The sequence below is a fragment of the Gordonia paraffinivorans NBRC 108238 genome, from assembly GCF_000344155.1.
In the GTDB taxonomy this organism is placed as follows: domain Bacteria; phylum Actinomycetota; class Actinomycetes; order Mycobacteriales; family Mycobacteriaceae; genus Gordonia; species Gordonia paraffinivorans.
Map to the genome: position 1 here is coordinate 1 of NZ_BAOQ01000042.1, position 41,886 is coordinate 41,886.

The 41,886-nt window shown below is 69.1% G+C and carries 41 protein-coding genes, 1 tRNA gene and 1 pseudogene; 28 read left to right on the plus strand and 15 right to left on the minus strand.

Translation table 11 applies throughout. The features are described from left to right. Positions 1 to 359 (minus strand): hypothetical protein (locus GP2_RS22305; protein WP_255218661.1); only part of this gene is annotated, 359 nt, incomplete at its 3' end. A gap of 6 nt (positions 360 to 365) precedes the next feature. Between GP2_RS22305 and GP2_RS18095 the strand changes: the two genes are divergently transcribed. The 18 genes from GP2_RS18095 (at position 366) to GP2_RS18180 (ending at position 19,230) form a co-directional block, all read left to right on the plus strand. Beyond that, positions 366 to 2,495 (plus strand): HAD-IIA family hydrolase, encoded by a 2,130-nt coding sequence (locus GP2_RS18095; RefSeq protein ID WP_006902029.1) that lies wholly within the window; start codon positions 366 to 368, stop codon positions 2,493 to 2,495. Positions 2,496 to 2,506: 11 nt separating this feature from the next. After that, positions 2,507 to 2,785, plus strand: a complete 279-nt coding sequence (locus GP2_RS18100) for a hypothetical protein (protein WP_040527407.1) — start codon at positions 2,507 to 2,509, stop codon at positions 2,783 to 2,785. 37 nt (positions 2,786 to 2,822) lie between these two features. Beyond that, positions 2,823 to 3,686: a TlyA family RNA methyltransferase gene (locus GP2_RS18105; RefSeq protein WP_040527418.1), complete on the plus strand. Its 864-nt coding sequence runs from the start codon at positions 2,823 to 2,825 to the stop codon at positions 3,684 to 3,686. A 75-nt stretch (positions 3,687 to 3,761) separates the two neighbouring features. Then, positions 3,762 to 4,790, plus strand: coding sequence for an NAD kinase (locus tag GP2_RS18110; RefSeq protein ID WP_006902032.1), 1,029 nt, complete (start codon positions 3,762 to 3,764; stop codon positions 4,788 to 4,790). 2 nt (positions 4,791 to 4,792) lie between these two features. Then, complete coding sequence (gene recN / locus GP2_RS18115) at positions 4,793 to 6,553, plus strand: DNA repair protein RecN (protein WP_006902033.1); 1,761 nt, start codon at positions 4,793 to 4,795, stop codon at positions 6,551 to 6,553. An 86-nt stretch (positions 6,554 to 6,639) separates the two neighbouring features. Next, on the plus strand, positions 6,640 to 7,827 hold the full coding sequence (gene steA / locus GP2_RS18120; protein ID WP_006902034.1) for a putative cytokinetic ring protein SteA: 1,188 nt from the start codon (positions 6,640 to 6,642) through the stop codon (positions 7,825 to 7,827). Positions 7,828 to 7,830: 3 nt separating this feature from the next. Continuing rightward, complete coding sequence (locus GP2_RS18125; protein ID WP_006902035.1) at positions 7,831 to 8,766, plus strand: copper transporter; 936 nt, start codon at positions 7,831 to 7,833, stop codon at positions 8,764 to 8,766. Positions 8,767 to 8,893: 127 nt separating this feature from the next. Continuing rightward, the gene (gene pyrG / locus GP2_RS18130) at positions 8,894 to 10,687 is read left to right on the plus strand and encodes a CTP synthase (protein ID WP_006902036.1); all 1,794 of its coding nucleotides are present in this window, start codon (positions 8,894 to 8,896) and stop codon (positions 10,685 to 10,687) included. 4 nt (positions 10,688 to 10,691) lie between these two features. Then, positions 10,692 to 11,324 (plus strand): NUDIX domain-containing protein, encoded by a 633-nt coding sequence (locus GP2_RS18135; RefSeq protein ID WP_006902037.1) that lies wholly within the window; start codon positions 10,692 to 10,694, stop codon positions 11,322 to 11,324. Between the two features lie 37 nt (positions 11,325 to 11,361). Then, positions 11,362 to 12,279 carry a site-specific tyrosine recombinase XerD gene (gene xerD, locus GP2_RS18140; protein WP_006902038.1) on the plus strand — a complete coding sequence of 306 codons (918 nt, stop codon included), beginning with the start codon at positions 11,362 to 11,364 and terminating at the stop codon, positions 12,277 to 12,279. A 188-nt stretch (positions 12,280 to 12,467) separates the two neighbouring features. Then, entirely contained in the window at positions 12,468 to 13,388 is a 921-nt protein-coding gene (locus GP2_RS18145; protein WP_006902039.1) for a ParA family protein, read from the plus strand. A 206-nt stretch (positions 13,389 to 13,594) separates the two neighbouring features. After that, positions 13,595 to 14,452, plus strand: a complete 858-nt coding sequence (locus tag GP2_RS18150) for a segregation and condensation protein A (protein WP_051997268.1) — start codon at positions 13,595 to 13,597, stop codon at positions 14,450 to 14,452. Further along, positions 14,449 to 15,375, plus strand: coding sequence for an SMC-Scp complex subunit ScpB (scpB, locus tag GP2_RS18155; protein ID WP_006902041.1), 927 nt, complete (start codon positions 14,449 to 14,451; stop codon positions 15,373 to 15,375). Before GP2_RS18150 ends, scpB begins: the two co-directional genes overlap by 4 nt. A gap of 36 nt (positions 15,376 to 15,411) precedes the next feature. After that, a complete protein-coding gene (locus GP2_RS18160) occupies positions 15,412 to 16,347 on the plus strand; it encodes a pseudouridine synthase (RefSeq protein ID WP_006902042.1) in 936 nt (311 codons plus the stop codon). Further along, a complete protein-coding gene (cmk, locus tag GP2_RS18165) occupies positions 16,344 to 17,039 on the plus strand; it encodes a (d)CMP kinase (protein WP_006902043.1) in 696 nt (231 codons plus the stop codon). Before GP2_RS18160 ends, cmk begins: the two co-directional genes overlap by 4 nt. Further along, on the plus strand, positions 17,036 to 18,475 hold the full coding sequence (der, locus tag GP2_RS18170) for a ribosome biogenesis GTPase Der (RefSeq protein WP_006902044.1): 1,440 nt from the start codon (positions 17,036 to 17,038) through the stop codon (positions 18,473 to 18,475). Before cmk ends, der begins: the two co-directional genes overlap by 4 nt. Before the next feature lie 204 nt (positions 18,476 to 18,679). Further along, positions 18,680 to 18,753: transfer RNA gene (locus tag GP2_RS18175), tRNA-Pro, on the plus strand. Positions 18,754 to 18,948: 195 nt separating this feature from the next. Next, positions 18,949 to 19,230, plus strand: coding sequence for a zinc-ribbon domain-containing protein (locus GP2_RS18180; RefSeq protein WP_006902045.1), 282 nt, complete (start codon positions 18,949 to 18,951; stop codon positions 19,228 to 19,230). A gap of 31 nt (positions 19,231 to 19,261) precedes the next feature. Here GP2_RS18180 and GP2_RS18185 read toward each other — a convergent pair whose 3' ends face one another. From GP2_RS18185 to yczR, 3 genes are all read right to left on the minus strand, one after another. Then, positions 19,262 to 20,182, minus strand: coding sequence for an alpha/beta hydrolase family protein (locus tag GP2_RS18185; protein WP_006902046.1), 921 nt, complete (start codon positions 20,180 to 20,182; stop codon positions 19,262 to 19,264). 2 nt (positions 20,183 to 20,184) lie between these two features. After that, positions 20,185 to 20,523, minus strand: coding sequence for a cupin domain-containing protein (locus GP2_RS18190; RefSeq protein WP_006902047.1), 339 nt, complete (start codon positions 20,521 to 20,523; stop codon positions 20,185 to 20,187). 87 nt (positions 20,524 to 20,610) lie between these two features. After that, positions 20,611 to 22,062 (minus strand): MocR-like transcription factor YczR, encoded by a 1,452-nt coding sequence (yczR, locus tag GP2_RS18195; RefSeq protein ID WP_006902048.1) that lies wholly within the window; start codon positions 22,060 to 22,062, stop codon positions 20,611 to 20,613. 367 nt (positions 22,063 to 22,429) lie between these two features. Here yczR and GP2_RS18205 point away from each other — a divergent pair, with 367 nt between their 5' ends. Beyond that, positions 22,430 to 23,329: an NAD(P)-dependent oxidoreductase gene (locus GP2_RS18205; protein ID WP_255218663.1), complete on the plus strand. Its 900-nt coding sequence runs from the start codon at positions 22,430 to 22,432 to the stop codon at positions 23,327 to 23,329. A gap of 85 nt (positions 23,330 to 23,414) precedes the next feature. Continuing rightward, complete coding sequence (locus tag GP2_RS18210) at positions 23,415 to 24,833, plus strand: CoA transferase (RefSeq protein WP_006902051.1); 1,419 nt, start codon at positions 23,415 to 23,417, stop codon at positions 24,831 to 24,833. Positions 24,834 to 24,845: 12 nt separating this feature from the next. On the opposite strand, the gene GP2_RS18215 is transcribed toward GP2_RS18210, so the two are convergent. From GP2_RS18215 to GP2_RS18245, 7 genes are all read right to left on the minus strand, one after another. Beyond that, positions 24,846 to 25,964, minus strand: coding sequence for an ATP-binding protein (locus GP2_RS18215; protein WP_006902052.1), 1,119 nt, complete (start codon positions 25,962 to 25,964; stop codon positions 24,846 to 24,848). A 55-nt stretch (positions 25,965 to 26,019) separates the two neighbouring features. Further along, positions 26,020 to 27,036, minus strand: coding sequence for a diiron oxygenase (locus GP2_RS18220; RefSeq protein ID WP_006902053.1), 1,017 nt, complete (start codon positions 27,034 to 27,036; stop codon positions 26,020 to 26,022). Beyond that, positions 27,033 to 27,791 (minus strand): prephenate dehydrogenase dimerization domain-containing protein, encoded by a 759-nt coding sequence (locus GP2_RS18225; protein WP_006902054.1) that lies wholly within the window; start codon positions 27,789 to 27,791, stop codon positions 27,033 to 27,035. The genes GP2_RS18220 and GP2_RS18225 overlap by 4 nt, the downstream gene beginning before the upstream one ends. A gap of 322 nt (positions 27,792 to 28,113) precedes the next feature. Continuing rightward, positions 28,114 to 28,398: a cupin domain-containing protein gene (locus GP2_RS18230; protein WP_006902056.1), complete on the minus strand. Its 285-nt coding sequence runs from the start codon at positions 28,396 to 28,398 to the stop codon at positions 28,114 to 28,116. 48 nt (positions 28,399 to 28,446) lie between these two features. After that, positions 28,447 to 29,415, minus strand: a complete 969-nt coding sequence (locus GP2_RS18235) for an ABC transporter substrate-binding protein (protein WP_006902057.1) — start codon at positions 29,413 to 29,415, stop codon at positions 28,447 to 28,449. Further along, complete coding sequence (locus GP2_RS18240; protein WP_006902058.1) at positions 29,412 to 30,296, minus strand: ABC transporter ATP-binding protein; 885 nt, start codon at positions 30,294 to 30,296, stop codon at positions 29,412 to 29,414. Before GP2_RS18240 ends, GP2_RS18235 begins: the two co-directional genes overlap by 4 nt. Beyond that, complete coding sequence (locus tag GP2_RS18245) at positions 30,293 to 31,366, minus strand: FecCD family ABC transporter permease (protein ID WP_255218664.1); 1,074 nt, start codon at positions 31,364 to 31,366, stop codon at positions 30,293 to 30,295. Before GP2_RS18245 ends, GP2_RS18240 begins: the two co-directional genes overlap by 4 nt. 68 nt (positions 31,367 to 31,434) lie before the next feature. Here GP2_RS18245 and GP2_RS18250 point away from each other — a divergent pair, with 68 nt between their 5' ends. Beyond that, complete coding sequence (locus tag GP2_RS18250; RefSeq protein WP_006902060.1) at positions 31,435 to 33,108, plus strand: ATP-binding cassette domain-containing protein; 1,674 nt, start codon at positions 31,435 to 31,437, stop codon at positions 33,106 to 33,108. Further along, a complete protein-coding gene (gene cydC, locus GP2_RS18255) occupies positions 33,105 to 34,805 on the plus strand; it encodes a thiol reductant ABC exporter subunit CydC (RefSeq protein WP_006902061.1) in 1,701 nt (566 codons plus the stop codon). Before GP2_RS18250 ends, cydC begins: the two co-directional genes overlap by 4 nt. Positions 34,806 to 34,815: 10 nt before the next feature. On the opposite strand, the gene GP2_RS18260 is transcribed toward cydC, so the two are convergent. From GP2_RS18260 to GP2_RS21390, 3 genes and pseudogenes are all read right to left on the minus strand, one after another. Continuing rightward, positions 34,816 to 35,118 (minus strand): hypothetical protein, encoded by a 303-nt coding sequence (locus GP2_RS18260; protein WP_006902062.1) that lies wholly within the window; start codon positions 35,116 to 35,118, stop codon positions 34,816 to 34,818. After that, positions 35,115 to 35,693, minus strand: coding sequence for a recombinase family protein (locus tag GP2_RS18265; RefSeq protein ID WP_006902063.1), 579 nt, complete (start codon positions 35,691 to 35,693; stop codon positions 35,115 to 35,117). The genes GP2_RS18260 and GP2_RS18265 overlap by 4 nt, the downstream gene beginning before the upstream one ends. Positions 35,694 to 36,253: 560 nt before the next feature. Next, positions 36,254 to 37,526 (minus strand): annotated as a pseudogene (locus GP2_RS21390) (integrase core domain-containing protein). 135 nt (positions 37,527 to 37,661) lie between these two features. Between GP2_RS21390 and GP2_RS18275 the strand changes: the two are divergent. The 5 genes from GP2_RS18275 to GP2_RS18295 are packed head-to-tail and all read left to right on the plus strand — an operon-like array spanning position 37,662 to position 40,674. Then, a complete protein-coding gene (locus GP2_RS18275) occupies positions 37,662 to 38,024 on the plus strand; it encodes an ArsR/SmtB family transcription factor (RefSeq protein ID WP_006902065.1) in 363 nt (120 codons plus the stop codon). Beyond that, positions 38,021 to 39,124 carry an ACR3 family arsenite efflux transporter gene (arsB, locus tag GP2_RS18280; RefSeq protein WP_006902066.1) on the plus strand — a complete coding sequence of 368 codons (1,104 nt, stop codon included), beginning with the start codon at positions 38,021 to 38,023 and terminating at the stop codon, positions 39,122 to 39,124. The genes GP2_RS18275 and arsB overlap by 4 nt, the downstream gene beginning before the upstream one ends. Next, positions 39,117 to 39,800, plus strand: a complete 684-nt coding sequence (locus GP2_RS18285) for an arsenate reductase/protein-tyrosine-phosphatase family protein (RefSeq protein WP_006902067.1) — start codon at positions 39,117 to 39,119, stop codon at positions 39,798 to 39,800. Before arsB ends, GP2_RS18285 begins: the two co-directional genes overlap by 8 nt. Before the next feature lie 41 nt (positions 39,801 to 39,841). After that, the gene (locus tag GP2_RS18290) at positions 39,842 to 40,267 is read left to right on the plus strand and encodes an arsenate reductase ArsC (protein ID WP_006902068.1); all 426 of its coding nucleotides are present in this window, start codon (positions 39,842 to 39,844) and stop codon (positions 40,265 to 40,267) included. Beyond that, the gene (locus GP2_RS18295; RefSeq protein ID WP_006902069.1) at positions 40,264 to 40,674 is read left to right on the plus strand and encodes an arsenate-mycothiol transferase ArsC; all 411 of its coding nucleotides are present in this window, start codon (positions 40,264 to 40,266) and stop codon (positions 40,672 to 40,674) included. Before GP2_RS18290 ends, GP2_RS18295 begins: the two co-directional genes overlap by 4 nt. Positions 40,675 to 40,697: 23 nt before the next feature. On the opposite strand, the gene GP2_RS18300 is transcribed toward GP2_RS18295, so the two are convergent. Beyond that, positions 40,698 to 41,183 (minus strand): ArsI/CadI family heavy metal resistance metalloenzyme, encoded by a 486-nt coding sequence (locus GP2_RS18300; RefSeq protein ID WP_010844638.1) that lies wholly within the window; start codon positions 41,181 to 41,183, stop codon positions 40,698 to 40,700. A gap of 97 nt (positions 41,184 to 41,280) precedes the next feature. Here GP2_RS18300 and GP2_RS18305 point away from each other — a divergent pair, with 97 nt between their 5' ends. Continuing rightward, entirely contained in the window at positions 41,281 to 41,643 is a 363-nt protein-coding gene (locus tag GP2_RS18305) for an Rv2640c family ArsR-like transcriptional regulator (RefSeq protein WP_006902070.1), read from the plus strand. Positions 41,644 to 41,886: the final 243 nt, after the last annotated feature.

Here is a 41,886-nt window from a genome sequence, read left to right on the forward strand (position 1 = left end):
TATCTGATCGTCGGTGGTCGGTGCTTCCCAACAAGGTTCGAGGGCATAGATTGGCAGCTATGAATGATCGTGATCGACCGCGTCGCGACGGGCGCGGTGAGCGGGATACGCGGGATCAACGGGATTCTCGGGGCCAGGGAGGCCCGCGGGGCCAACGCCGCGGCGGTCAGGGGGACCGTCAGGGTGGTGGCAGCAGGGGCCGCCGGCCCGATCGTCCCGGTCGTGAGCGTACCGACCGCGGTAGCCGGCAGCCCGGTCCGCCGATCCCCGACGAAATCTCGGCCTCGGACCTCGATCCCGAGGTTCGTCGCGATCTCCTGACGCTCGACAAGGCCAACGCAGAGATCGTCGCCCGTCACCTGGTGATGGTCTCGCAGGTGCTGCTCGACGATCCTGCCCTGGCCCTCGAACACGCTCGTGCCGCCCGGGCTCGGGCGTCCCGGGTTGGCGTCGTCCGCGAGACCGCGGGCATCGCCGCCTACAACGCCGGCGAGTGGCAGGAGGCCGCCACCGAGCTCCGTGCTGCCCGTCGCATCACCGGCAATCCCTCGCTGCTGCCGCTGATCGCCGACTGCGAGCGCGGCCTGGGACGACCCGAACGGGCCGTCGAGATCGCCCGCGGCGACGAGGGACGTGCCCTGAAGGGCGAAGACGCCACCGAGATGCGCATCGTCGAGGCGGGTGCCCGCATCGATCTCGGCGAGCCGGAGAAGGCCATCGTCACCCTGCAGATGGAGAACCTCAAGCCGGGACAGGTCGGCACCGGACCCGCTCGTCTCTTCTACGCCTATGCATCTGCACTCCAGGCCGCGGGTCGTCGTGAAGACGCGATCACCTGGTACATGAACGCCGCCGCGGCGGACGTGGACGACGTGACCGACGCCGAGTTCCGGTTGACGGAGCTGGCGCACGACGACGAACAATCTGAGGCGGAATCGAGCGCCGACACCCGCCGGGGCGGCGTCGACGAGGCCGCCGCGACCGGCATCCCGGGTCCCGAGGACCCGGCGACGACCACCTCTCCCCGTGCTGAGTCGGAAACCGTTCCGGTGCAGTCGAAGACGAGTGACGTCCCGGCACCTGCGGCGGCGGTTCCGGACGCCGGCGCCCCCGAGCCGAGCGCCCCTGAGTCCAGCGTTCCCGAGTCGAGCGCGCCTGAGACGAAGGCTGCAGATGCCGGCGCAGCGGACACCCCCGAGACGAGAAGCGTTGCGCCGGAACAGGACGATGAGCGGTCGCAGGCAGGCGATCCCGAGCCCGCCGAACCGGATGCCGCTGAACCCGGGACCGCTGAACCCGGGACCGCTGAACCCGAGGCCGCCGACGAATCGATCGCCCCGCTCGAGGGCACCGCAGACCTGTCGGCGACGTCGAGTTACGTGGAGCAGGACGCCACCGACCTCATCGAGTCGGCCGACGACCTCGTCGCACCGCCGGCGGATGCCGAGCCCGAGAAGTCGGCGACCGTACCTGCGGCACCGGCGCGGCGGAACACCTTCGCCGACCGTTATGACGCCTTGCTGCTCGACCTCGACGGGACCGTCTTCGCGGGCCATCAGGCCATCCCGAACGCCAAGGAGACGCTCGAGGGTCTCGACACCGCGCGGTTCTTCGTGACGAACAACGCGAGCCGTCGACCGTCGGAGGTCGCCGCCCACCTTCGCGATCTCGGCTTCGAGGCGAGCGGGGAGATGGTGGTCACGAGTGCGCAGACGGGAGCACGGCTGCTGGCCGAACACCTGCCGGCCGGTTCGCGCGCGCTCGTCGTCGGGACCGACGGACTCGCGCAGGAGGTCCGCGAGGCGGGTATCGCCGTCACCCGGTCCGCCGGCGACGGTCCGGCGGCCGTGATCCAGGGCCATTCGCCCGACACAGGCTGGGCCCAGCTGTCGGAGGCGGCACTCGCCATCCGCGCCGGAGCCCTGTGGGTGGCCACCAACGTCGACGCGACGCTGCCCTCGGAGCGCGGACTGCTCGTCGGCAACGGGTCGATGGTGGCCGCGCTGCGGAACGCCACCGGCAAGGAGCCGCTCGTCGCCGGCAAACCCGCCGCACCGCTGATGGCGGACGCGATCGCCCGGGCCGGGGGATCGGCGCCGCTCGTCGTCGGCGACCGCCTCGACACCGACATCGAGGGCGGCCACTCGGTGGGCATCGAGAGCGTGCTGGTCCTCACCGGCGTGAGCACGGTGACCGATCTGCTGGCGGCGCCGCCCGAACAGCGACCCACCTACGTCGTCGACGACCTGGCCGGTCTGTTCGAGGACGTCGACGCGGTGCGTGTTGCGCCCCAGCCGGGATGGAGCGTCACCGTCGACGGGTCCACCATCACGGTGGCAGGCGACGGCGACGAGATCGGGCTGGTCCCGGCGCTGGCGTCGGCCACGTGGAAGGCGATCGACAACGGAACCGCCGATCCCGAGGAGCTCCGGATCCGTGCCGAGGGCGAGGCGCGCGCCAAGCTCGCCTCGCTGGGTGTCGCAGTCGTCGACTAGCGTTGTGAGCGATGAGTTACCCAGGTGATCAGAGCGCGCCCCGACCGAACCCGGGTGCGATGCCTCGGCGTCAGTACGACCCGATGTCGGCCCTGAACGACTCGACGGATGCCGACCTCGACGTTCCCGACGTGGAGGCCACCGTGTCCGAACTCCTCGCCCAGGTCGACCGGATCCGCGAGTCGACAGGGGACGAGTTCTCGCTCGCCGCACTCGAACGTCAGGCGGTGTTGCTCGAGCAGGCGCACGACGTGCTGACCGCGGCCCTCGATGCGGTGGATCGCCGATGATGTCCCCGATCCGCACGCGACCGGGCCGGCGCTGACGATGGCGACGAGAGCACGACTCGACGCCGAGCTCGTCCGCCGCGGGCTCGCGCGGTCCCGGGAGCAGGCACGCGAACTGATCGAAGCCGGCGTCGTCAAGGTGAACGGCACGGTCGCGAGCAAGGCCGCGACCGGTGTCACGCGAGACACCCCGATCGTCGTGGTGGAGGGTCCCAAGGACGACTGGGCGTCACGCGGCGCGCACAAACTCCTCGGGGCGCTCGAGGCGTTCGAGCCGCAAGGACTGTCCGTGGCCGGGCGTCGTTGCATCGACGCCGGCGCGTCGACCGGCGGTTTCACCGACGTGCTGCTGCGGCGGGACGTCCGTGAGGTCGTCGCCGTCGACGTCGGCTACGGACAGCTGATCTGGCGGCTGCAGAACGACGACCGGGTGCACGTGCACGACCGCACGAACGTCCGCCACCTCGAAGCCGAGTCCATCGGCGGTCCGGTCGACGTGGTCGTGGCCGATCTGTCGTTCATATCCCTGGGCCTGGTGTTGCCCGCTCTCGCACGATGCTGCAACCCCGGTGCCGACCTGCTGCCGATGGTGAAACCCCAGTTCGAGGTCGGTAAGGACCGCGTCGGTTCCGGTGGGGTGGTGCGGGATCCGGCGCTGCGCGCCGAAGCCGTCCTCGACGTGGCGACGCAGGCCGCGGCACTGGGCCTCACGACCCTCGGCGTGGTCGCCAGCCCGCTGCCCGGTCCGTCGGGGAACGTCGAGTACTTCCTGTGGTTGCGCAAAGAGCAGGTGAGCGACCAGACAGGCACGGCGTCGGGAGAGGGCGATAGGGTCGAGCAGTCGGCCGACACCGACGAGCTGCGCTCGATGATCGAGCGAGCCGTGGCAGAAGGACCCCGCTGAGTCCGCACGTGACCGGCGATCGGCTCGTCGCTGCCGACCGCACCTGAACGACCGCACCTTCTGGGAGGAACACCCGTGACCGACGATTCGGTGGCCGACGTCGCCGGTGCCCGTGAGTTCCTCGTGGTCGCCCACACCGGACGCGAGAACGTCCTGGGCACCATCGAGGCGATCGCGCGGCACTGTGCCGCCGCCGGCGTCGCGCTGCGGATCGTCGACCATGACTCCCTGGACCGCGGGGCGCAGGACCACGACATCCTCTACTCGCCCGCGCACGTCGACCGGCCCGCGTCGTTGCCGCCGGAGAACATCCCCGTCGACCCCGACCACCTGCGCTCGTTCGGCGCGGTCGTCGAGGTCCCGCCGGTGGAGACCGCATCGGCCGACGGCTGCGAACTCGTCATCGTCCTCGGCGGCGACGGTACCTTCCTGCGTGCCGCCGAACTGGCGTATCCCGCCGAGGTGCCGGTCCTGGGCATCAACCTCGGCCACATCGGGTTCCTGGCGGAGGCCGAGGCCAACCGAGTCGACGAGGTGATGGCCCAGCTCATCGCCGGCGACTACCGCGTCGAGGAGCGGATGACGCTGGACGTGGCGATCGTCGACCCGGCCCATCCGGAGCCGCCCGCGGCCCGCAGTTGGGCACTCAACGAGATCGCGGTCCTCAACACCACCAAGCACGGCGTGCTCGAGCTGGTCACCGAGGTCGACGGACGCCCGGTGTCGGCGTTCGGCGCGGACGGCGTGCTGATCGCCACCCCCACCGGGTCGACGGCCTACGCGTTCTCCGCGGGCGGCCCGGTCATGTGGCCCGACCTCGAGGCGATCCTCGTGGTCCCGAACAACGCCCACGCGCTCTTCACCCGGCCGATGGTGACGAGTCCGCGGTCCAGCGTCGCGGTGGAGGTCGACAAGAACGGACGACCGGCGGTCGCACTGTGTGACGGCCGCCGTGCCCTCGACGTGCCGGCGGGTTCCCGCGTCGAGGTCAGACGTAGCGAACGGTCGGTGCGCTGGATCCGGATCGACTCGGACCCGTTCGCCGACCGACTGGTCACCAAGTTCGCCCTCCCGGTCACGGGATGGCGAGGGAGGCAGGCTTAGGCGTGCTCGAAGAACTGTCCATCACCGGACTCGGCGTCATCGAGGAGGCGCAGGCTCGGTTCCATCCCGGGTTCACGGTGCTCACCGGCGAGACCGGTGCGGGCAAGACGATGATCGTGACGAGCCTGCACCTGCTGTCGGGGGCACGTGCCGATGCCACCCGGGTGCGGACCGGCGCGAACAAGGCGATCGTCGAGGGACGCTTCCGGCTCGATCCGGAGCGGCGGGACCCGGCGATCACCGAGATCCTCGACTCCACCGGTGCCGAGCTCGACGACGACGACACCGTGATCGCGGTCCGGTCGGTGAGCGCCGACGGCCGGTCGCGCGCCCATCTCGGCGGCCGCTCGGTCCCGGTGGGCGTCATGGGGCAGCTCACGACCTCGGTGCTGGCGATCCACGGTCAGAACGACCAGTTGCGGCTGCTGCGCCCCGAGCACCAGCGGGCCGCGCTCGACACCTACGGCGGCCCGAAGACGGCGTCCGCGCTCGAGGCGTACCGCAAGGCCCGCGCGGCGTGGGTCGAGTTGCTGGACGAACTCGAGACGCGCCGGGCCAACTCGCGCGAGCTCGCGCAGGAGGCCGACCGGCTGCGGTTCGGCATCGACGAGATCGCGGCCGTGGACCCGATGCCGGGGGAGGACGAGGAACTGACCGCGACGATCCGGCGGCTGTCGGATCTCGAGTCGATCCGTGCCGCCGCCGATCAGGCCCACCACATCGTCGCCGGAGACTCGGGGTCGTCGGTCGTCGAGGGTCTGGGGACGGTGCGCACACTGCTCGAGGGCGCTGCCGACGACACCCTGCGCGGACTCGTGCCGCGGGTCTCCGAGGCGCTGACCGTGATCACCGACGTCGGCGCGGAGCTGACCGCGTTCACCTCGGGCCTGCCGGCCGACGCGGAGGAACTCGACAAACTGCTCGCCCGTCAGGCGGAACTGAAGACCCTCGTCCGCAAGTACGCCCCAGACGTCGACGGCGTGATCGAGTGGCGTCGGCAGGCCGAGGCGCGGCTGGCCGAGATCGAGGACCCGCGGGCGTCGATCGAGGAACTCGAGGCCGCCGCGGAGGCCGCCCGGGAGAAGGTGGAGGCCGCGGCCGCGAAGCTGCACGCCCTGCGCGCCAAGGCCGCGTCGTCGATGGCCGACAAGGTCTCCAAGGAGCTCAAGGGCCTGGCCATGGGGGATTCGGCACTTGCCGTGTCGGTCACGCCCGAACCCGCGTCGGAGGACGATCGGCTCGCCGTCACCGTCGACGGCACCCGGGTGCACGCCGGGGCCGACGGTGCCGACAAGGTCGAGTTCGCACTCGTGGCCCATCCCGGGGCGACACCGCTGCCGATCGCGAAATCGGCGTCGGGCGGCGAACTCTCGCGTGTGATGCTGGCGCTCGAGGTCGTGCTGGCCGCCCCGACCTCGGGTTCGGTGATGGTCTTCGACGAGGTCGACGCGGGCGTCGGCGGTCGCGCCGCGGTGGAGATCGGCAAGCGGTTGTCGCGACTTGCCCGGGCGCATCAGGTCATCGTCGTCACGCACCTCCCGCAGGTGGCCGCCTTCGCCGACAACCACCTGGTCATCGGCAAGTCGAAGAAGGGCGCGCTGGTCACCAGCAGCGTGCGCACACTCGATCGCGACGAGCGTGTCGCCGAGCTCGCACGCATGCTCGCCGGTCTCGGCGAGTCCGACACCGGGCGTGCGCACGCCGAGGAACTGCTGGCTCTCGCGGAGGAGGAACGGGCGGCGAATCGGCCGTCGAACGGTTGAGACTCGTGTTGCCTGTGTGACAAAAGTTTCTCGTGTTACGGCGCGCCTCCGTGGCTCGGAGGTGAGTTCGGTCAATCATTGCGGGCATGAAGATGCCTGCCCTGCTCGCGCGTAACACCGAAGAACTGCCCGGCGTGATCGGTATCGCCAGGGTCGACAAGAACACGAAGCGGCTGCTCAGCCGCGTCGGTCCCGGCGACATCGCCATCATCGACGAGGTCGACCTCGACCGTGTCACCGCCGACGCCCTCGTCGAGGCCAACGTCGTCGCCGTCGTCAACGCATCACGCTCGATCACCGGGCGGTACCCGAACCTGGGTCCGGAGGTCCTCGTCGCCTCGGGCATCATCCTGCTCGACGACGTGGGCCCCGAGGTCTTCAAGCGCGTCAAGGACGGCGCCAAGGTGCGCGTCCACGACGACCGGCTCTTCATCGGCGAGCGTCGCATCGCGCTCGGCACCGAACTCGACGAGCGCGACATCGCAGACATCATGATCGGCGCGAAAGCAGGCCTCGTCGATCACCTCGAAGCCTTCTCCGGCAACACCATCGAGTTCATCCGGAGCGAGTCGCCGTTGCTGATCGACGGCGTCGGCGTGCCCGACATCGATGTCGACCTCACCGGCCGGCACGTGGTGATCGTGGGCGAGGGACCCGATCGGGCGGCCGATCTGCGCGCGCTCAAGCCGTTCATCAAGGAGTACCAGCCGGTGATGATCGGCGTAGGTACCGGTGCCGACACCCTGATGAAGGCCGGGTACAAGCCGGCGATCATCGTCGGCGATCCCGACCACATCAAGACCCCGACTCTCAAATCCGGTGCGCAGCTTGTGCTTCCGGCCGACACGGACGGTCATGCCCCGGGGTTGGAGCGCATCCAGGACCTCGGGATCGGCGCCACCACCTTCCCGGCCGCCGGTTCGGCCGGCGACCTGGCGCTGCTGCTGACCGACTACCACGGAGCCGACCTGATCGTCACCGTCGGATACCCGGGCACCCTCGACGACTTCTTCGACCGCTCGCGTCGGGAGAGCAATCCGTCGATGCTGCTCACGCGACTCAAGGTCGGGCAGAAGCTCGTCGACGCCAAGGCCATCGCGACGCTGTACCGCAGTCGCGTGTCGGGGGCGGCGATCGCCTGTGTCGTCCTGGCGGCACTGATCGCGGTGATCGCGGCGCTGTTGCTCTCGAGCGCTGGCACCGACATCACCGATTGGATCGTCACCCAGTGGAACGCCCTGCTCGACTGGGCACGAGAGGTCTGGAATCGATAGGCGATGATCTCGCTACGACAACACGCGGTCTCACTGGTCGCCGTCTTCCTCGCGCTGGCGCTCGGATTGTTTCTCGGTTCCGGCTTCGTCGGCGACCGGGTCAACTCGCTGACCGGCACGAGCCGTGACCGGATCGGCGACCTCGAGGACCAGCGCGACGATCTGAACGCGAAACTCAACGCGGCCAACAGCTTCGACCGCGCCATCGCACCCCGCCTGGTCGCCAACACGCTGCGCGACAAATCGGTCCTGGTGGTCACCGCGCCGAACGCGGCCGAGGCCGACGTCACCGCGGTGAAGGAGAACCTCAACGACGCGGGGGCGCGGTTCGCCGGCCAGATCGCGCTCACCGACGAGTTGCTGAGCGACGAGAACGCCGAGCAACTGCGGACGATCGTCGACCAGACCATCCCGCCGGGGGCGATGCTGCGTGCCGAGTTGACCGACTCGGGCGGCCGACTGGGCGATCTCCTGGGCACCGTGCTGCTCTACAACAAGGGCAGTCGCCCCGCGTCGGCGAACGACCGGAAGACTGCACTGTCGACGCTGCGCGACGGCGGGTTCATCGACTATGTCGACAACGCCGTCACGCCTGCGGACCTGGTGGTCGTGGTGACCGGCGACGAGTTCGGTCCGGACTCCGGTGCGCAGGGCGCCCTGGTCGCCAAGCTGGCGGCCACCGCCTCCGCGCGCGGTTCCGGCGGCGTGCTCGTCGGACGCACCGGTTCGGCGAGCGGGAGTTCGCCGATCGCCATCGTGCGCTCGGACCCCTCGCTCTCCAATGCGGTCTCGACCGTCGACAACGTCGACCAGCCGACCGGACTGATCACCACGATCCTGGCGCTCGCCGCCGAGAAGAAGGGCTCCACCGGGGCATATGGCACCGGACCGGGGGCCAGCTCGGTCACCGTCGGGGTCGACGGGAAGCCCACCGCCTGACGATTCGTGAGTACCGCCACGCCGCGCCGCGGTGTGGCGGTACGGTGCAGGGGCCGGGTGGTGTTACCCTGGAGTCCCGTAGGTAATCAGGGCATCGGCCCCGATTCGGCCGACGGGAGACACGCTTTTGCGACCTTTGCGACACGTTCACGACACCAAGCACATCTTCGTCACTGGTGGCGTGGCTTCTTCTCTGGGCAAGGGCCTCACGGCCTCGAGCCTGGGTCAACTTCTCACCTCTCGAGGCCTCCGGGTCACGATGCAGAAGCTCGATCCGTATCTGAACGTCGATCCGGGCACGATGAACCCCTTCCAGCATGGAGAGGTCTTCGTCACCGAGGACGGCGCGGAAACCGACCTCGACGTCGGGCACTATGAGCGATTCCTCGACCGCAACCTGTCGAAGACCGCGAATGTGACCACGGGACAGGTGTATTCGACCGTCATCGCCAAGGAGCGGCGCGGCGAGTACCTCGGTGAGACCGTGCAGGTGATCCCGCACATCACCGACGAGCTCAAGGCGCGCGTGCTGGCGATGGCCGAGCCGGACGCCGACGGCGAGGTGCCCGACGTGGTGATCACCGAGATCGGCGGCACCGTCGGCGACATCGAGTCGCTGCCCTTCATCGAGGCGGCCCGCCAGGTCCGCCACGACGTGGGCCGCGACAACGTCTTCTTCCTCCACGTCTCGCTGGTTCCCTACCTGGCGCCGTCGGGCGAGCTGAAGACCAAGCCGACCCAGCACTCGGTGGCCGCGCTGCGCAACGTGGGCATCCAGCCCGACGCACTCATCCTGCGCTGCGACCGCGACGTCCCCGAGGGACTCAAGAAGAAGATCGCGCTCATGTGCGACGTCGAGCTCGACGGCGTCATCTCCACCCCCGACGCCCCGTCGATCTACGACATCCCGAAGGTGCTGCACAACGAGCATCTCGACGCCTACGTGGTCCGCAAGCTCGGCCTGCCGTTCCGCGACGTCGACTGGACGGTGTGGGGCGAGCTCCTGCGCCGCGTCCACGAGCCCCGCGAGACCGTGCGCGTCGCGCTCGTCGGCAAGTACGTCGACCTGCCCGACGCCTACCTGTCGGTCACCGAGGCGATCCGCGCCGGCGGTTTCGCCTGGAAGGCGCGCACCGAGATCAAGTGGGTGCCGTCCGACGACTGCGCCACCGAGGCGGGCGCGCAGGCGGCGCTGGGCGACGTCGACGCGATCCTCGTCCCGGGCGGCTTCGGCATCCGCGGCATCGAGGGCAAGCTCGGCGCCATCTCCTACGCACGACGCCGCGGCATCCCGCTGCTCGGACTGTGCCTGGGCCTGCAGTGCGTGGTCATCGAGGCGGCCCGGTCGGTGGGTCTCGAGGGTGCGAGCTCGACCGAGTTCGATCCCGACACCCCGTACCCGGTCATCTCGACGATGGCCGATCAGGAGGATGTGGTCGCCGGCGAGGCCGACCTGGGCGGCACCATGCGCCTGGGCGCCTACGACGCGGTCCTCCAGCCCGGTTCGGTGGTGGCGGAGGCCTACGGCACCCGCGAGGTGTCCGAGCGTCACCGTCACCGCTTCGAGGTGAACAACGCCTATCGCGACAAGATCTCCGAGTCCGGGCTCGTCTTCTCCGGCACCTCGCCGGACGGGCACCTCGTCGAGTTCGTCGAGTACCCGAAGTCGGTGCATCCGTTCTTCGTCGCCACCCAGGCGCACCCGGAGCTCAAGAGCCGGCCGACGCGTCCGCATCCGCTGTTCCGCGCGTTCATCGAGGCGGCGCTGAAATACAAGGCGGCAGAACGTCTTCCGGTCGATCTCGGTGAGGACTACGAGTCCAACGACGCCCCGGCCGAGGCCGTCGCCGCGATCAACGAGGTCAAGGTCGAGCCGGTTGCCGGCATCGACGAGGCCGCGTCCGGCGCCGACAGGGGCTGACCGGTTGGGTCACGACTTCGAGGTCACGGGCTCCCGCACCGTCTACGACGGGGCGATCCTGACGCTGCGCGTCGACGATGTCGTCATGCCCGGTGGACGGGTCGCCGAGCGGGAGGTCGTGGAGCACTTCGGTGCCGTGGCGATCCTCGCGCGTGACGAGGACGGCCGGATCGCGATGGTGCGCCAGTACCGGCACCCGGTCGGCCGGCGGCTGCTCGAACTGCCCGCCGGGCTGCTGGACCAGGACGGCGAGGAGCCGCTGGAGGCCGCGCGACGTGAACTCGCCGAGGAGGCCGATCTCGCCGCCGACACCTGGCACGTCCTCGTCGACCTGGCGCTGTCGCCGGGGTTCACCGACGAGGCCTTGCGGCTGTACCTCGCCGAGGACCTTCACCACCTCGAGGCGGCCGAGCGGGTCGACGAGGAGGCCGAGCTCGAGGTCGAGTGGATCGCGTTGGACGACGCGGTCCGCATGGTCCTGGGCGGAGAGATCGTGAATGCCACGAGCGTCGCCGGAATCCTCGCGGCCGCGGCGGCCGAACGGGCCGGTGTCGAGCTGCGGGGCGTCGATGCGCCGTGGCCGGACGAACCGACCGCGTTGCGGGATCGTCGGCGTGCGCGGGAGAACCGGTCGTGACCCCGCGGACCGACAGAGGGATCGCTGGTTTCCGATCGTGAGCATCGCCGCCGACATCTCGCGCTACCTCGACCACCTGACGGTGGAGCGGGGTGCGGCGGCGAACACCGTCTCGTCGTATCGACGTGATCTCGAACGGTACCGGCGCCATCTCGAGTCGCGTGACATCTCGTCGCTCGACGAGGTGACCGAGGAGGACGTGCGGGAGTTCCTCGTCGAACTCCGGCGCGGTGACCCCGAGACGGGCCAGGCGCCGCTCGCCGACAGTTCGATCGCGCGAACCCTGGTGGCCACCAGGAGGTTTCACAAGTTCGCGGTCGAGGAGGGGATCGTCGCGACCGACGTCGCGCACGCGGTGAAGCCGCCTCGCCCGGCGCGTCGGCTGCCGAAGTCGCTGCCGGTGGACGAGGTCCTCGCCATCCTCGAGGCCGCCGGTACCGAGGACCATCCGCGCGCGCTCCGCGACCGGGCGTTGCTGGAGTTCCTCTACAGCTGCGGGGCGCGCATCTCCGAGGCCACCTCGCTCGACCTCGACGACCTCGATCTCGACGCCCGCGCGGTGCTGCTGCGCGGCAAGGGCGGCAAGGAACGACTCGTCCCGCTCGGCGGGCCGGCCGTGGAGGCGATCGAGGCCTATCTCGTGCGCGGGCGTCCGGCGCTGGTGTCGCGGGCGACGCCCGCACTCTTCCTCAATGCGCGCGGCGGCCGTCTGTCCCGGCAGTCGGCGTGGCAGGTGCTGGTCACCGCGGCCGAGAGGGCCGGTCTGGACAAGGCGGTGTCGCCGCACACCCTGCGCCACAGTTTCGCCACGCACCTGCTCGACGGAGGGGCCGACGTGCGCGTCGTGCAGGAGCTGCTCGGCCACGCGTCGGTGACGACCACGCAGGTCTACACGCTCGTGACCGTCAACACGATGCGCGAGGTCTATGCCGTCGCACATCCGCGGGCCCGTTGACCGCGCGCCGACCGCCGTCGGCAGGCGTGGATGTCCTAGGCTGATACGAGTTGTCGTCCCGCCCGGCCACAAGCCGTCGGGACGAGGAGGACAGGGCAGGCGAAGAGTGAAGGGAGCTGCGGACTCGTGACCACTCCGAGCGCACCGCGGTCTGGCACCCGACTCGAGTGTGTGGAGACGCTGTCGTGATGTCCGCAGGTGACCAGTACAGCCTGCAGGTGTCCGCCGGACCCGACCCCGACGAGGTCGAACACCACGAGTCCGGCGAGATCGGTCCGACCGGTCGTCCCTATCGCGAGGTCCCCGAACCGAAGCCGCTCGACCGGCACGGTCCCGCGACCGTCATCGCGGTGTGCAACCAGAAGGGCGGCGTCGGCAAGACCACGTCGACGATCAACCTCGGCGCCGCGCTCGCCGAGTACGGGCGTCGCGTGCTCCTCGTCGACCTCGACCCGCAGGGCGCGCTGTCGGCGGGTCTCGGCGTGCCGCACCACGAACTCGAACAGACCGTCTACAACCTCCTCGTGCCGCCGCAGGTCGCGACCGACGAGGTGTTGATGCGCACGCGCGTCGACGGCCTGGATCTGCTGCCCAGCAACATCGACCTGTCGGCCGCCGAGATCCAGCTCGTCAGCGAGGTCGGCCGCGAGCAGGCGCTCGCACGGGCGCTGCACCCGGTGCTCGACCGCTACGACGTCGTCCTCATCGACTGCCAGCCGTCGCTCGGACTGCTCACCGTCAACGCGCTGGCCTGCGCCGACACCGTGCTCATCCCGATGGAATGCGAGTACTTCTCGCTGCGCGGCCTGGCGCTGCTCACCGACACCATCGACAAGGTGCGCGATCGCCTCAACCCGCGGCTGGAACTCGGCGGCATCCTGGTGACCATGTTCGACGCCCGCACCCTGCACTCGCGCGAGGTCATGTCGCGGGTGGTCGAGGTGTTCGGCGACGCGGTGTACGACACGGTGATCACCCGTACCGTCCGCTTCCCGGAGACGAGCGTCGCCGGGGAGCCGATCACCTCCTGGGCGCCGAAGTCGGCCGGAGCGAAGGCATACCGTGCGCTGGCGCGCGAGGTGATCGCCCGCAACGTCAAGCAGACATGACGGTCGGCGCCGATCGGGCCGCGACCGGCGCGGAGGAGGCCGGCACCGAAGAACCCGGCACTCGAGAATCAGGCACTGGAGAATCGGGCACTGGAGAATCGGGCACTGGAGAATCGGGCACCGGGGAATCCGGCGCCGTCGTGGCGGGCGCGCCGGCGACCGGATCAGGGGCCGGCGCCGAGGTGTCCGAGGCCCCGGGAGCGGACATGTCGGGACCGTCGGCCGGTGATGAGGCATCCCGGACCGCCGACGGAGAAGCATCCGGGGAGGACGAGGAGTCCGGCTTCCGGGTCAAGCTCCGCAACTTCGAGGGACCGTTCGACCTCCTGCTGAACCTCATCTCGCAGCATCGTCTCGACGTCACCGAGGTGGCGCTGCACGTGGTGACCGACGAGTTCATCGCCTACACCCGCGAGCTGGGTCCCGAGGTCGGGCTGGATCAGACCACCGAGTTCCTCGTCGTCGCGGCGACGCTGCTCGACCTGAAGGCGGCGCGGCTGCTGCCGTCCGGCGAGGTCGAGGACCCGGAGGACCTCGCGCTGCTCGAGGCCCGCGACCTCTTGTTCGCGCGACTGTTGCAGTACCGCGCGTACAAGCAGGTGGCGCAGCTGTTCGGCGAGCTCGAAGCCGCGGCGCTGCGACGGTATCCGCGCGCGGTCTCGCTGGAGCAGAGGTTCGAGGACCTGCTGCCGGAGGTGACGTTGGGGGTCGACGCCGAGGGATTCGCCCAGGTCGCCGCCACGGCGCTGACACCGCGACCGGTTCCCACCGTCACGCTCGACCACTTGCACGACGTGCAGAAGGTCTCGGTCCCAGGGCAGGCGCGCCGCATGGCGAAGCTGCTCAGCGAGGCGACAGGGCAGTGGTTGACGTTCCGCGACCTCATCGCCGACTGCGAGAACGGACTCGAGATCGTCGGCAGCTTCCTGGGGCTTCTCGAGCTCTACCGCGAGCAGGCCATCGCCTTCGAGCAGCCCGAGGCGCTCGGAGACCTCTCGGTCATGTGGACCGGGGAACGCGACATCGACGATCTGCGCATCGACAAGGCAGAGGACTACGGATGACCGACGGACCGATCGAGGACGTTGACGACGTGAACGACGAGGCACTGGACGAGGGCGTCGACGCCGGGGGTTCTCCGGACGCGTCCGACCCCACGCCGGCACAGGCCGCGCCCGACGCGAACGCCGCCGGCGAAGTCGCCGCCCCGGCTGGAGAGGCCGCCTCTGGGGAAGAAGCCGCCGTTGGGGAAGAAGCCGCAGAGTCGGACGATCCGACTCCAGACGCCGTCGACCCCGGTCCGGCCGATCCCGAGCAGACCGCGCTGGCGGGAGAGGACGAGGGACAGATCCTCGACGACGCGACCTTGCGTTCGGCACTCGAGGCGATCCTGCTCGTCGTCGACACCCCGGTGGGCACCGACGAGTTGGCCAACGCCGTCGACCAGGACCGCACGCGGGTCCGCGAGATGCTGAACGCGATGTCTGCCGAACTCACCGAGTCCGGCAGCGGCATCGACCTGCGCTACGCCGGCGACGGCTGGCGGTTCTACACCCGCGCGGAATACGCACCGTACGTCGAGCGGTTGTTGCTCGACGGTGCCCGGTCGAAGCTGACGCGCGCGGCGCTGGAGACCCTCGCGGTGATCGCCTATCGGCAACCGGTCACCCGTGCACGGGTCAGCGCGATCCGCGGCGTCAACGTCGACGGTGTGATCCGCACCCTGGTCGCTCGCGGCCTGATCTCCGAGGTCGGCAACGACCCGCAGACCAACGCGACCACGTACGGCACCACCGAGTTGTTCCTGGAACGACTCGGCCTGGCGTCGCTGTCGGAGCTGCCGGATCTGGCTCCGCTGCTACCCGACGTCGACGTCATCGACGACCTCGACGACGAGCTGCTGTCGGATCCCCGATTCGCCAAACTGTCGTCTCAGGCGTCAGACTCGAAGGAGCTGGTCACCGACGGTGACCTGAAAGATGACTAGAACCGCACAGATCGATCGACAACAGGACTGAGGAAGATGGCATCCGCTGGCCGAGATGGCTCACCGGGGAAACGCCGCAAGGGCGCGCCCGCACAGCAACCGCGAACGAAGAAGACGCATCGTAAGGGAACGTCCAAGCCCAATGTCGAGGCGGGCAGGATCCGCCTCAACAACGCCCGCCCCGCCCGGCACCAGGTGCCGCCGGAGAAGGTGAGCGGCAAGGGCCCGACGTTCGTCGAGGACGGCGTGCGGCTCCAGAAGGTGCTCGCGCAGGCCGGTGTGGCCTCGCGCCGCGGCGCCGAGGAGATGATCGCCGCCGGGCGGGTGAAGGTCGACGGCGTCGTGGTCACCGAGCAGGGCCTGCGCATCGACCCGAACACCGCGATCATCCACGTCGACGACGCCCGCGTCATCGTCGACGAGGACAAGCAGTACCTCGCCTTCAACAAGCCCAAGGGCTGGCAGTCGACGATGGCCGACGACCAGGGGCGTCCGTGCGTCGGCGACGTGGTCGCCGAACGCGTGATGGCCGGTCAGCGTCTGTTCCACGTCGGTCGCCTCGACGCCGACACCGAGGGCCTGCTGCTGCTCACCAACGACGGCGAGCTGGCGCACCGACTGATGCACCCGTCCTACGAGGTGCCCAAGACCTACCTGGCCACGCTGAAGGGCGAGGTCCCGCGTGGACTCGGGCGTCAGCTGCGCGAGGGCATCGAGCTCGACGACGGCCCGGTCAAGGTCGACAGGTTCTCCGTCCTCGAGGTCCACGAAGGACAGTCGCTGGTGCGGATCGTCCTCCACGAGGGCCGCAACCGCATCGTGCGCCGCATGATGGACGCCGTCGGGTTCCCGGTGACGAAGCTCGTCCGCACCCATGTGGGCACGGTCGCGCTGGGGGAGCAGCGTCCCGGCAGCCTCCGCGTGCTCGGCAACGACGAGGTCGGTGCCCTGTACAAGGCAGTCGGGCTGTGACCTCCTCTGCGACACGGGTTGTCGCGATCGACGGACCGGCCGGCACGGGCAAGTCGTCGGTGTCCAAGCTGCTCGCCGAGAAGGTCGGCGCGAGCTACCTCGACACCGGGGCCATGTACCGGGCGGTCACCCTGGCCGTTCTCGATGCCGGTGTGGCGCTCGATGATCCGGCCGGCATCGCCAAGGTCGCGCAGGCGGCCGACATCAAGCTCATCCCGAATGCGGACGGCTCGTCGACGGTGCTGCTCGACGGACGCGACGTGTCCGGGCCGATCCGCACCGAGCACGTCACCAGTGCGGTGTCGGCGGTGTCGGCGGTTCCCGAGGTGCGAACCAAACTGGTTGCGCTGCAGCGGGAGAACGCCGAGGGTCGGTTCGTCGTGGTGGAGGGCCGGGACATCGGCACCGTGGTGTTCCCGTCCGCGGACCTCAAGATCTTCCTGACCGCGACGCCCGAGGCACGTGCCGAACGACGCCACAAGCAGAACCTGGACGCCGGCCGCGAGAGCGACTACGACGCGGTGCTGGCGAGCGTGAACCGGCGCGACCATCTCGACTCGACCCGCGCGGTCTCGCCGCTGCGCGCGGCCGAGGACGCCGTGGTGGTGGACACCAGTGACAAGACCCTGATGGAGGTGCTCGACGAGCTGAGTGCGCTCGTCGAGGCCCGGATCGGAGCAGCAGAACGGTGAGCGACAACTTCGAGACCGATCTGGCCGCGTTGCCCGGCGACGGGACGTGGTCGGACGAATCCGACTGGCAGCTGGCCGACGTGGAGGGCGCCGACGGCGTCGCCGAGGTCGAGCACATGCCGGTGGTGGCGATCGTCGGACGGCCGAACGTCGGCAAGTCCACGCTCGTCAACCGCATCCTGGGCCGCCGCGAGGCCGTCGTCGAGGACATCCCGGGCGTCACCCGCGACCGGGTTTCGTACTCCGCGAGCTGGTCCGGACGCCGCTTCACCGTCGTCGACACCGGCGGCTGGGAGCCCGACGCCAAGGGGCTGCAGCAGGCGGTGGCGGCACAGGCCGAGCTCGCGATGCGGACCGCCGACGCGATCGTCGTCGTGGTCGACGCGACGGTCGGCGCCACCGCCACCGACGAGGCCGTCGCGCGTGTGCTGCGCCGGTCCAAGACCCCGGTGATCCTGTGCGCCAACAAGGTCGACAGCGAGCGCCTCGAGCCCGAGGTGGCCACCCTGTGGTCGCTGGGCCTCGGTGAGCCGTACCCGGTGTCGGCGGCCCACGGCCGCGGCGCCGGTGACCTGCTCGACGTCATCCTGGAGAAGCTGCCGTCGACCCCGCGCGAGGTCCCGACGCTGGGCGGCCCGCGACGCGTGGCGCTCGTCGGCAAGCCGAACGTCGGGAAGAGTTCCCTGCTGAACAAGCTGGCCGGTACCGAACGCTCGGTGGTCGACAACGTCGCCGGCACCACCGTCGACCCGGTCGACGAGCTCGTCGAACTCGGCGGCAGGTCATGGCATTTCGTCGACACCGCCGGCCTGCGCCGCAAGGTGCGCAACGCCACCGGCCACGAGTACTACGCGTCGCTGCGGACACGGTCGGCGCTCGACGCCGCGGAGGTTGCGATCCTGCTGATCGACGCCTCGCAGCCGATCACCGAACAGGACCTGCGCGTGCTGTCGATGATCATCGAGAGCGGCCGGGCATTGGTCATCGCGTTCAACAAGTGGGATCTGGTCGACGAGGATCGCCGGTACCAGCTCGACAAGGAGATCGACCGCGAGCTCGCCCGCGTGCCGTGGGCGCGTCGCGTGAACATCTCGGCGATGACCGGCCGCGCGGTCCAGAAGCTTGTGCCCGCCATGGAGGCGGCGCTCGAGTCGTGGGACAAGCGCATCTCCACCGGTCCGCTCAACAGCTGGCTCAAGGACGTCATCGCGGCCAACCCGCCGCCGCTGCGCGGTGGCCGCCAGCCGCGCGTGATGTTCGCGACGCAGGCGTCGGTGCGGCCGCCGACCTTCGTGTTGTTCACCACGGGCTTCCTGGAGGCCGGCTATCGCCGCTTCCTGGAGCGTCGACTGCGCGAGGAGTTCGACTTCGACGGCTCGCCGGTGCGGATCAACGTCCGCGTCCGCGACAAGCGCGAGCAGCGCCGCAAGCGCTGACCGTCGCCGCAAACCCACCCTTCTTGGACAGATTCTCCCCCTCGCGTGGTGGTGGATCTGTCCATCCGGGGTGGGTCTGCGGCGCGGGCGGAGGCCACGACACCCCTTCTGACCTGCCGATTGGTACAGGACAGCACTCGTCGGCTAATCTTTACTCCGCCCGCTCCGGTGGGCACGTCCGAAGGTCGCGAGACCTGAAGGCAACGGGCTGTGGCGCAGTTTGGTAGCGCACTTGACTGGGGGTCAAGTGGTCGCAGGTTCAAATCCTGTCAGCCCGACAGAACGACGAGGGCGCATCCGATGCGGATGCGCCCTCGTCGTGTTCTGGTGGCTCCCGTCGTGTCGACGACGCTGCACTGGTGATGGCTGTGGAGAGAGAGGGGCTGTGCCGCGGGTACGCGTCTTACGATTCGGTGCGACCTCGTCGGCCGGTTCCGTGCCGCACGAACCGGACACGTAGGAGGACAGACCGGATGATCATCTTCGGCTCACGCACCATGGTGAAACTCGTGGCGGCACAGATCTTCATGTGCATGTACTGCCGCGTGGAGGCCGCGCAGCGCCTGTTCCGGTCGACGACCTGGTTCACCCTGTTCTTCCTGCCGATCTTCCCGTTCGGGCACGGCACCTACCGGATGAGTTGCTCCTACTGCGGCAACGAGACCATTCTGCCCCGCCCGGAGGCAGACCGCTTCACCGCCGACGCCCAGAGGACGGCCGCAGCGGCCTCACCGGCCGTGCCGCCGCAGGTCTGACGGCTGATCCCCGGGAGCGGCGACCTCGCTGCTACACGGACGACGCCTCCGGGGCCGACGAATCGACCAGCCAGTCCACTGCCCACCGCCAGAAGGTGTTCTCGAACCGGTCGTGGAAGAGGCCGAAGTGCCCGATCTCTGCGACGCCGAGCATGTCCGGCGTGTAGTAGATCTCCTCGCACGTGCAGCGCGGCAGATAGGCCAGTGTGCGACGCACGGCCGCCGGGGTGGCGTAGGGGTCGTCGGTGGAGTTCACCGCCAGCACGCGAAGTTCGAGCTGCGCGCTGCGGCCGAGGATCTCGGTGCCCCGGTCGCCGATCGTCGTCGAATAGTCGGCGGCGCCGCGTGCCCAATCCAGCGCAACGCCCTTCGGGAGGTTCTCCAGCCACCCGAGCCGCTTGCCGGGGAAGTAGCCGAGCACTCCGGCGACGACCGGCATGAAGACGTGCCACTTGAGGAAGAGCCGGTACCGCTCGGTCTTCGCGTAGTCGGGCCAATGGGCGTGTTGGGCGCCGACCATCATCACGCGGTCCAGTTCGCCGGCGTGCTCGGCGAGCACGACCGCGAAGCCGCCGAAGCTGTGGCCGACCGCGCTCAGCCGGGCCCGCGGACCCAGCCGATCCCGGAGCCAGAGGATGCAGGCCTCGACATCGAGAGTTCCCCACTCGTGCCAGCGGGCCTTCAGCGCGCGGTACTCGCGCGCAGTGTCCGGTGCCGACCGGCCGATGCCTCGGTAGTCGGGGACGAGCGCGGCGAATCCGTTGCGGGCGAGATGGGTCGCGAACCGCCGGTAGTAGCGCGCCTGCACGCCGGTGGCCGGTGCGACGATCACGGCGCGATCCGCGGCGTCGGGGAGCTCGGCGGGGTGGAAGTACCGCGCCTGGAGCACCAGCCCGTCGGCGCACCGCACCTCGACGTCCTCGAAGACGACCTCGAATCCGGTCTCGGACATGCTCACCTCTCTCCTCTGGTCGCAGGGACCGCTCGGGTCCCCTCGGCGGGCGCGAAGACGACGTACATCGACAGCGTCTCGGTGACCTCGACGAAGCGGTGGCGCTCCCCGGCCGGGACGAACAGGGCGACCCCCGGTTCGGCAACGCCGTCGCCGTGCTCGGTGCGCAGGACTCCGCGGCCACCGAGGATGACGTAGACCTCGTCCTCGGTGTGCGGGCACTGTGGATCGTCGGCGCCGGCGGGGATGACGTAGGTGCCGACGCTCATCGAGGGCGTTCGCAGCAACTCGGTGTAGACGGCCTCCTGCTGTGCCGTTGGCGCGCTCTGGAACTGGTGCATCCCCGATCCTCTCTCTGCTGTCGCCGATTGCAGCACGGAACGGAGGTCGGGCTCATGATCCAGTTGGAGGAAGTGGACTGGTCGGTGTCAGACCACTCCCGGCATCCGCGACATGGCCGTCCGGCGGGTGCGTCGGACCGTGAGCTGCTCCCACGAGTCGGCGAGCAGGTCGACGCCGCGCTCGAGATCGGCGATCGGGGACGTGAACGGGATGCGCAGGTGCCGCTCGAACGCGCCGTCGAGTGAGAACTTGGGCCCGGCGACCAGGGACAGCCCGCGAACGTCGCACAGGCTGGTCAGCGCGGAGCTGCCGGGCCAGTCGAGCTGCACCCAGAGCGACAGCCCGCCGTCGGGGAAGGGCACGGTCCACTGCGGGAGCCGCTCGCCCAGCAGGCGGACCAGCGCAGCACGGTGTTCGGCCAGCAGAGCGCGTCGCCGGGCGAGCAGCTCGGGCATGGCGCGCACGATCTGCTCGCCGAGCAACTGCTCCATCTGCGGGGTGCCGAGGTCGCCGGCGGGCCGGGCCTGCGCGAGGCGCCGGATCACCGTGGTGTCGGCGCGGATCCAGCCCATCCGGAGACCGCCCCAGATCGACTTGCTCAACGACCCGACGGTGATCGCACCCGTCCCGAGCGTCGCGTCGACCCGTTTCGCGTGACGCGCGAACGGGCCGTCGTCCCAGGGGCGGTCGATGTTCAGGTCGGCCGTCGTCTCGTCGATGACCAGGGCGGTGCCCGACGACCGGGCGGCCTCGGCGACGCGTGCCCGCGCCTCGGTGGGCATCGACGCGCCGGTGGGGTTCTGGAAGTCGGGGACCAGGTAGGCCAGTGCCGGCCGAGCGCCGGTCAGGGCGTCCACCAGTCGGTCGACGTCCCATCCCGCCGACGTCACCGGCGTCGTGATCAACCTGGCCCCGGCGCGTTTGAGCGCGTCGTAGGCATGTGGGTAGGTCGGCGCCTCGACGAGTGCGATGTCGCCGCGACCGAGCAGCGTGTGCGCGACCAGCGAGATCGCATGTTGCCCGCCGATCGTCACCATGATCTGGTCTGCGGTCGTGGGCAGGCCGCGATCGGTGTAGCGCTCGGCGATGGCCTCGCGGAGCGAGAGGTTGCCGACCAGATCGAATCCCGGCCCGTCGAGCGCGTCGACCATGCGCTCGCCCATCCGGGCGAAGATGTCACGGAGACCATCGACCGGCGGGGGCACCGCGCGCGCGAAGTCGATTGCCCGGGAATCCGATTCATCCTGTCCGGGGCCGGGGAGGACCGCACGGCTCCCGGACCCCTGCCGGCTCACCAGGTAACCGGCGTCGCGGACGAGTTGGTAGCTCGCGACGATCGTCGTGCGGCTGCGCCCGGATGCGGCGGCGAGTTCGCGTTCGGATGGAAGCCGGGTGCCCACCGGGATGCGGCCGTCGAGGATCAGCAGTCGGATCCGTTCGGCGAGGGCCTCGTAGACCGGGCGAGCGGGGTCGAGCTCGCCGACGAGGTTCATCAGGGTCCGAGCCGACATCCGTGCGCCGATGGTCGGGTTCGTCATGAGTCCAGTTAACCCCAAGTGGCTCTATTCGGGCTTGTGGATTCTGCGATTGGATCGGTGGCGTTGGTCCAGATGGTGGAGGTCGGTGATCACATGACGGATATCGGATCTGCTCACACGGTGTCGGCCGACGCGATGCATCACGCGTGCGTCGCGTGCGTGTGCGTCCGCGAACTCCGCGGGGAGGGGACCTGTGTCGGCACAGTCGGGTCGGAGGGTCTGCTCGACGCCGGAACCGTGACGGCGTTCGTCGTCGCCGCTCTCGTGATCCTGGTTCTCGCGGTCGTCGTGTATCGCAGGGAACACCGCCGGCCGGGCCCACGGACGACGTCCGACGGTGACCCGGTCGATCGCGACCTGATCGGTGGTGACCGCGAGACGGCTGGTGCCCGACGTGGGTGACCGGGTCGGATTCCTGGGCCTCGGCCGCATGGGCTCGGCGATGGCCGCGAACCTGCTGCGGCGGACGCCGCTGGTCGTGTGGAACCGAACGCGCTCGGCCTGCGACCTCCTCGGCGCTGCCGGGGCCGCGGTCGCGCCGGCGGCCGCCGATGCCTTCGCCGACGCCGAGGTCGTCTTCGTCATGCTGTCCGACGAGGACGCGGTCGAGTCGGTGCTCGGATCGGTGGGCGCAGACCGGTTCCGGGACCGCATCGTCGTGCTGATGAGCACCGTCTCACCGGCGTTCTCCGAACGGCTCGCGAGCCGGATCGTCGAATGCGGCGGCGCGTATGTCGAGGCACCGGTGTCCGGTTCGCGGCAGCCCGCGCTCGACGGCACGTTGCTGTCCATGACCGCCGGTGACGAGGAGACCCTGGATCGGGTCGAGCCGCTGATCCGCTCGATGAGTTCGGCCGTGGTCCGTTGCGGACCCGTCCCGTCGGCGCTCACGACCAAGCTCGCGGTCAACGCCGTTCTCATCCCGCTCGTGACCGCACTCGCCGAGGCCTTCCACTTCGCCGAGGAGAACGGCGTCGACCCCGGCGTCCTCCGGCAGGTGCTCGACGCCGGGCCCATGTCCTCGGTGGTGTCTCGTGCCAAGACGGCCAAACTCGTCGACGCCGACTGGACTCCGCACGCCGCGATCTTCGACGTCCTCAAGAACAGCACGCTCGTACAAGAACACGCGCACCGCAACGGGATCGTGAGTCCACTTATCGACGTGTGCACCGAGTTGTATGCGGAGGCGACGGCTCTCGGCCGAGCAGAGCAGGACATGGCCGCGGTGATCCACTCCCTCCGGCATCGCACGTGGGGCCGGGTCTGACGCAGGCGGCAACGAATGACACGATCACGAGGCCGATCGGAGGTGCGACCATGACCGAACCGGTGGCAGGGACCTGTCGAACCCGGTGCGCGACCACGGGGACGCCGGTGATGCGCTCCACCGTGCCGGCCGTGCGGTCGCCGAGGCGCTCGGGCTCTCCGCCGAGGACCTCGTCGCGCTGCGGCGGGCGCGGGAAATGCCCACGTGGACTTCGAATCTGCGTGTCGCGGAACTGGCCTACGACAGCGCGGCGCTCGCCTCGCTCGGGGTGGCGCTGATCGGTGTGCAGCGGGGGGTCATCGAGAGGGGAGACCTGACGGTCTCGCCGGAGGCGCCCAGGGTGCAGGCGTCGTTCGGCAGCGAGAAGGTCTTCCGCCTCGACGGTGAGCCGCCCGCGGTCTGGGGGTCCCTGTCCGGGTTCTGGCGGGTCCGTGACGGTTGGGTCCGCACGCACGCCAACTATCCGCACCACGCGGAGCGACTCGCGCGGCTCCTCGGGATCTCACCGCAGGCCGGGCGGCCGACGGTGGAAGCGGCGATGTCCGAGTGGACGCGGTTCGACCTCGAAGACCTCGCCGCGGCGGCCGGGGCGCTGGTCTTCGCGGTCCGCGACCCCGACGAGTGGCGGCAGCATCCCCAGGCGCAAATCGGCGACGCCCCGATCGTGCGCTTCGGGTCCTCCGGTGACGCGGCCCCGCGCCCGTGGCGGGACGGCGGGGCGGCGCCCCTGGCCGGCATTCGGGTGCTCGACCTGACGCGGGTGATCGCCGGCCCGGTGGCCACCCGGGATCTCGCCGTCGCCGGTGCCGACGTGTTGCGCATCGACTCGCCGCGGCTCCCCGAGGCGCCGTGGCAGCACCTCGACACCGGTCACGAGAAGCGCAGCGCGTTGATCGATCTCGATGATCCCTCTGACCGGATGCGGTTCGAGGAGCTGATGTCCACCGCCGACGTCGTCGTGCACGGATATCGTCCGACGGCCCTGGCGAGGTATGGACTCGACCCGCAGTCGTTGCAGGAGCGCTTTCCCGGGATCGTCGTCGCGGAGTTGTCGGCGTGGGGCACGGACGGGCCGTGGGGCGATCGCCGCGGCTTCGACAGCCTCGTCCAGGCCGCGAGCGGCATCGCCGTCCTCGAGTCCGGGGACGGCGCGACGCCGGGTGCGCTCCCCGCGCAGGCGCTGGACCACGCGACGGGGCATTTCCTCGCCGCGGCGATCAGCACGGCCATCCGCGCCCAGCGGACTGTCGGGGGTTCGTTCGACATCGCCATGAGTCTGGCGCGGACCGCACACGAACTGCTCGCGGCCGGGCCCGCCGATAACCATGGCGCGCACAACGGTCCGGCGTCCCTGCCCACCACGTCGGTACCGGTCCGCCCGGGTGCCGGCGTCTCCGCGGCGACGGTCACCTGCGCTCCGCCGATCCTCGACTTTCCCGGGGCGCCGATGGCATATCCGTCGTCGCTGCATCCGTGGGGCAGCGACGAACCGGTCTGGCGGTAGCGGTACCGGCGCTCAGTCGACCAACGGCACCGGGACGTCGGCACCGCCCTCCTCGGTGAGCCGGGCGCCCATCCGGGTGAACGTCGGCGTCGGGATGAATCCGCCGGCCAGGAGGGCCTCGCCCTGACGGAACTCGGGGGACTGGGCGAGCATGTGCTCGTTGACGAACCCGAAGGTGTCGGCGAGTTCGGCGAGGTCACGTGGGGCGTTCATCCGCATCAGGCACAGGTTGTCGCACTGCGACAGCACGTTCGGGTGGATCTTGGTCGGGCGCTGCGTCGACAACAGCAGCCAGAGACCGAACTTGCGTCCCTCCGCGGCGATCTGGATGACGCGGTCGATCAGCGCCTGCTCGACGGCGTTGGCGGCGACGGGCGGGCAGATGTTGTGCGCCTCGTCGATCACGATGAGGATGGGACGGCGCTCGTCGCGGCGGGCCCACAGATGCTCGAGGACGCTGAGTGCGGCCACCTTCGGCTCGTCCGGATGGGCGAATCCGCCGAGGTCCATCACGGTCGCCGCGGGTCGCTCGTCGACGATGTCGGTGGCTGCGACGTCGCCGCGCGCCCACAGATCCCATTCGAGGACCTGCAGGTTCTCGACGCGGGTTGCCAGCTGCCGGCGGCCCGGGTCACCCGACGCGCGGAGGAGCGCGACGAAGTTGCTCTCGTCCATGACGTCGTCCTGGGCGGTGTCGCCCCGGGCGGCGAGATCCTGAGCTGCCGAGGCATGAAGAAGGACGTTGTATTCCTCGGCGTCGCTGATCGGGTCGAGTTGCAACACAGCGGCTTTCGCGGTGAGCGGCAGATCGATGAAGCGCGTGCGCAGCTGTGGTTGCTCGGGACGCGTGGAGTGCAGCACGCGGATGTCCGCGGAACGGATCGCCTCGGTGGTCTCGGCGTCGGCGGTGTCCCTGGCCTCCGGTAGCCGGGTGAAGTCGGCGTTGGGGTCGAGGATCAGCAGCGGCAGGCGGGTGTTGAGCAGGAGCTGCTCGAGCACGACGCCGAGAGCGTAGGTCTTGCCCGACCCGCTCTGGCCACACCAGAAGGTGTGGCGGTTGAACTTCTCGGCGGCGAGGAGGACGTCGGTCGTCGCGTCGTCGCGCTGGCTTCCCACTTTGAGCTGGACCACGCGCTGTACTCTACGGGGACTCTCCCCGAGCCACCCGTTCTCCGGCCGCCCCGGCTCAGATTCGCGGACGGTGTCGCGGAATCGGGAACCGGGACGGTGCCGGTGCAGCCGAGTGGCCGGGGCTTCCGGTGTCGTCGGCGACGCCGAGTCGGGCCAGCAGGCGGTCGATCGCGCTGCAGTCCTGGAGGAGTCGCCGGCGCCCGGCGCCCTCGGCGGCCTCCCGCAGCATGCTCTCGCCGTCCGGAGTCCGCTCCGCGGCGAGGATCGTCGACCAGACCGCCGTGTCGGTGGCGGTGAAGGCCTCCACTGCGTCTCGCAGGGCGTGCACGAGGATCTCCCGATCGCGCGAGTCCAACCGGTCGTACACCAGGACGATCATCTCGGCCGAGACCGAGGCGTGGGCGCGCTCGTCGCGGCGATGCAGCGCGATGGTCGCCCTGTGGACCGGTTGGATCGTCGGGTCTTCTGCGACCAGCGTCAGGTAGTCGGCGATGGAGGTCTCCGCGACCGTCGCGTACGCCAGGCTCGTCAGTGCCGCGCTCCGAGGTGAGGCCGCCCGGGCGAGCGCCTCTCGATGCCTGCGCGCGGTGAACGACTTCGGCAATGTCGCGTCGGGTAGTTCCCAGCCCCGACGCCGGCGGGTCAGCGTGGACGCGTTGAGGTGCATCAGGGTGTAGTACTCCTCGTCGACCATCGACTGCACCACCGCCTCCCGGTCCGCGTCGGACAAGCCGGTGCCGAACGCGTCCCGGAACAGCAGCCCGAAAGCCGTTGTCACCACGTCCTGTTCGATGTCGATGACGTTCTTGTTGTAGGCGATCCACGCCCAGGCCCGCACACGGGTGCGGCGCTCGTCGTCGAGCCGCTCCCATAGCGGGTGTCCGGCGAACGGGAGCATCGCCTCGGGGAAGTCCGTGAGGCCCTCGTCGTACAGCTCGTTCATGGTGGGCGCGTCGAGTTCGGGTTCGCGCCGGCGAACGGTGGCTCGCCTCGGCCAGCTGCGGACCAGCCCGCGAATCACCGCGGTCTCGACCGGGTTCGACGGGTCGTGCTGCGGCAGGTGCGCGGTCACGACGCCAACCCCTCGAACAAGTGCGCGCAGAGGCGCGCCTGGTCCTCGGCATGGTCGCCCAGCGACAGGCCCGCATGGTCGAGCAGATCGGCGAACCCCGCGACACCGGGCTCCCCGCGTGATGCCGCCGACACGCGGGAGATCGCCCGCGACAGCGCTTCTCGTGCCGCTCGGGCATAGGGGTTCGACACCTGCACGTCCCGGTACACCTCGGGCGTGCCGCCGCTGACGCGGGCAAGAAGTGCCGACATCGTCGTGAACACCGGTGTCGCCAGGGCCGCCGCGCCGTCGGGGTCGATCCCGAGGTCGGCGAGAGCGCACCCGAACGACAGGATCGTCGCGTGGGTGAGTGCCTGCACCGCGGCACACGATCGGTCGTGGTGATCCGCGGACACGATCTGCACCCGGGCGCCCCAGCGTCGGAGATCATCGAGCAGGAGATCCGCAGCCCGGCCGCTCCGGTGGACCACCGCCGCGACCGTCCGTCCCGGCGGGCGCAGGGACGGGGCGAACATCGGGTTGATGCCGACGATCGGGCCGTCCCAAGCGAGTTCGTCGCCGAGATGGGCAACGCAGTCCGCGAACCGGGTCTTCACCGACAGCGTCTCCACGAGCAGCGCGGTCGGATTCATCAGTGGCGGCAGTGACTCCACCACGGTCAGGGCGACGTCCTCCGGCACGGCGAGAACACGCAGAGCGTCGAGATCCCGTTCGGCGAGGTCGATCTCACCTGATCCGGGCCCATGGTTGTGCATTGATCCGTTCACGGCACGACCTCTCGTATCAACCGAGAAAACGGTCCGCCAACGTGAACCGCCGAGATTCGGCGCCCGGCCCCGACTGGCACTGCGCCGCGGTCCGCGCATGCGGACCGTTCCCCGACTCGGTCCATGGTCGCACCGAGACGGCGTGCGCGGGGGCATTGACGTCACCGGCAGATCACTATTCGTCAACGACCGTGACACTGTGCGGATCATTCCCCGTGCGGGACAAGAAGATTGCGGTCATTTCCGACGAAGGCCGCGAGACGCGTGAACTCCGCAACCCGAACGAGGGGTCTGGGCGGAGCGATCGACTTCAGAGCCTCTCGACCTCGACGAAGACGATGGTCTCGGTGCCGCGGTTCTCGATGCGGTGTTCGACTCCCGCGTTGCGCGTGTAACTCTCGCCGATACGCAGGTGCGCGGCGATCTCCGTGCCGTCGGGTCCGACGGCATACATCGTGTCGTCGACGAGCGGCACGACGACGTAGTCGTGTTCATGACGGTGCATCGGGATGGTTCCGCCCGGTTCGACGGTCCACCGGGTCACCCGGAAACGCCCGTCGTCCTGTTGCACCTCGCCGTGCGAACCCGCGGTCATCTCGCCCTCCATCGTCGCAGTGAGGCGACCGATCCGAAGCCGGTCGCCTCACTGCGACATTACGGCGACGGGAGGGACGGCAGGCCAGCGCCGATCGCCCGTGTCGGCGAGCCAGGCACGGATTTGGCGCAGGCCGTCGACGGTGCTCTGCAGGCCGAGCGCTTGGCTGTGCTTGGCGTCGAGAACCAGGATGCGGTCGTCCCGCACCGCGGGGAGTTGCCGGACGGCGGGGTTGGCCAGTATCGGGGCGAACGACTCCCGGCCGAGTCCGAGCATGTCCACGAGCAGGATCGCGTCGGGCCGTGCGCGGACGACCTGCTCCGGGTCGGCGAAGCCGGTGCGTGACAGTCCGGCGTCGTCGGCGGCGTTGCGTCCACCGGCCCGCGCGACGAGGTCCTGGGTGAACCCCTTGCCCGCGTTGACCATCGGTCGCCCGGCCTGATTGCTCAGGATGAGAACTGACCTGGAAGGCGTGGGGACCGGCCGGATCGCCGTCATGCCGTCGCGGATCGACGACGCGAGCTCGGTGGCCTGTTGCGACGATCCGATGGCCTCGCCGATCGTGGTGATGTCGGTGAGCATCTCCTCGACGCCCTGCCAGGTGTTCGGCAGGGTGACCATCCGGACAGCGGAGTCGGCGAGCAGCGCCGACGTGTCGGTCTCGCCCTCGTGTCGCGGTGTGACGATGGCGATATCGGGGTCCGCGGCGAGGATTCGCTCGGGGTCGGCGGGTCCGTGCGCGGCGATGGTCGACCCGACTGCGCGCATCACCTCGGGGTGATTGGTCAGCGAGGGGTGCGTCTGGGTGTCGGGGATGAGCACGAGGCGCTCGCCGGCGCCGAGCGCAGCGACGGTCTCGGCCACGTCGGGACTGAGTGCGGCGATCCGTTGCGGCGCCGCCTGATCGCCCGCTGTTCCTGCGGTGTGGGTTCCCGAGGTCTCGCCGCCGCACGCGGTGAGCGTCGCGGCGACCGCGACCGCGGCGGCGAGGAACCGAACGGGATTGGCTGTCTTCATCGTCGACCTTTCTGAAGGGTGCCCGGTGTCGCCCGGGTCACAATCGTTGCGGGGAGGAGGGGTTTGTCGCCGGCCCGGCGATCGAGGACTGCGGCGGCGTGCGGGAAGGCGGTCACACGCAGGCTGCCCGTCACCGGGTCGTGGTCGGTCCGGACCCGGACGCCGTAGACCTGCTCGATGCGCTCCGGGGTGAGGACCTGCACCGGGGTTCCGACTGCGGCGACCCGGCCGGTCTCCATGAGGATCAGCCGATCGCAGAAGCGGGCTGCCAGACCGAGGTCGTGGATGCTGAGGATCGTCGCCGTGGCCGGGCCGGCCGCGGCGTGGGATCGGGCCAGGGCGAGAACCTCGGTCTGGTGTGCCAGGTCGAGAGCGGACGCCGGCTCGTCCATCACCAGGACGGGCGCGGATTGGGCCAGGGCGCGTGCGATGTGGACGAGTTGGCATTCGCCACCCGACAGGGCGGTGCCGGGCCGCTCGGCCAGGTGGGCGCAGCCGGCCTGGCGCAGCGCGGAGTCGACGATCCGGTCGGCACGCTCCGACGTCTCGTTCACGCGAGCTCCGAGCCCGACGATCTCCCGGACGGTGAGTCCGAAGCCGAGTCGGGCCTGCTGGGGCACGAAGGCGACGTGCCGGGCGCGCACATGGGGGCGTGCTCCCGCCAGCTCGACGTCCCGACACCGGATCGAACCGCGCGTGACCGTGCGCCCGGCGGCGATCGCCGACAACAGCGTCGACTTCCCGGAGCCGTTGGGGCCGACGATGCCGACGACACTGCCGGGCTCGACGTCGAAACAGATCGCGTCGAGGACGCGGCGCGGAGTGCGTCCCCGCGATCGGCGGACGACGCGGACGTCCCGGACCGACAGGACGGCGCTCATGCGGCGTCTGCCTGGTGACTGCCGGAGCGGAGCACCAGCCATGCGAACACCGGGGAGCCCACGAGTGCCGCGACCGTGCCGGTCTGCAGAACCACGGGATCGAACAACATCCGCGCGGCGAGGTCGGTGAGGATCAGGAAGATCGCCCCGCTGAGCATCGACGCGGGCAACAGGATGCGGTGTCGGGTGCCGAGCACCAGACGCACCGCGTGGGGCACCACGAGTCCGACGAACGCGATCACGCCGGTCACGGCTACGGCGGCGCCGGTCACCAGCGCTCCGGCGAGCAGGAGCACCAGCTGTTCGCGACGCACGTCGACCCCCATGCTGGTCGCGGTCGGCTCGCCGAGCAGGAGGGCGTCGAGCACCCGGTGCCGGGAGACGAGGACCGCGGCGCCGAGCAGGATCGGCGGCAGGCTCAGCCACACGTCGGTCCACGTCCGCGAGGTGAGATCGCCGTTCACCCAGAACATCACCGACCGCACCGCGGAGTCGGTCGGGGCGTTGGCGACCAGCGCCGCCGTCACCGCCGAGCAGAACGAGCCGACGGTGATGCCGACGAGCACGAAGGCCACGGGGGACGCGTCGGCGCGCATCCGGGCCACGAGCAACAGGGACAGTGCTGCGACGGCGGCGCCGGCGAAAGCGCCGAGGGGCACCGAGGCGCTGCCGAGAACCGTTGTGCCCGAGACCAGCACGACCACCGCGCCGACGGCGGCCCCCGACGCGACACCGGTGATGCCGGGGTCGGCGAGCGGATTCCGGAAGACGGCCTGCATCACCGCACCCACACCCGCGAGTGCGGCGCCGACGACCCCGGCCACCACGACCCTGGGGGCGCGGACGTCCCGCACGAGCGGCGAGTCCGGCGAGTCCGCGTCGACGAGTGCGTGCAGGACCTCCCACCAACCGAGCGTGACGGGGCCGATGGAGACGCCGGCGATCATCACGGCGACGAGCAACACGCCCGTCGCGGCCATCGGCCACCACGCAAATCGCCTGGGGCGCACCGACGACGAGGTCGAGACCCGGGTCTCGACGAGGGGTTCTGGGGGTGCCACAGCGGTCATGCCTTTCGTGCGTATACTCCGAATCCACCCAAACGATAACAGTAATCATTTTCAATAAGGGAGTCGCGATGGGTTTCCCGATCGACCGGAGGGTTCGACGTCTCACCGTGGTGAGCGTCGGACTCGCCTGGTGGAGCGTCGTCATGACCTGCGTCATCTACTTCGCGCTCGGCGAACTGATCGTCGACCCGGGGTCGGGGAACCGGTGGGGAGTCCTGGCAGCGGCGAGCAGCGCGCTCGTCGTCGCGGTCGCATCGATCCCGCTCGTCGACGACCGGGCCGCTCGCCTCGTCGAGGTCGCGGTCCGCCGCGCACTCTTGCGGCGCATCTACGGCGCCGACACCCTCGTCGCGCGTTCGGAGTTGCCGGCCGCCGGGCGCCTGGTGTCCGCCGCGACCGACGGAGCCGACAAGATCGCCGCTCTGCGTGGGGGTTTCGTGGCGACGATCATCGGCGCGGTCACCACCCCGCTCGTCGTTCTCGTGGTGATCGGATTGACGATCGGCTGGCGGGTCGCCGGACTGTTGTTCGTTCTCCTGCTGCTCGCACCGCCGGTCGTCGGCGGCCTCCAGCGCCTGTTCCAGCGGTCATCGGATCGTCACCGCGAACGATCGCGGCGGCTCGCCGCAGAGTTCCTCGACGCCTTGCGCGGTCTGCGCACGGTGTCGCTGTACGGGCGGGTCGACGACCACGCGGCACATCTCGCCGCAGCGAGCGAGTCCCAGCGTCGCAGCGTGATGCGTCTGCTGCTGGGCAATCAGGCGATCCTCTTCGTCACCGATGTCGTCGTCTACGGAGGGCTGGTCGGAGCCGCAACGGCCACGGCGGTCCACCTGGGTTCCACAGGGCAGCTCGACGCGCCCCGGGCAGTCGCACTCGTCCTGCTCGCGGTCCTGCTGACCAAGCCCCTCGACCACATCGGCCAGTTCTTCTACATCGGCATGACCGGCGTCGCCGCCGAGAAGGAGGTCGCGGGATTGTTGCCGGCCGAGCCCGCGCAGAAGTCGGCGCCCGAGGGTGCGTCCGCGCGGTCGGGCGCGGTGTCGTGCGGTGTCATCGACGTCGACTTCGCCTATCCCGACCGCGAACCGACGCTGATCGACTTCACCCTGCAGGTCGGTGCCGGCGAGATCGTGGCGCTGACCGGGCCGTCGGGTGCGGGCAAATCGACGGTGCTCGCCATGCTCGCCGGGGACCTCGTGCCCGATCGGGGACGCGTCGAGTTCGGCGGTGCGCCGGCTCATGGCCGCGCACACGTGGCGATCGTTCACCAGCAGACACACCTGTTCGCCGGCACCATTGCCGACAACCTCCGGCTGGCCCGTCCGGACGCATCCGAGGCCGAGTTGTGGACGGCGTTGCGCGGGGCGCGGCTCGCCGACGAGATCGCCGCACTGCCCCGACGTCTCGACACCGAGGTGGGGGAGTTCGGAACGGCCCTGTCCGGCGGTCAGGCCCAACGACTGTCGCTGGCCCGTGCGCTGCTGCGCGATGCGCCGGTGCTGATCCTCGACGAGGCGACCAGCCACGTCGACCCACGCTCGGAGGAACTCATCGCGGAGACGATCGCCTCGCTGGCGGGGCGGAAGACCGTCGTTCTCGCGACGCACTCGCCGCGCCTGGCCGCACTTGCCCACCGCGCCGTCGACATCGGCAGTACGAGCCGACACCCGACCGAGTCCGTGATCGACGACGTCGAGATGAACCGTGAAACCGAGACGATCAGGAGAGTACGGCGATGACCGAGCACACACTAACGGACGGGCGGGCATCGCAGACCCGCTGGCTGCTGTCCTTCGGCCGACCTGTGCTGTGGCCCTTGCTGATCTCCATCGCGTGCCGGGTCGCGGAACTGGCTGCCGGGGCGGCATTGCTGGGATACGCCGCCCACGCGGCGGTGTCGGCGGTGACCACGGGTTCGGGGTCGGCGGTCTCGGTCCTGCTGGTCGTTCTCACCCTCGCCGCGATCAGGGGAGTGTTCCACTACCTCGAGCATTACACCGGGCACTGGGTCGCTTTCCGGGTCCTCGCGATGATGCGGGTGTTCTTCTACCGCCGGCTGGCGGCGCTCGCGCCCGCGATCACCTACCGGCACCGCACCGGTGATCTGTTGGGTCGGGTAACCCGGGACATCGACCGACTCGAGGTGTTCTTCGCGCACACGGTGGTTCCGGCGATCGCCGCTGTGGTGATGCCGTCGGGAGTCCTGCTGTGGCTCATCGTGATCGGCTACCCCGGCGTCGCGCTTGCTGTCGGTGTGTCCGTCGTGGTGCTCGGGGCCGGTGTTCCGTTCGTCGGGCGAAGGCGGGTGGGACGCAACGAGGCGGCGATCGTCGCGCACCTCGGAACGGTGTCGGCGCACCTGGCGGATTCGATCGCGGGTCTCCGCGAGATCAGTGCCTTCGGCGCTGCCCCGGAACGGATGCGGACACTCGACCGCGTCGAGCGCGACCTGGCCGTCCGTCGTCGGGTGGTCGCGAGGTGGTCGGCGGCCCGGGTCGCGCTGACCAGGGCGTGTCAGGTGGGTGCTCTCGCCGCCGTGGTGGTGACCGCGCACGCCGGTGGCGCCGATGCGGCGACGATCGCGGCGATGGTGGCCGTCATGTTCGCGACCTTCCCCGCTCTCGAGGCAGTGGACGCGTTCGCCGCGCTCCTCGGCAGTACGACGTCGTCACTGCGTCGGATACGAGAGATCGCCGATGGGACATCGGACACTCCGGGCCCGTCGACGGCCGATGCCTGGCACCCGCCGGAATCTGCCCCCGAGATCCGTTTCGACGGTGTGGCATTCGCGCATCCGGGTCGACCCGGTCGCCGCGTTCTCGACCGCGTGGACCTGACGCTGCCCGCGGGCGGGTTCGTCGGCGTCGTCGGTCCCACGGGCAGCGGGAAGTCCACGCTCGGCGCGCTCGCCGCCCGGATCTGGGATCCCGTTGTGGGCCGGGTGCTCTGGGACGGGCACGATCTGCGACACATCCCGGTCGACGTTCTCCGTGACCGCGTCACCGTCGTCGACCAGGACCCCTACCTGCTGCCGACGTCGATCGCCGCCAACCTCCGACTCGGCGCCCCGGAGGCGACCGACGAGCGCCTGTGGGAAGCCCTGCACGCCGTCGATCTCGACACCTTCGTCCGCGCGATGCCGGACGGCCTGGACACGGCGATCTCCGACCGGACCCTGTCGGGCGGTCAACGGCAACGCCTGGCCCTGGCCCGGGCGATCCTCCATGACGGCGCCGTCATCGTCGTCGACGAGGGGACCGGTCAGCTCGACGCCGCCACCGAGGCCCGGGTGGTCGCTCGGTTACGCCGCGAATGGGCAGGGCGCACGGTCCTGTGGATCACCCACCGCGAGTCGACACTCGACCGGTGTGACATGGTCTGTCGCGTGCGGGACGGGCAGGTGATCGTGGAGGAGTCCACCGCGAGCGCGTGCTGAGCGGCGCAGCTCATCTGCGGCCGTGCCGCACGTACCCGTACATCGCGGCGCGGTAGCCGCGCGTGTAGCTGGGCTCGTCGTCGTCCGGGTCCGGAGGACTGTCGAGGACCTTGGTCGCCAGCCGCATGCGCCAGGGGAGCGGAAGCGCGCAGAGTTCGGCCTCGGCGTCCTCGAAACCCTTCTGGAACAGGTCGGCGTCGAGATGTGCGTCGAGTTCCGCGTCGTAGATGGGGAACGACGTGGGCAGTCGGGTGACGACGCCGTAGGGCGTCACGATGTCGAGATCGGGGAGGTCTTCGCCGTGGTCCTTCACCGCACGGACCGCCTTTCGGCGAGGGTCCGGTAGAGCGTGGCGCGACTGACCCCCAGGGCCTCGGCGATGCGCGAGACCGACTCGCCGGCCGCGCGCATCTGCTCGGCCCGCAGAACCTGGTCGTCGTCGAGCACTCGCGGGCGGCCGATGTTCGACGCGGGCCGCGAGTGCGTACCTGTCCGCGACCGTGTGTGCGTCGGGCGGGCGGTGGTGTCGTCGTCGAGTTCGGCCAGCGATGCGAGGACCCCGACGATCATGGCGCCTGCCGGATCGTCGGTGTCGATGCCCTCCCGCAACGAGCGCAGGCCGATACGGCGAGACGCGAGTTCGCGTGCAACCGCCATGACCTCCCGTACATTCCGGCCGAGCCTGTCCATCCCGACGACCACCGTGGTGTCGCCCGGACGAGCGTAGTCGAGGAGTGCGGTCATCCCCGGACGGCGGTCCGCCGTACGTGCCCGGTCGGCCGCATCGGTGTAGATCCGTCCGGGATCGACCCCGGCCTCGGTGAGGGCATCGATCTGTGGTCCGAGGGGATGAGCCCCCGGTGTCTCCCGCGCGTATCCGAGGGCCATCCTCGGTGCGCCACCTGTCGCGTCTGCTGTCACGATCGGAACACTATCTCAAAACTCTCGTAATGGTTCCGAGACGCGCCGATAGAGTTCGAGACTCGGTTGGTTTGTCGTGTTTGGCCGCAAGGCGAATCACGTCTGGTGTCTCAAAATAGGGTCTCGTTATGTTTTGCGACGCGCGGTGAATTTCGAGACTCTGCGGCAGCTCGGGGCCGTGTGTCCCGGTTGCGTGGGTGATGGGGTCTATGCGCTGGCTCGGGTCGCCTGCCGGGCGGGGGGCGATCGGCTTGGGCCGACTGTGGCGGGGTTCGTCGGACCGGTATGCGTCTGGGTGTGTGTCACCGCCCGGCCTTGCTGTGGTGGTTGCTCGGCGGCGGGGTGCGCTCCGGGCGTCATGAGCATGGTGTTGTCGAGCGAAGTCTTTCCGGTGTGGATGGGATCTCCAGGTGCCGCAATGGCTTTCGAGCTCACGCGCCTTGTGGGAAAGTTGTGCGAAGTCGGAGTGTGATGTATCGGGTCTTCGGTGACAGTTCTGTGTCAGGACTTCGGTGACAGCTGGTATGTCAGGACTTCGGTGACGGTCTGGTCCTCGTGGGGCGTGGGCCGCGGGGTTGTCGGTTGCCGACGTAGCGAACTCCGGAAGCGGGTCGAGGGTGTTCGACTACGACCTCTCCATCGGTGTTCGCGATGACGATCGCGCTGTCGTCGGCGACGACGAGGACCTGGTCGAAGGCGTGGTCCACATCGACCGTGTAGGTGACTGAGTCCACGCTGATGGTGCCGGAAGTGCTGACAGTCCTGACCAGGACGCCCTCGGGTAGATCGGCGGTTGGGCGCGGCGCGGGCGGGCGTGATGTAGGCCGATTGAACAGTGATCCACCGGCTATCGGGTGTGGCGCATGGGCTTTCGGTGTGGCTTGCCACGCGGCCAGTGGCGTGACGCGCCCTGGCAGGCCCTGGTGAGGCCGTTGGGTGTTGTAGATGTGATCGAACGCATCAACCTGGGCCTGCAGCTCGGCCAGGGTGTCAGCCAATGGCTGCTTGTCCAGATACCGGAACAACGTCTGATGGAATCGCTCGTTCTTTCCCTGCGTGGTCGGCTTGTGGGGCTTGCCGGTGATCGTTTCCACCCGGAGCACGCGGACGTGCTCGACGAGCTGACCGAGACGGCCGCGCCGCGAGGGGTTGAGCGCGGGCCCATTGTCGGTGAGGAGTCGTTGAGGTACTCCGTGGGCGGTCACTGCCTTGTCGAACACGACGATCGCAGCCTCAGCCGTTTCGCCCGCGGCCACATGTGAGCCCACGGCGTAGCGAGAGTGATCGTCGATGAGCTGCAGGATGACGCACCTGCGTCCACCGGTCAGGACGTACTCGGTGCCATCGAGTTGCCAGCACGCATTCGGCGCCGGGTAGACGAACCTCCGCCACGCCGAGCGGGGCTTCTTCTTTGGCTCACGGCGAGCGACACCGGCTTCGCGGAAGATCCGGGCCAGCGAGGCCGTTGAGGGCACCTGAGTCAACCCCATCGACTGCATCTTGTCGTGCACGCTGATCGGCCCGTGATCCAGACCTGAGGCTTCCAGAGCGGCGCGCACGGCCACCGCCTGCGCTTTGACCTCGTCATTGAGCGCTGACGGGCTCGACTTCGGGCGGCGGGTGCGGGGTTCCAGGACCGCCGACGGCCCATCCGCTCGTGCTCGTTTACGCAACTCGTAGAACGACTTCCGCGAAATCCCGTGTTCGCGCAGAATATCGAGACCGCTCCGCGGGTGCATCATCAGGCCACTGCGAGATCGCCAGCCGCACGACAGGATCGATAGGTTCGTTAACTACCACCGCCTGAGCGTCGAGCGCTTGCAGTGTGAACCGAAGGCCAGGGTGCCGGCTTGGCTGGAGCCCATCGGGCGTGTCGTGCCCGCTAAACGGAAGCGACGCCTTGTCGCGTGCATCGACGTATGTCAATATTGACGAGTGTCAAATAAGAATCTTCTGCTGCCACCGGGCCGCGGCCTCAGTGGTGACCAGACCAGGGCTGTCACCCCACTGTTGAAGGCGCTTGCGGACCCGGTTCGGTTGCGGTTGTTGTCGGAGGTTGCCGCGCATCCGGGAGGCGAAGCCTGCGTGTGCGACATTTCCGGACCCTTCGAGCTGTCGCAGCCGACGATCTCACATCACCTGAAGGTGCTGCGCGAAGCGGGCTTGGTGACCAGTGAGCGCCGCGCGACGTGGGTGTACTACCGGGTGAACGTTGAAGCGCTGCAGCAACTGTCGGACCTGCTGGACGATCTCGCCACGGTCGTGGGGGAAACACGCTCGTGTGAGGTGGGCCAGTGACCGCCCCCGACACCGCGGTCGCGGGCAAGCTGTCGATGCTGGACCGATTCCTGCCGGTGTGGATCGGCGCCGCGATGGTCGCCGGCCTGCTGCTGGGCCGCAACGTTCCCGGCCTGGGAGACGCCCTGGCGGCCGTGGAGATCGACGGCATCTCGCTGCCGATCGCTCTCGGACTGCTGATCATGATGTATCCGGTGCTGGCGAAGGTGCGCTACGACCGACTCGACTCGGTCACCGGCGATCGTCGCCTGCTGCTGGGATCGCTGCTGCTGAACTGGATCGTCGGACCCGCGTTGATGTTCGCGCTGGCCTGGCTTTTGCTCCCCGACCTACCGGAGTACCGGACCGGGCTGATCATCGTCGGTCTGGCGCGCTGTATCGCGATGGTCATCATCTGGAACGACCTGGCGTGCGGCGACCGTGAAGCCGCTGCCGTCCTCGTCGCACTGAACTCGGTGTTCCAGGTGATCATGTTCGCCGTGCTGGGCTGGTTCTACCTCTCGGTGCTACCCGGATGGCTCGGCCTGGAACAGACGACCATCGACACCTCGCCGTGGCAGATCGCGAAGTCGGTGCTGATCTTCCTTGGAATCCCGCTGGTTGCCGGCTATCTCACCCGCCGTATCGGTGAACGGGCCAGAGGCCGCGAATGGTACGAGTCCTCGTTCCTCCCGCGATTGGGGCCGTGGGCCCTCTACGGTCTGCTGTTCACCATCGTCATCCTGTTCGCCTTGCAGGGGGAGCAGATCACCTCTCACCCGTGGGACGTCGTGCGGATCGCGCTGCCGCTGCTGATCTACTTCGCGGTGATGTGGGGTGGCGGATTCGTCCTCGGCGCCGTGATGGGGCTGGGTTACGCACGGACCACCACGCTGGCGTTCACCGCTGCCGGCAACAACTTCGAGCTCGCCATCGCCGTTGCGATCGCGACCTATGGTGCGACCTCCGGTCAGGCTCTTGCCGGAGTCATCGGCCCACTCATCGAGGTGCCCGTCCTCGTCGCGCTGGTCTATGTGTCTCTGGCGTTGCGGAAACGCTTCACCAGTCCGACGACCGCCTCCAGCCCAGATGTGTCGAAGGAGCCTGTTCGCGATGTCTGAGAATGTGTTGGACGAACAGCTGAGTCGCGGCGAACACCGCGCCCAACCCGAGCTGCTGATGCCGCATACCGTGCTCGCCCGTACCGCAGCTGACTTGGCCGCCAAGTACGAGGGGGTGGTGTCTCGACAGACGGTGGAACGCTGTGTTTTCGAGTCCTACACCGCGTTACGGCGCACCTCCCGGGTGCATGCGCATCTGACGACCTTGGCGGGCCGGTTCGCTGCCGATCGGTTACGCGCCCTAGCGCAGGCTGAGGGGGCGGTACCCAAGGATGTGCCCGAAGTCCTGTTCATCTGCGTGCAGAACGCCGGCCGCTCGCAGATGGCTGCCGGATTGATGACCCACCACGCCACAGGTCGGGTACATGTGCGCTCGGCCGGATTGGTGCCGGCTCATTCGATCAACACGACCGTCGTCGAAGCGATGTCAGAAATTGGCGTCGACCTGGGTACCGAGTACCCCAAACCACTCACCGACGATGTGGTCGCCGCCGCTGACGTGGTGGTGTCGATGGGCTGCGGCGACGCGTGCCCGATCTATCCCGGCAAGCGGTATCTCGATTGGACGGTCTCCGATCCGGAAGGCCGTTCACTTGGCGAGGTTCGCGCGATCCGCGATGACCTTGACGCCCGGGTTCGTGAGCTCCTTGCCGAGCTCATGGCCAACCATGTGTGACTTTCCGAGCATTCCTCCACAGCTGAAAGGGACTGTGTCTCATGTCTTCCTCTCGACCTAGCGTGCTGTTCGTGTGCGTCCACAATGCCGGCCGCTCACAGATGGCTGCGGGGTTCCTCACCGCGCTCAGCCAGGGCAGTGTCGAGGTCCGCTCCGCCGGATCTGCGCCCGCCGACTCGATCAATCCAGCCGCGGTCGAGGCGATGGCTGAAGTCGGTATCGACATCTCGGCACAGTCACCGAAGGTCCTCACCCCCGACACCGTCGAATCCTCCGATGTGGTGATCACCATGGGCTGTGGCGATGCATGCCCAGTATTCCCCGGCGTCAGCTACCGCGACTGGGCCCTCGACGACCCCGCCGGCCAAGGCATCGACGCGGTCCGCCCGATCCGCGATCAGATCCGCGCACTGGTCGCGGACCTCCTCGACGAACTGCTCCCCGCCAACCAGCAGGTCGGCCAGTGAGCACACCACCGCAGGTGCTGTTCGTGTGCGTGTCCAACCGCGGCAAATCGGTGATGGCCGAACACCTCACACCGACAGTCACCGACCGGATCACCCCGTCCTCGGCCGGCACCAGCGCGAAGATCGGCGGCCAGGTCAACGAGCTGTCCGCCCAGGCGCTCGCCGAAGTCGGCGCCACCGTGGACGGGCATCAGCCGCGGCAACTCACCGACGAACTGATGCAAACTGCAGATCTCGTCGTGGTGGTCGGCACCGCCGACGTCACCCCACCCGACGGCGTCGCCCTCGAAGTGTGGAACACCGACGAACCCTCCGAACGGGGCATCGACGGTATCGAACGGATGCGACTAATCCGCGACGACATCACCAACCGGATCCGCGCCCTCGCCGATCGCATCGCGCGGTAGGCGAGAGTGCAAGCCACGACCCCTCAGCAGCAAGCAGTGCGCACCTCAGCCGGTTCGGCGGCGCTGCCACCGCAGCACACCGAACCCTGCTCGACGTCATCGTTGGCGTTCTGCTCCAACAGTTTCGGGCTGGTCCCGAACGTGTCGGAGTCGGCGAGCACGGTGTAGACCTCCCACTTCTCGTTCGCCGGTCCAGTCACCCAGACTTTGTCCTGCGTTGCGAAACAGCAGGTGGAGTTGATCTCCTCCTGGGTGAACAGGCCCTCCCCGGACAGCCTGGCGATCTCGGCGTGCACCTTCTCGCTCGATTCGACCTCGACGCCGAGGTGGTTGATCGTGCCGCCCTGGCCGGGGTTCTCTAGCAGCACCAGTTTCAGGGGCGGCTCGACGATCGCGAAGTTGGCGTATCCCGGCTTGCGTTTGGCCGGGGTGGTGTTGAACAGCTTGGAGTAGAACTCGATCGCGGTATCGAGATCATCGACGTTGAGCGCGAGCTGCATACGGGACATGACCATCACCTTCACCTGTGAGACATATATCGAACTACTGACACATGCAGGGTGCCACCTTTTCGACATATGTCAAGTAGGGGCGTACGATCTGGTCATGCCGAAGCCCTTGCCGATGGTCGACATCAGCGCCCCGATCTGCTGCGCACCGGTATCGGCGGCCCCGCTCGATGACGACACCGCCCTAGAAATCGCTCTGCGACTCAAGGCCCTGGCCGATCCGGTCCGGATCAAACTCGTCTCAATCCTGCTCGCCGACACCGGGAACGGAATCTGCACCTGCGACCTCGCGACCGCGGTCGGCCTCACCGAGGCCACCACGAGCCACCACCTGGGGCAGCTCCGCAAGGCCGGCATGGTCGCACCTGACCGACGAGGGATGAACGTCTACTACCGCGCACGGCCAGAGTCGTTGGAAGCGCTACGCAGCGTTCTCAGCGCCACCACAGGGTGCTGCTGAACCGTCGCAGGCGCGGTCAGTTGAGCACCTGCGTCAGGCTCCCCCTCGTCGGCAACCGCGCCACGCAACGCACATAGCGTTGCGTGGCGGACACCAATGAAAGTGTCACCACCTAGACCCCTCAAACTGTCACCGATGTCTTGATGCGAAAGTGTCACCGATGTCCTGCGAGATGACATGTGCGAAGTCGGGGAGTGTGGGGTAGTATCGAACATACATTCGATCGGCGGACTGTGGGGGTGA

What these genes read in the sequence shown, in the direction of transcription:
- GP2_RS18095 (WP_006902029.1), top strand. Translation starts at nt 366, where the DNA reads ATGGTCTCGCAGGTGCTGCTCGACGATCCTGCCCTGGCCCTCGAACAC.
- GP2_RS18100 (WP_040527407.1), top strand. Translation starts at nt 2,507, where the DNA reads ATGAGTTACCCAGGTGATCAGAGCGCGCCCCGACCGAACCCGGGTGCG.
- GP2_RS18105 (WP_040527418.1), top strand. Translation starts at nt 2,823, where the DNA reads ATGGCGACGAGAGCACGACTCGACGCCGAGCTCGTCCGCCGCGGGCTC.
- steA (WP_006902034.1), top strand. Translation starts at nt 6,640, where the DNA reads ATGAAGATGCCTGCCCTGCTCGCGCGTAACACCGAAGAACTGCCCGGC.
- GP2_RS18125 (WP_006902035.1), top strand. Translation starts at nt 7,831, where the DNA reads ATGATCTCGCTACGACAACACGCGGTCTCACTGGTCGCCGTCTTCCTC.
- GP2_RS18145 (WP_006902039.1), top strand. Translation starts at nt 12,468, where the DNA reads ATGTCCGCAGGTGACCAGTACAGCCTGCAGGTGTCCGCCGGACCCGAC.
- GP2_RS18150 (WP_051997268.1), top strand. Translation starts at nt 13,595, where the DNA reads ATGTCGGGACCGTCGGCCGGTGATGAGGCATCCCGGACCGCCGACGGA.
- scpB (WP_006902041.1), top strand. Translation starts at nt 14,449, where the DNA reads ATGACCGACGGACCGATCGAGGACGTTGACGACGTGAACGACGAGGCA.
- GP2_RS18160 (WP_006902042.1), top strand. Translation starts at nt 15,412, where the DNA reads ATGGCATCCGCTGGCCGAGATGGCTCACCGGGGAAACGCCGCAAGGGC.
- GP2_RS18180 (WP_006902045.1), top strand. Translation starts at nt 18,949, where the DNA reads ATGATCATCTTCGGCTCACGCACCATGGTGAAACTCGTGGCGGCACAG.
- GP2_RS18185 (WP_006902046.1), bottom strand. Translation starts at nt 20,182, where the DNA reads ATGTCCGAGACCGGATTCGAGGTCGTCTTCGAGGACGTCGAGGTGCGG.
- GP2_RS18190 (WP_006902047.1), bottom strand. Translation starts at nt 20,523, where the DNA reads ATGCACCAGTTCCAGAGCGCGCCAACGGCACAGCAGGAGGCCGTCTAC.
- yczR (WP_006902048.1), bottom strand. Translation starts at nt 22,062, where the DNA reads ATGACGAACCCGACCATCGGCGCACGGATGTCGGCTCGGACCCTGATG.
- GP2_RS18225 (WP_006902054.1), bottom strand. Translation starts at nt 27,791, where the DNA reads ATGCACAACCATGGGCCCGGATCAGGTGAGATCGACCTCGCCGAACGG.
- GP2_RS18230 (WP_006902056.1), bottom strand. Translation starts at nt 28,398, where the DNA reads ATGACCGCGGGTTCGCACGGCGAGGTGCAACAGGACGACGGGCGTTTC.
- GP2_RS18235 (WP_006902057.1), bottom strand. Translation starts at nt 29,415, where the DNA reads ATGAAGACAGCCAATCCCGTTCGGTTCCTCGCCGCCGCGGTCGCGGTC.
- GP2_RS18240 (WP_006902058.1), bottom strand. Translation starts at nt 30,296, where the DNA reads ATGAGCGCCGTCCTGTCGGTCCGGGACGTCCGCGTCGTCCGCCGATCG.
- GP2_RS18245 (WP_255218664.1), bottom strand. Translation starts at nt 31,366, where the DNA reads ATGACCGCTGTGGCACCCCCAGAACCCCTCGTCGAGACCCGGGTCTCG.
- GP2_RS18250 (WP_006902060.1), top strand. Translation starts at nt 31,435, where the DNA reads ATGGGTTTCCCGATCGACCGGAGGGTTCGACGTCTCACCGTGGTGAGC.
- cydC (WP_006902061.1), top strand. Translation starts at nt 33,105, where the DNA reads ATGACCGAGCACACACTAACGGACGGGCGGGCATCGCAGACCCGCTGG.
- GP2_RS18265 (WP_006902063.1), bottom strand. Translation starts at nt 35,693, where the DNA reads ATGGCCCTCGGATACGCGCGGGAGACACCGGGGGCTCATCCCCTCGGA.
- GP2_RS18285 (WP_006902067.1), top strand. Translation starts at nt 39,117, where the DNA reads ATGTCTGAGAATGTGTTGGACGAACAGCTGAGTCGCGGCGAACACCGC.
- GP2_RS18290 (WP_006902068.1), top strand. Translation starts at nt 39,842, where the DNA reads ATGTCTTCCTCTCGACCTAGCGTGCTGTTCGTGTGCGTCCACAATGCC.
- GP2_RS18300 (WP_010844638.1), bottom strand. Translation starts at nt 41,183, where the DNA reads ATGTCCCGTATGCAGCTCGCGCTCAACGTCGATGATCTCGATACCGCG.
- GP2_RS18305 (WP_006902070.1), top strand. Translation starts at nt 41,281, where the DNA reads ATGCCGAAGCCCTTGCCGATGGTCGACATCAGCGCCCCGATCTGCTGC.